Source organism: Actinomadura oligospora ATCC 43269, from assembly GCF_000518265.1.
GTDB lineage: Bacteria > Actinomycetota > Actinomycetes > Streptosporangiales > Streptosporangiaceae > Spirillospora > Spirillospora oligospora.
Genome location: NZ_JADG01000003.1, coordinates 342,714 through 400,384 on the forward strand (window position 1 = coordinate 342,714; position 57,671 = coordinate 400,384).

35 protein-coding genes (2 of these 35 cut by a window edge) are annotated in these 57,671 nt (G+C 73.0%); 29 read left to right on the forward strand and 6 right to left on the reverse strand.

Annotated elements, in window-relative coordinates; translation table 11 throughout:
- The 21 genes from P696_RS42525 to P696_RS42550 form a co-directional block, all read left to right on the forward strand.
- Window positions 1-147: the 3' end of an MFS transporter gene (locus P696_RS42525; protein ID WP_034482706.1), read on the forward strand. It extends 1,362 nt beyond the left edge of the window; 147 of the gene's 1,509 nt are visible here — the last part of the coding sequence; the start codon falls outside the window, past its left edge; it ends in the stop codon at window positions 145-147.
- 24 nt (window positions 148-171) lie between these two features.
- A complete protein-coding gene (locus P696_RS0101565; RefSeq protein ID WP_026410958.1) occupies window positions 172-1,092 on the forward strand; it encodes an NADP-dependent oxidoreductase in 921 nt (306 codons plus the stop codon).
- Between the two features lie 61 nt (window positions 1,093-1,153).
- Entirely contained in the window at window positions 1,154-2,020 is an 867-nt protein-coding gene (locus P696_RS0101570; protein WP_026410959.1) for a glycosyltransferase family 2 protein, read from the forward strand.
- 66 nt (window positions 2,021-2,086) lie between these two features.
- Complete coding sequence (locus tag P696_RS0101575) at window positions 2,087-3,064, forward strand: GlxA family transcriptional regulator (RefSeq protein WP_026410960.1); 978 nt, start codon at window positions 2,087-2,089, stop codon at window positions 3,062-3,064.
- A gap of 66 nt (window positions 3,065-3,130) precedes the next feature.
- The gene (locus P696_RS0101580; protein ID WP_034482996.1) at window positions 3,131-3,733 is read left to right on the forward strand and encodes an isochorismatase family protein; all 603 of its coding nucleotides are present in this window, start codon (window positions 3,131-3,133) and stop codon (window positions 3,731-3,733) included.
- A 509-nt stretch (window positions 3,734-4,242) separates the two neighbouring features.
- Window positions 4,243-5,022 carry an AfsR/SARP family transcriptional regulator gene (locus P696_RS42530; protein ID WP_170026287.1) on the forward strand — a complete coding sequence of 260 codons (780 nt, stop codon included), beginning with the start codon at window positions 4,243-4,245 and terminating at the stop codon, window positions 5,020-5,022.
- A 472-nt stretch (window positions 5,023-5,494) separates the two neighbouring features.
- On the forward strand, window positions 5,495-6,496 hold the full coding sequence (gene gntD / locus P696_RS0101590; protein WP_026410962.1) for a guanitoxin biosynthesis L-enduracididine beta-hydroxylase GntD: 1,002 nt from the start codon (window positions 5,495-5,497) through the stop codon (window positions 6,494-6,496).
- 302 nt (window positions 6,497-6,798) lie between these two features.
- Window positions 6,799-8,385: an MBL fold metallo-hydrolase gene (locus P696_RS0101595; RefSeq protein ID WP_026410963.1), complete on the forward strand. Its 1,587-nt coding sequence runs from the start codon at window positions 6,799-6,801 to the stop codon at window positions 8,383-8,385.
- A 65-nt stretch (window positions 8,386-8,450) separates the two neighbouring features.
- Window positions 8,451-8,672, forward strand: coding sequence for an MbtH family protein (locus tag P696_RS0101600; RefSeq protein WP_281174900.1), 222 nt, complete (start codon window positions 8,451-8,453; stop codon window positions 8,670-8,672).
- A gap of 13 nt (window positions 8,673-8,685) precedes the next feature.
- Entirely contained in the window at window positions 8,686-9,501 is an 816-nt protein-coding gene (locus tag P696_RS0101605; protein ID WP_026410965.1) for an alpha/beta fold hydrolase, read from the forward strand.
- Window positions 9,498-10,622, forward strand: coding sequence for a capreomycidine synthase (gene vioD / locus P696_RS42535; RefSeq protein WP_034482709.1), 1,125 nt, complete (start codon window positions 9,498-9,500; stop codon window positions 10,620-10,622). The genes P696_RS0101605 and vioD overlap by 4 nt, the downstream gene beginning before the upstream one ends.
- Window positions 10,623-10,691: 69 nt before the next feature.
- Window positions 10,692-11,723, forward strand: a complete 1,032-nt coding sequence (locus P696_RS0101615) for a MupA/Atu3671 family FMN-dependent luciferase-like monooxygenase (protein ID WP_084336653.1) — start codon at window positions 10,692-10,694, stop codon at window positions 11,721-11,723.
- Window positions 11,724-11,801: 78 nt separating this feature from the next.
- The gene (locus P696_RS42540; protein WP_034482711.1) at window positions 11,802-40,181 is read left to right on the forward strand and encodes a non-ribosomal peptide synthase/polyketide synthase; all 28,380 of its coding nucleotides are present in this window, start codon (window positions 11,802-11,804) and stop codon (window positions 40,179-40,181) included.
- Window positions 40,182-40,335: 154 nt separating this feature from the next.
- On the forward strand, window positions 40,336-42,186 hold the full coding sequence (locus P696_RS0101625; protein WP_157429456.1) for a hypothetical protein: 1,851 nt from the start codon (window positions 40,336-40,338) through the stop codon (window positions 42,184-42,186).
- The gene (locus P696_RS42545; protein WP_051466564.1) at window positions 42,179-44,104 is read left to right on the forward strand and encodes a TOMM precursor leader peptide-binding protein; all 1,926 of its coding nucleotides are present in this window, start codon (window positions 42,179-42,181) and stop codon (window positions 44,102-44,104) included. The genes P696_RS0101625 and P696_RS42545 overlap by 8 nt, the downstream gene beginning before the upstream one ends.
- Window positions 44,105-44,161: 57 nt before the next feature.
- Window positions 44,162-45,619: a nitroreductase family protein gene (locus P696_RS0101635; protein WP_026410968.1), complete on the forward strand. Its 1,458-nt coding sequence runs from the start codon at window positions 44,162-44,164 to the stop codon at window positions 45,617-45,619.
- Between the two features lie 6 nt (window positions 45,620-45,625).
- A complete protein-coding gene (locus P696_RS55530; protein WP_157429457.1) occupies window positions 45,626-45,814 on the forward strand; it encodes a hypothetical protein in 189 nt (62 codons plus the stop codon).
- A 133-nt stretch (window positions 45,815-45,947) separates the two neighbouring features.
- Window positions 45,948-46,085: a hypothetical protein gene (locus P696_RS55535; protein WP_157429458.1), complete on the forward strand. Its 138-nt coding sequence runs from the start codon at window positions 45,948-45,950 to the stop codon at window positions 46,083-46,085.
- Between the two features lie 98 nt (window positions 46,086-46,183).
- Window positions 46,184-46,321, forward strand: coding sequence for a hypothetical protein (locus P696_RS55540; protein WP_157429459.1), 138 nt, complete (start codon window positions 46,184-46,186; stop codon window positions 46,319-46,321).
- A gap of 191 nt (window positions 46,322-46,512) precedes the next feature.
- Window positions 46,513-46,653 carry a hypothetical protein gene (locus P696_RS55545; RefSeq protein WP_157429460.1) on the forward strand — a complete coding sequence of 47 codons (141 nt, stop codon included), beginning with the start codon at window positions 46,513-46,515 and terminating at the stop codon, window positions 46,651-46,653.
- An 89-nt stretch (window positions 46,654-46,742) separates the two neighbouring features.
- Window positions 46,743-47,894 carry an NAD(P)/FAD-dependent oxidoreductase gene (locus P696_RS42550; RefSeq protein WP_245627493.1) on the forward strand — a complete coding sequence of 384 codons (1,152 nt, stop codon included), beginning with the start codon at window positions 46,743-46,745 and terminating at the stop codon, window positions 47,892-47,894.
- Window positions 47,895-47,904: 10 nt separating this feature from the next.
- On the opposite strand, the gene P696_RS0101665 is transcribed toward P696_RS42550, so the two are convergent.
- Both P696_RS0101665 and P696_RS0101670 read right to left on the reverse strand, forming a co-directional pair.
- Complete coding sequence (locus tag P696_RS0101665; protein ID WP_026410969.1) at window positions 47,905-48,378, reverse strand: TIGR00725 family protein; 474 nt, start codon at window positions 48,376-48,378, stop codon at window positions 47,905-47,907.
- Between the two features lie 133 nt (window positions 48,379-48,511).
- Window positions 48,512-49,000 carry a hypothetical protein gene (locus P696_RS0101670; protein ID WP_026410970.1) on the reverse strand — a complete coding sequence of 163 codons (489 nt, stop codon included), beginning with the start codon at window positions 48,998-49,000 and terminating at the stop codon, window positions 48,512-48,514.
- Between the two features lie 66 nt (window positions 49,001-49,066).
- On the opposite strand from P696_RS0101670, the gene P696_RS0101675 reads away from it, so the two are divergent.
- Window positions 49,067-50,032, forward strand: a complete 966-nt coding sequence (locus P696_RS0101675; RefSeq protein ID WP_026410971.1) for a helix-turn-helix transcriptional regulator — start codon at window positions 49,067-49,069, stop codon at window positions 50,030-50,032.
- A gap of 95 nt (window positions 50,033-50,127) precedes the next feature.
- On the opposite strand, the gene P696_RS51905 is transcribed toward P696_RS0101675, so the two are convergent.
- From P696_RS51905 to P696_RS55550, 3 genes are read right to left on the reverse strand one after another with little or no spacing between them, the layout of a single operon-like run.
- Window positions 50,128-50,619, reverse strand: a complete 492-nt coding sequence (locus P696_RS51905) for an ATP-binding protein (RefSeq protein ID WP_051466567.1) — start codon at window positions 50,617-50,619, stop codon at window positions 50,128-50,130.
- Entirely contained in the window at window positions 50,619-50,909 is a 291-nt protein-coding gene (locus P696_RS56775) for a hypothetical protein (RefSeq protein ID WP_170026289.1), read from the reverse strand. The genes P696_RS51905 and P696_RS56775 overlap by 1 nt, the downstream gene beginning before the upstream one ends.
- 12 nt (window positions 50,910-50,921) lie before the next feature.
- Entirely contained in the window at window positions 50,922-51,074 is a 153-nt protein-coding gene (locus P696_RS55550) for a hypothetical protein (RefSeq protein WP_157429461.1), read from the reverse strand.
- A 317-nt stretch (window positions 51,075-51,391) separates the two neighbouring features.
- Here P696_RS55550 and P696_RS0101690 point away from each other — a divergent pair, with 317 nt between their 5' ends.
- The 7 genes from P696_RS0101690 to P696_RS42565 all read left to right on the forward strand — a co-directional run bounded on the left by P696_RS0101690 (window position 51,392) and on the right by P696_RS42565 (window position 57,105).
- Window positions 51,392-52,147, forward strand: a complete 756-nt coding sequence (locus tag P696_RS0101690) for a GntR family transcriptional regulator (protein ID WP_026410973.1) — start codon at window positions 51,392-51,394, stop codon at window positions 52,145-52,147.
- A 294-nt stretch (window positions 52,148-52,441) separates the two neighbouring features.
- Window positions 52,442-52,633 (forward strand): DUF397 domain-containing protein, encoded by a 192-nt coding sequence (locus P696_RS53870; RefSeq protein WP_084336781.1) that lies wholly within the window; start codon window positions 52,442-52,444, stop codon window positions 52,631-52,633.
- Between the two features lie 92 nt (window positions 52,634-52,725).
- The gene (locus tag P696_RS42560; protein WP_051466572.1) at window positions 52,726-53,343 is read left to right on the forward strand and encodes a UTRA domain-containing protein; all 618 of its coding nucleotides are present in this window, start codon (window positions 52,726-52,728) and stop codon (window positions 53,341-53,343) included.
- 163 nt (window positions 53,344-53,506) lie between these two features.
- A complete protein-coding gene (locus tag P696_RS0101705) occupies window positions 53,507-53,842 on the forward strand; it encodes a YciI family protein (RefSeq protein WP_026410974.1) in 336 nt (111 codons plus the stop codon).
- Window positions 53,839-55,056: an RNA polymerase sigma factor gene (locus P696_RS0101710; protein ID WP_026410975.1), complete on the forward strand. Its 1,218-nt coding sequence runs from the start codon at window positions 53,839-53,841 to the stop codon at window positions 55,054-55,056. Before P696_RS0101705 ends, P696_RS0101710 begins: the two co-directional genes overlap by 4 nt.
- A 114-nt stretch (window positions 55,057-55,170) precedes the next feature.
- Entirely contained in the window at window positions 55,171-55,659 is a 489-nt protein-coding gene (locus P696_RS0101715) for an SRPBCC family protein (protein WP_026410976.1), read from the forward strand.
- Window positions 55,660-55,689: 30 nt separating this feature from the next.
- On the forward strand, window positions 55,690-57,105 hold the full coding sequence (locus P696_RS42565) for an MFS transporter (RefSeq protein ID WP_211245577.1): 1,416 nt from the start codon (window positions 55,690-55,692) through the stop codon (window positions 57,103-57,105).
- 9 nt (window positions 57,106-57,114) lie between these two features.
- On the opposite strand, the gene P696_RS0101725 is transcribed toward P696_RS42565, so the two are convergent.
- Window positions 57,115-57,671, reverse strand: partial view of a phosphotransferase family protein gene (locus P696_RS0101725; RefSeq protein ID WP_026410977.1) — the 3' portion only. 181 nt of this gene lie beyond the right edge of the window; only the last 557 of its 738 coding nucleotides appear in the window; its start codon lies beyond the right edge, outside the window; it ends in the stop codon at window positions 57,115-57,117.

The window sequence follows — 57,671 nt, forward strand, 5'->3', positions numbered from 1 at the left end:
GTGCGGATCATGGCCGTCGCGTCCGCCTCGTTCACCCATGCGCTCGGCGTCGCGTTCGCCGTCGCCGGGATCCTGCTCCTGCTGTCCGGATACATCGGGTACCGGGTGATCCCGTCCGACTTCCGGCCGACCGAGAACAGCCACTGACCCCGTCCGGAGGGACCACGAACGATGAAGGCCGCCAGCTACGACGCCTACGCGCCCGACAACTCGCGACTGCGGTTCGGGGACGTCCCCGATCCCCGCGTCGGACCGGGCCAGGTCCTGGTCGAGGTGCGCGCCGCCGGGGTCAACCCGGTGGACTGGAAGGTCATGGCGGGCGGCCTGGACCCGCTCGTGGAGGCGTGCTTCCCGGTCATCCCCGGCTGGGACCTCGCGGGCGTCGTGACTGGCGCGGGTCCCGACACCCCCGAGTTCGCCGACGGCGACGAGGTGATCGCCTACGCCCGCATGCCGATCGTCCGGCACGGCACGTTCGCCGAGTACGTCGCCGTCCCGGCCGAGTTCCTCGCCCGGCGCCCGGTCGCGCTCGACTGGGCCCAGTCCGCGGGCCTCCCGCTCGCCGGGCTCACCGCGCAGCGCATGCTGAACCGCCTGGAGGTCGGGCCCGGGGACGTCCTGCTGGTGTACGGGGCGGCCGGGGGCGTCGGGAGCATCGCCGTCCAGCTCGGCCGCGAGCGCGGCGCCCGCGTCATCGGCACCGCCTCGGCCCCCAACCACGACTTCGTCCGCGTCCTCGGCGGCGAGCCCGTCGCCCACGGGGACGGCCAGACCGAACGCGTCCAGGACCTGGCCCCGGGCGGGGTCACCGCGGTCGCCGACTGCGTCGGCGGCCAGCTCGACACCACCCTCGCCGTCCTCGCCTTCGGGGGCCGCCACGCCTCGATCGCCGACCCCGCCGTCGGCCGCCACGGCGGCTCGTCCGTCTGGACCCGTCCAGGCGGCGCGGCCCTCACCGAACTCGTGGGCCTCGCCGACCAGGGCGTCCTCACCGTCGAGGTCTCCCAGACCTTCCCCCTGGCCGAGGTCGCCGCCGCCTTCGACTCCAGCCGCACCGGCCACACCCGAGGCAAGATCGTCCTCATCCCCTGACCGTCCCACCCGTCGGCAAACCTCCGGACGGCCCGCGCACCGGCCTGCTTCACTACCCGGCATGAGCACCGTCGACGCGGTCGTCCTGACCATGAACGACCGTCCGGACGAGTTCGCCCAGGCCATGGCGTCGCTCCTGGCTCAGGAGGGGGTCACGCTGAACGTCGTGGTCGTCGGTAACGGCTGTGTCCCGGACGGCGTGCCCGACGGCGTCCGGACGGTCACGCTTCCCGAGAACGTCGGCATTCCCGAGGGGCGGAACGTGGGCGCGGACGCGCTCGGCCGCGGGGAGTTCGTGCTGTTCTTCGACAACGACGCCGTCCTGCCCCGCCGGGACGACGTCGCGCGGCTGGTCGCGGAGCTCGAGCGGCACCCCGGGACGGCCTACGTGCAGCCACGCTTCGCCGACCCCGTGACGGGGGTGACGCTGGCGAGGTGGGTCCCTCGGCCTCGCGGAGCGGGCCCGCGGCGCGGGGGAGCGGTCGCGACGATGTCGGAGGGCATCGTGCTGGTAGGCCGAGCCGACTTCGAACGCGCGGGCGGGTGGCCGGGCCACTACTTCCTGTTCCACGAGGGGCTGGATCTGGCCTGGCGGCTCTGGGACCTGGGGCGGACGGGCCGCTACGCGCCGCACGTCGTCGTCCACCACCCGGCCACCGATCCGGCGCGCCACGCGGGGTTCCACCGGCTCAGCGCGCGGAACCGGGTCTGGGCCGCCTACCGCAACCTGCCGATGCCCCTGACCTCGGTCTATGTCGGGCTGTGGGCGGTTCTGACCCTCGCGCGGGTGCGGTCGCGGGCGGCGCTCGGCGCCACCCTGCGCGGCTTTCGGGAGGGACTGGCCACGCGTCACGAGCAGGTGCGGAAACCGATCTCCTGGCGGACCGTCGGGCGGCTCACGCGCGTGGGAAGGCCGCCGGTGATCTGAGGGCATGGCCGGATGTGACAGGAGGGCGTCATGGCGGACATGGGGGTGGGGCTTCAGAATGGGGGCATGGCCGCTTCGCACCGTGTCGTCATCGCTGTGTTCCCGGACGTCGATCTGCTCGACGTCACCGGGCCCGCCGAGGTGTTCGCGCTGGCCAACCGGGAGATGCCCGAGGGGCGCAGGCCCTACGAGGTTCTGCTGGCGGGGGAGGACGCGGGGCTGGTGCGGACGAGCGCCGGGGTGCGGGTCGCGACCGACCTGACCTTCGCGGACGTCGGGGACCGGGTGGACACCCTCGTCGTGCCCGGGGCGGTGGACGGCGAGGGGGCGCCGGTCGTCGACCCGGGGCTGGTCGGCTGGATCGCGGACACGGCGCGGCACGCGGGACGGGTCGCCTCGGTGTGCGTCGGGGCGCACCTGCTCGCGGCGGCCGGGCTGCTCAGCGGCCGGACGGCCACCACGCACTGGGCCACCGCGGGCCGGCTCGCCTCCGACCACCCCGACGTCATCGTGGACCCGGACCCGATCTACGTCCGGTCCGGGGACGTCTGGACGGGCGCGGGCATCAGCGCCTGCATGGACCTGTCGCTCGCGCTCGTCGCCGAGGACCACGGGGAGCGGGTCGCGCTGGACGTCGCGCGGCAGCTCGTCATGTACCTCAAGCGGCAGGGCGGCCAGAGCCAGTTCAGTGTTCCGCTGTGGCAGGCCCCGGCCGAGCGCCGGGACATCGACGAGCTGCGCGCGTGGATCACGGCGAACCTGACCGGCGACCTGTCGGCGGCGGCGCTGGCCGGGCGGATGTGCCTGAGCGAGCGGCACTTCAGCCGGGTGTTCCGCAAGGAGACCGGCGCGACGCCCGCCGCGTTCGTCGAGGCCGCGCGCGTGGAGGCGGCGCGGCGGCTGCTGGAGGGCACCGACGAGCCGCTCGACCGCGTGGCCGTGGCGTCCGGGCTCGGCTCGGCGGAGACGCTGCACCGGGCCTTCCGGCGCCGCCTCGGCACGACCCCGGCGGCCTACCGGCGGCGGTTCCGCACCGCCGCCTGACCTTGTTGTTCGTCCCCGTCCCGACGTGGACGGGTGATTCACCCTGCCCGGAAACAAGGAGGAATGATGACCGTTTCGACGACCCTGCGCGACGTGATCGGCCTGGACGGCGCGCTGCCCGCGCTGTCGGCGAGCACCCTGATCATGATCGACTTCCAGAACACCTACACCACCGGCGTGATGGCGCTGCCCGGGGCCGACGCCGCGCTGGACGCGGGGGCGCGGCTGCTGGCCGCCGCCCGCGCCGCCGGGACCCCGGTCGTGCACGTCGTGAACGACGGCGGCGAGGGCACCCCGTACGACATCCGCGCCGAGATCGGGCGGATCGAGTCCCGCGTCGCGCCGCGGGACGGCGAGCCGGTCGTGGTGAAGGGCTTCCCGAACGCGTTCCACGAGACCGGGCTGGAGGCCGTGCTGCGCGGTCTCGGCGCCGGGCCGGACCTGGTGCTCGCGGGCTTCATGACCCACATGTGCGTGCAGTTCACCGCGCAGGGAGCGTTCAACCTCGGCTTCAGCCCGGTCGTGGTGGCCGAGGCGTGCGCGACGCGTCCGCTCACCGGGCCGGACGGGGCGGCGGTTCCGGCGGACGTCCTGCACGCCGCCGCGCTGACCACGATCGGCGACCTGTTCGGGCGGATCGCCGTCCGGGCGGCCGACCTGCGCGGCTGACCAGGCCGCTGGCGGAGTGATGGAGGCGGGCTGGAGGATCGCTGGCGCGGTCCCCGGCCCGCGTCGAATCTCAGGCCGATAACGGTCATGCAGAATATCGTTCGTAAACGGATCTGGAGTTGACATTCAGGGCTGTACGTACTTTGTTTATCCGCCACACCGGACGCGAATCGGGCATCCGGCGCGAGGTCACGCCGGGTGACGGCACAGGGCGTCGGGGTCTGATCACGAGTAAAGTTCGATCTTACTCGTGATGGTCGCGCAACCGGTGATCATGCTGGCCTGATGACCCGTCCGCCGGACCGGCCGCCGTCTTTGCCCACTGTTGACAAGTAGGCGGAATTCTTCTGACGGCCACTCACCGTGACCTTAGGATAGGTAACCCTAAGGTCACGAAACGCGCACGGTCAATGACTCCCTGACATTCCGATCAAGCCTTGTTAGCCATGTCGGCTGATGGCAGAATGCGGAAACATTCGCAACTGCAGGGTGGCGGAAGGGAGCCGTCCATGCATTTTTTCCTCCTGGGCAGCCTGAAGGTGGAGTCATCCGGGAGAAGAATTTCCATTACCGCGCCGAAGCAGCGTGCGGTGCTGGCGGCGCTGCTGCTGAACGCGAACAACGAGGTGCAGATCGACTCTCTGATCAGGTACGTGTGGGACGCCAGGCCGCCGGCCACCGCGCAGACGACCCTGCAGTCCTACATCTACCGGCTCCGCCAGCTGCTCCGGGCCGTCCCCGGGGTGGAACTCGGCACCGCCACCGACAGCTACCTGCTCAGTGTCGACGAGGTCGACACCGATCTGTGGTACTTCCGGCGGCGGGCGGAGGCCGCCCGGGAGGCGGTGGCGCTCGGCGAGCCGGAGGAGGCGGTGCCCCGGTTCCGGGAGGCGCTCGGGGCCTGGCGCGGCGGCGCGCTCGCCGGAATTCCCGGCGCCGCCATTCAGCAGGAGGCCCGAATTCTCGAGGGTGAGCGCATCGCCGTCTACGAGGAGCTGTTCGGCACCGAAATGCGGCTCGGCCGGCACCGCCAGATCGTGCCGGAACTGCACAAGGTGGTCTCGGTCTACCAGGTCCACGAGGCGTTCCGGGCGCAGTTGATGCTCGCGCTCTACGCCTCCGGACGCCAGGCCGAGGCGCTCCAGCACTACGCCGTCATGCGCCGCCGGCTGTCCGAGCATTTCGGCATCGAACCCGGGCAGGAGTTGCAGGAGCTGCACCGGTCCATTCTCAACCGCGTTCCCGCGATGGAACTCAGCCGCCGTACCAAGGAGTCGATCCTCGGCTGACCGCCGCGCACGGCGGATTGAAACATCAATCAAACTCACCACGCCCCCGTCCCTACCACGTCGCTCCAGAAAGGTCCCCCCGCCCCATGGCATCGGTATTGGCCGCCTGAGCGCCCCCTCGGCGCCCGCCTCCCCGAGCACCCGCCCGGGAGGCGGGCGCCGTCGGCTTTTCCCGGCCATTTCCCCGGCGGCGGCCGAAAGGGGCCCGCTGGAGTGCGGTTAGCGCCGCGCTGGCGGACGAATGGCGCGGCTTGTCCGGGCCAACGGGCCATGTGACCATGACCAGCGGAACGGACGGGGTCGTTTTCCCCGGGGATTTCAGGGGCGCCCACCCGTCCGGCCGCTCGCGAAGGGGAGCGGCGTTCGAGCCAGCGATCCCGCTGACGAGAAGAGCGTTCGCCGAGGCAGCGCAGAGCACGGCGCGAATGTGCGGATGTCGTATGTCGAAAAACCGGAGAGGACGTGATGCGGCATGGACCGGCTGGTGATGGAACCCGAGGAGCTGCGCGAGGTGGACCGGCTCCTGGACGGGGTGGAGGCCGAGTTCGACGGCCTCGACTCCGACGACGCGCTGCACCGGGCCACGGTGCTGGCGCACCGGCTGCCGGCCCGGGTCCGGCGGGCGCTCAACGAGTTCCGGCTGGAACGGCTGTCCGGGGTCCTGATCATCTCGGGCCACCAGGTCGACCAGGACCGCGTCGGCCCGACGCCGCGGCACTGGCGGGACCGGACCGGGCACTCGTCCGCGCACCGCGAGGAGCTGCTCCTGGTGCTGTACGGCTCGCTGCTCGGCGACCCGTTCGCCTGGACGACCCAGCAGGACGGGCGGCTCATCCACGACGTCATCCCGATCAAGGGACACGAGAACGAGCAGCTCGGGTCGAGCAGCGAGGCGCTGCTGACCTGGCACACCGAGGACGCCTTCCACCCGCTGCGCAGCGACTTCATCGGCTTCGCGTGCCTGCGCAACCCCTACGGCGCGGCCACGACCATCGGGCACGTGGACGACCTGGAGCTGCCCGGCGAGGTGCGGGAGGTGCTCACCGGGGCGCGGTTCGGCATCCGCCCGGACGAGTCGCACCTGCCCAAGAACAACTCCGCCCCGGCCGAGGAGGCGTTCGAGGCGATCGAGCGGCTGGACCGCGCGCCGGACCCCGTCCCGGTGCTGTTCGGCCACCCCGAGCGCCCCTACATCCGCGCCGACCCGTACTTCATGAGCGTGGACGCGGCCGACCGCGAGGCGCGCGCCGCGCTGGACGCGCTGACCGAGCGCATGGACGCCAGGATGGTCGACATGCGCCTGGAGGCGGGCGACTTCTGCTTCCTGGACAACTACCGGGTCGTGCACGGCCGCAAGCCGTTCCAGGCGCGGCACGACGGCACCGACCGCTGGCTGAAGCGCATCAACCTCACCAAGGACCTGCGCAAGTCGCGGGCCGAGCGGGCCGCCCGCGACGTCCGCGCGATCGGCTGACCCGAGCCCGGCCCGAGGGGCGGCGTGCCCGGCGCGCCGCCCCTCCGGCATGCCTGCGCCGCCCCCGCGGCATGCCCGCACACCTTGCCGACCGCACGCCCGCCCGACACCCGTCCGCGCCGCGCGCCTCCCTTCCCCGGCCGGGTCATTCACCGCCCGGAATTGCCGCCCTCCGGTGCGCCGATGGAGCCTCGATGGAGCCGATATGGCGTCTGTGTAGTGGCTCTTGTCCGGCTTACCGGGGCCGTGTGAGCATGACGCCGGACGGAATGAACGGCCACGGCTCTCGATGGAGAACTCTCATGGCAGAAAGTCCGCGATTTCTTCGGTCGAACGTCATCATCGAGCCGTTGGTGGACGGTTTCTACGCGTGGGCCCACACGGTCGCGCCCGTCCAGGCGGCGATGAATCTCGCGTTCCTTCAGCTGCCCTTGCTGGAATCGTATTTGCAGGCGCCGCAGGTGCATGTCGCGGCGAGCACGAATCCGGCGCTGCGCGGCGGCTACTTCGTGCACGTCCCGGAGGAGCGCAGCGGTGAGATCCGCGACCTGGTCGCCGCCATCAAGCGGGACCGCGCGGACATGCTGCGGTTCGCCGAGGCGATCTCGCAGGCCGAGGAGCTGGTGCGGCAGGAGGCGACCGGGTTCGACCTGACGCCGCTGTACCCCAAGCTGCCGACCGAGCTGAACGGCCTGGTGGAGCTCGCCTACGACACCGAGAACCAGGCGGGCCTGCGGTTCATGGAGCCGCTGGTCTACAAGAGCTCCGCCTACACCGAGGCGCGGCAGTCGGTGCAGCTGTCCATCGAGCCCGGCTACGAGCGGCCCTTCATCCTGAGCACGCCCCGCCTGGCCTCCCCGGACGTCCTGGACCTGCCGATCCCGTTCCGGCATCCCGGCCTGGAGGAGCTGTTCAAGACCCGGCTCCACCCGGCCACGGCCGGACACCTGCGCGAGGCCCTCGAACTGGACGACGCGCAGGCCGCCTGGATGGAGGAGCGGCTGCTGACCGACGAGTGCGGCCTGCGCCCGGACCGGCACATCGACGCCGGCGGCCGGATCCGCTACTACGGCCACGCCTGCCTCGTCCTGCAGACCCCGGACGCGGCGATCGTCACCGACCCGTTCATCAGCGCCGACAGCAACGCCACCGACCGCTACACCCTGGACGACCTGCCCGACTTCATCGACCTCGTGCTGATCACGCACGGCCACCAGGACCACATCGTCCTGGAGACGCTGCTCCAGCTGCGCGGACGCGTCGGCGCGGTGGTCGTGCCGAGGTCGTCCCGGGGCAACGTGTGCGACCCGTCCCTCGGGCTCTACCTCCAGCACATCGGCCTGCCGGTCGTCGAGGTGGACGACTTCGACGAGGTGCCGTTCCCCGGCGGCAAGGTCACCGCGACGCCGTTCCTCGGCGAGCACGCCGACCTCGACATCCGCTCGAAGTCGACCTTCTGGGTCGAACTCGGCGGCAAGAACATCTTCGTCGGCGCGGACTCGTCCGGCATCGACCCGGTCCTGTACCGGTACGTGCGGGACCACCTGGGCAAGGCGGACATCGCGTTCCTCGGGATGGAGTGCGACGGCGCGCCGCTCACCTGGCTGTACCAGGCGCTCCTGACCCGGCCGGTGACCAAGAAGATGAGCGACTCGCGCAAGCTGTCCGGCTCCAACGCCGCGCAGGCGGCGGCGATCGTGACCGAGCTCGGCGCGGACGAGGCATACATCTACGCGATGGGCGAGGAGGACTGGCTCGGCCACGTGATGGCCACCAGTTACAACGACGAGTCCTTCCAGCTGAAGCAGGTGGCCGAGTTCCTGGCCTGGTGCGAGGAGAACGGCGTCGGCGCCGGGCACCTGCTGCGGCAGCGCGAGTGGCGCTGGTAGCCGCCCGCCGGCGTCGGCGCCCCCTGGAACACAGCATTGCCAGAACAGAGCATGGAGGTACGGACGTGCGCACGGTGAGCTTCGACTTCGAGTCGCCCGAGGCCCGGTTCAAGGTGCTGATCAACGCCGAGGAGCAGTACTCGCTGTGGCCGGGCGACCTGCCCGTCCCCGGCGGCTGGACGGAGACGGGCGTGCACGCCTCCAAGGAGGAGTGCGACGAGTACCTGCGGCGGACGTGGACGGACATGCGCCCGAAGAGCCTGCGCGTCGCGCTCGACGGCGAATGACGTAGCCGCCGCCATGCCGCACGTGTTCACCAACGGGATCCGGCTCGCCTTCGAACGCCACGGGCGGGGCGAGCGGGTGCTGCTCGTCATGGGCTCGGGCGCGGCGGGCCGGGTCTGGACGCTGCACCAGACCCCGGCGCTGACCGCGGCCGGGTACCAGGCGGTCACCTTCGACAACCGGGGCGTCCCGCCGTCGGACGTCCCGCCGGGCCGCTACTCCCTGGACGACATGGTCGCCGACACCCGGGGCCTGATCGAGGCGATCGGGGCCGCGCCCTGCCGCCTGGTCGGGGTGTCGATGGGCGCGCTGGTCGTCCAGGAGCTGGCGATCCGGCACCCGGAGCTGGTGCGCTGCGGCGTGCTGATCGCGACCAAGGCGCGGTCCGACCCGGCGCGGGCCGCGCACCAGAAGGCCTACCAGGCGCTCGCCGAGAGCGGCGTGACGCTGCCCCGCGACTTCGAGGCGGCCGTCCTGGCGTTCGAGATGCTGTCCCCGGCGACGCTCGACGACGAGGAGTCGTCGGCGCTGTGGCTGGAGACGATCCGGCAGGCGGCGGGCGGCGTGGACCACGCGGCCGGGCAGAACTGGGTCGACCTCGACGGCGACCGCCGCGAGGCGCTGCGCGGGGTGACCGCGCCCTGCCGGGTGATCTCCTTCTCCGACGACCTGGTCACCCCGCCGCACCTGGGCGCGGAGGTCGCCGAGGCGATCCCGGACTGCGACGTCATCGAGGTCGGATCCGCCGGGCACTTCGGCTACCTGGAACGTCCGGACGAGGTGAACTCCGCGATCCTGGAGTTCCTGTCCAAGCAGGAGGCGGGCTCATGAGCGCGGGACGCGTCCCGGCCGCGCCGCTGGAGGACTGGCTGCGCGACTACTACTTCACCGCCGAGATCGACATCAGTTCCAGCGGCGTGAACTCCTACTCGATGGCCGAGCTGCGCGCGATGACCGGGCTCGACCACGCCGAGATCGACGCGCTGGTGTTCGACGACGGGTACTCGCTGGGCGCGCCCGCCGTCCGCGAGGTGATCGCGCGGCGCTGGGGCGACGGCGACCCGGGCCGGGTGATGACGACCAGCGGGTCCAGCGAGGCGATCACGCTGGTGCTGGACGCGCTGGTGCGGCCGGGGGACGAGGTCGTCGTCGTCCGTCCGGGCTACCACTCGCTGGTCGAGTACGCCGCCGCGCTCGGCGCCGAGACCCGCGCCTGGCGGCTGCACCCGGACCGCGCCTGGCGGCCGTCCCTGGACGAGCTGGACGCGCTCGTCACCGACCGGACACGCGCGATCATCGTGAACTTCCCGCAGAACCCGACCGGCGCGTCCATCACGGCCGCCGAGCTGCGCCGGCTCGTCGGCATCGCCGAACGCGTCGGGGCGTACCTGCTGTGGGACGCGGCGTTCGCCGACCTCGCGCACGAGGGGGAGCCGCTGCCCGACGCGTCCGTCCTGTACGAGCGTGGGATCGGGTTCGGCACGTTCTCCAAGGCGTTCGGGCTGCCGGGCCTGCGGTTCGGCTGGTGCCTCGCCCCGCCGGACGTGCTCGCCGACTGCGTCCGGATCCGCGACTACACGACGCTGCACCTCGCGCCTCTGGTCGAGCTGCTGGCACTGCGCGTCCTGGAGAACGCCGACGCGTTCCTGGAGCCGCGGCTGAAGCAGGCCCGGCTCAACCGGCGGATCGTCCTGGACTGGGCCGCCGCGCATCCGGACCTGGTCACGCTCGCGCCCACGATGGGCGGCGTCGCGGCGTTCCCCCGGCTGAACCCCCTGGACGACACCCGCGCGTTCTGCGACGACCTGTTCACCCGGCACGGCGTCCTGGTGATCCCGGGCGAATGCTTCGGCGCGCCGGAGCACATCCGCCTCGGCTACGGCGGGCCGACCGACCTGCTCACCCGCGGCCTGGACAGGCTGACCACCGCGCTCTCCCAGTGGCGTGACTGACGCGGGCGGGCGCGCCGCCCCGATCGCCGCGGACCACCAGACGAAGACCGCAACCGAAGGAGCCCGGAGATGGTGAGCGTCAGCCTCGCGTACTTCGCGGCGGGAGGCCCGGCGGATCCGTCCGCCGGGCCCTACGCCGTGCTGCTCGGCACCGCCCGACTCGCCGACGAGGCCGGGCTGGAGGCGGTGTGGCTGCCGGAACGGCACTTCGGCGACTTCGGCTCGCCGTTCCCGAACCCGGCGGTGCCCGCGGCGGCCGTCGCCGCGACCACCCGGCACGTCGGGATCCGCGCGGGCAGCGTCGTCCTGCCGCTGCACCACCCGGCCCGCGTCGCCGAGGAGTGGGCGGTCGTGGACCGGCTGTCCGGCGGACGCGCCGGGGTCTCGTTCGCGTCCGGCTGGCACGGCGCGGACTTCGTCCTGTCCCGCTTCGACGCGGACGAGCGGCGGCGCGTCATGCGGGACGGCATCGACGCCGTCCGGGCGCTGTGGCGCGGCGACCCGTGGACGTTCGAGGACGCCTCGGGCCGTCCGGTCGAGGTCCGCACGCAGCCGCGCCCGGCCCAGCCCGAGCTGCCGATGTGGATCACCTCGGGCGGCTCGGTCGGGACGTTCGAGCTGGCCGGGACGCTCCGCGCGGGCCTGCTCACGCACCTGGTCGGGCAGACGCCCGGGGAGCTGCGCGAGAAGATCGCCGCGTACCGCAAGACGCGGAGCGAGCACGGCGACGGCCGCGGCCACGTGACGCTCATGCTGCACACGCACGTCCACGACGGGTCCCGCGCGGCCGCGGACCGGGCCGAACGCGAACTCGCCCGCTACCTGACCAGCTCGATGCGGCTCGACGTGTCCAACGTCGCGGCGGCGTCCGACGCGGCGGCGGTCGGCGGGCTCGGCGACGCCGACCGGGGCGCGATCGCCGCCGCGGGGGCGGCCCGTTACGTGCGCGGCGGCCTGGTGTGCGCGGCCGGGGACGTCCAGGAGCGGCTGGCGGAGGTCGCGTCCTGGGACGTGGACGAGGTCGCCTGCCTGATCGACTTCGGCTTCGACCACGGCGCGATCCTCGCCGGGGTCGACGCCCTGCTGAGCGTGCTCGCCTGAACCTCGAGGCCCGATGCCTGCCTGACGCCTGACGCCTGACGCCTGACTCCGACGCCTGACCCAGCGGGAGGGTCCCCGATGCTTTCCGAGTCCCAGCGGGAACTGCTGGAGCGTCGCCTGCGCGGGCAGGCCCCGCCCTCGCGCGCGCCCGCCCGGCGCCCGGACGGCCCGGTGCCGCCGTCGTTCGCGCAGCGCCGGTTGTGGTTCCTGGACCAGTTGGAACCCGGGTCGGTCGAGTACAACGTGCCGCTCGCGGTGCGGCTGTCCGGCGACCTGGACGAGCCCGCCCTGCGTGCCGCGCTCGACGCGCTGGTCGAGCGGCACGAGGCCCTGCGCACCCGCCTGGTCGAGGTCGACGGCGTCGCCCGCCAGCTGATCGACCCGCCCGGCCCGTTCGCCCTGGAACGCGCCGACCTGACCGGACGTCCGGACGCGCTCGCCGAGGCCGAGCGGATCGTCCGCGCGGACGCGACCGCGCCGTTCGACCTCGCGGCCGGGCCGCTGATCCGGGGGACGCTGGTCGTCCTCGGACCGGACGACCACGTGCTCAGCATGTGCCTGCACCACGTGGTCTGCGACGAGTGGTCGCTCGGCGTCCTGAACCGGGAGCTGGGCGTCCTGTACGAGGCGTACCGGCGCGGCGGGCCGTCGCCGCTCGAGCCGCTGCCCGCGCAGTACGCCGACTTCGCGTTCTGGCAGCGCGACTGGCTGGAGAGCGGGACGGCGGCGGCCGAGCTGGCGTACTGGCGGGACCGGCTGGCCGGGGCGCCGGTGCTGGAACTGCCCGCCGACCGGCCGCGTCCGCCCGTCCGGTCGGCGGCGGGCGGGGTCGTGCCGTTCACCGTCCCGGACGCGACCGCCGCCGCGCTGCGGGAGGTCGCGCGGCGGACGAACACCACGCCGTTCATCACCCTGTTCACGGCGTTCGCGGTCCTGCTCGGCCGGTACGCGGGCCAGGACGACGTGGTCGTCGGCACCCCGGTCGCCAACCGGGGCCGCGCCGAGACCGAGGGCCTGATCGGGCTGTTCCTCAACACGCTCGTCCTGCGCGCCGACCTGTCCGGCGACCCGACGTTCGCCGAGCTCGCCGCGCGCGTCCGCCGGGTCGCGCTGGACGCCTACGACCACCAGGACGTCCCGTTCGAGCAGGTCGTGGATGCGCTGCTGCCCGAACGCGACCGCTCCCGGACGCCGCTGTTCCAGGTCCTGTTCGACTTCGGCGCGGAGGGCGGCGGCGGGGACGGGGACATCGCGTTCGGCGGCCTGACCGCCGCCGGGTTCGGCGTCGAGCAGACCACGGTCAAGTTCGACCTCACGCTCGGCCTCGCCGAGACCGGCGGCGGCTGGCTGGAAGGGGCCTTCGAGTACAGCGCGGACCTGTACGACCGGACGACCGTCGAGCGGATGACCGGCCACCTGCTGCGCCTGCTCGACGCGGTCGCCGCGGGCCCGGATCGTCCGCTCTCGCGCCTGTCGATCCTCGCGCCGGACGAGCGGCACGCGCTCGTCGACGGCTGGAACGACACGGCGATGCCGATGCCGTCCGAGCGCGGCGTTCACGAGGTCGTGGCGGCACGCGCCGCGAGCGTCCCCGAGGCCGTCGCGGTCATCCACGGCGAACAGTCGCTTACCTATGCTGAGCTGGACGAACGCGCCACCCGCCTCGCCGCGCACCTGCGCGGATCGGGTGTGACGCGGGAGACCGTCGTGGGCGTCTGCCTGGACCGGGGCCTCGACCTGGTCGTCACCCTGCTGGCCGTCTGGAAGGCGGGCGGCGCGTTCCTCCCGCTCGATCCCGAGTATCCGCACGACCGGCTCGTCTCGATGCTCGCCGACAGCGGCGCCTCCGTGTTGGTCGGGCATCGGCGCGTGGCCGGTCACCTGGAGGCGGGGACGCGGGTGTGGTTGGACGACGCGTCCACCGCGCGGCGGATCGACGCCGGGCCCGCCGACGCCGAGTTCCCCGCGACCGAGCCCGCCCAGGCCGCGTACGTCATTTACACCTCGGGTTCGACGGGCCGTCCGAAGGGCGTCGTCGTCGCGCACCGGAACCTGGTGAACTTCCTGGCCACGATGGCCGACAGACCGGGCCTGAGCAGCCAGGACACGCTGCTGGCCGTCACCACGCTCGGCTTCGACATCGCCGGGCTGGAGCTGTTCCTGCCGCTCTGGACGGGCGGACGCGTGGCCATCGCCGACCGGGACACCGTCCGCTCGCCCGCCGCGCTCGCCGCGGAGATCGAGCGGACGTCCGCGACCGTCATGCAGGCGACCCCGGCCACGTGGCGGATGCTCGTGGACGACGGCTGGCCCGGCTCGTCCGGGCTGCGCGCGCTGTGCGGCGGAGAGGCGCTGCCGCCCGACCTCGCCGCGTCGCTCGCGTCCCGGACGGCGGGCCTATGGAACGTGTACGGCCCGACCGAGACCACGATCTGGTCGGCCCGCGCCGAGATCGCGCCCGGCGGCGACGCCACCCCCGGCGAGCCTCTCGACGTCACCCCCGGCAAGCCGCTCGACGTCACCCTCGGCGAGCCGCTCGGCAACACCCGCCTGTACGTCCTGGACGAGCGGCTCGAACCCGTCCCGGTCGGCGTCGCGGGCGAGCTGTTCATCGGCGGCGAAGGCGTGGCGCGCGGCTACCACGCCCGTCCGGACCTCACCGCCGGGCGCTTCGTCGCCGACCCGTTCGCGGACGGGGACGGCTCCCGCCTCTACCGCACCGGCGACCGCGTCCGGCGGCGTCCGGACGGCGGGCTCGACTACCTCGGACGCGCCGACCACCAGGTGAAGGTGCGCGGCTTCCGGATCGAGCCCGGCGAGGTCGAGGCGGCGCTGCGCGCGCACCCGGCCGTCGGCGCGGCCGTCGTCGTCGCGCACGGCGCGGACCAGGACCGGCGGCTCGTCGCCCATGTCGTCCCGGCCGACCCCGAGGGCGGCCTGCCCGGCCCCGCCGAGCTGCGCGAACACCTGCGCGGGACGCTGCCCGAGTACATGGTGCCCGCCGCGTTCGTGGAGCTGGCGGAGCTCCCGCGCACGCCGAACGGCAAACTCGACCGGTCCGCGCTGCCGGGCCCTGGGTCCGGATCCGGCCCCGGCGCGTCCGGGTCCTTCCGGCCGCCGCGCACGCCGACCGAGGAGGTCATCGCCGGGATCTGGGCGGACGTGCTCGGCGCGGAACGGGTCGGCGTCGCCGACGACTTCTTCGCGCTCGGCGGGCACTCGCTCGTCGCGATCCAGGTGATCTCGCGGCTGCGCCGGGCGTTCGACCGGGAGCTGCCGCTCGCCGCGCTGTTCGACCACCCGACCGTCGGCGCGCTCGCCGCGCTGGTCGACGCCGCCGCCCCCGGCGCGCCCGCTCCGCCGATCGTCCCGGTCGGCCGGGACCGTCCGCTGCCGCCGTCGTTCGCGCAGCAGAGGCTCTGGTTCCTGGACCGGCTCGAGCCGGGATCGGCCGAGTACAACATCCCGATCGCGCTGCGGCTGCGCGGCCCCCTCGACGTGGGCGCCCTCCGCGCCGCCCTGGACGCCATCGTCGAGCGGCACGAGGTGCTCCGCACGCGGCTGGTCGCCGTCGACGGGCAGGCGTTCCAGGTCGTCGACCCGCCGGCCGGGTTCGCGCTGGCCTCGGCGGACCTGTCTGGCGAGCCGGATCCGGCCGGGCGCGCCCGCGAGCTGGCCGCCGCCGAGGCCGCCACGCCGGTCGACCTGGAGCGCGGTCCGCTCGTCCGGGGCAGGCTGCTCCGGCTCGGCGACGACGACCACGCGCTGCTCCTGGTGCTCCACCACGTCGTGTCGGACGACTGGTCGGCGGACGTGTTCTCGCGTGAGCTGGCCGTCCTGTACGCGGCGTTCCGGGACGGCGAACCGTCGCCGCTGCCGCCGCTCCCGGTGCAGTACGCCGACTTCGCCGTGTGGCAGCGGCGCTGGCTGAGCAGCGAGGTCCTGGAGGACCAGATCGGCTACTGGCGGGACCGGCTGGCCGGGGCGCCCGTCCTGGACGTGCCGACCGACCGTCCGCGCCCGGCCGTGCGGTCCGCCGCGGGCGGCCAGGTCGGGCTGGACCTCCCGGACGAGGTCGCCGCGGGTCTGCGGGGCGTGGCCCGCGACGCCGGGGCCACGATGTTCATGCTGCTCCTGGGCGGGCTGGCGGCGCTCCTCGGCCGGTACGCGGGCGAGGACGACGTCGTCCTCGGCACCCCGGTCGCGAACCGGAACCGGGCCGAGACCGAGGACCTCGTCGGGTTCTTCTCCAACACCCTCGCGCTGCGGGTGGACCTGTCCGGCGACCCGACGTTCGCCGAGGTCCTCGCGCGCGTGCGGCGGGACGCCCTGGCCGCCTACGCGCACGAGGACCTGCCGTTCGAGCAGCTGGTGGACGCGCTCGCCCCGCGCCGGGACCGGTCCCGGCAGCCGCTGTTCCAAGTGATGATCACGCACGGCCGGGGCACGGTCAGCGACCTGGCCTTCGCCGGGCTGGACGCCGAGGGCCTGGACCTGCCCGTCGCGTCCGCGAAGTTCGACCTGACCTTCGCCTTCACCGAGAACGACGCCGGGCTGCGGCTCGACCTCGGCTACGCCGCCGACCTGTTCGACCAGGCCACCGCCGAGCGGATGGCCCGCCACCTGGCCGGGCTGCTGGCCGAGGTCGCCGGACGCCCGGACCGGCGGCTGTCGGCGCTGCCGCTGCTCGACGCGGACGAGCACCGGCGGATCGTCCGCGACTGGAACGACACCGGCGCGCCGGAACCGGCCGAGAGCGTCCCGGAGCTGCTCGCCGTCCACCGCTCCACCGCGCCCGCCGTCACCTGCGGCGACGAGACCCTGAGCTACGCCGAGCTGCTGGACGGCGCGGACCGCCTCGCCCGCCGCCTCCGCGCCGCCGGGGTCGGCCCGGACACCGTCGTCGCCCTCCACCTCGAACGCGGCACGGGCATGGTCACCGCGATGCTCGCCGTGCTCGCGGCGGGCGGCGCGTACCTGCCGCTCGACCCCGCCTACCCGGCGGAACGCCTCGCGTTCATGATCGAGGACAGCCGCGCGGGGCTCCTCCTCGGCGCGGCCGTGCCGGGCGTCACCGGCGTCCGCCGCCTCGACCCGGACGGTCCCGCCGACACCCCGCCCGCCGAACCGCCACCCGCCGAGTGGGGCGTCCGGCATCCGGAGCAGGCCGCGTACATCATCTACACGTCGGGGTCGACGGGTCGTCCGAAGGGCGTGACGGTCTCGCGCCGCTCGATGGCGAACATGGTCGTGTCGCAGCGCGCCGACCTCGGCATCACCGCGGACGACGTGTGCCTGCAGATGGCGTCGTTCAGCTTCGACGTCGCCGAGAGCGAGGTCTTCGCGTCGCTGGCGGCCGGGGCGCACCTGGTCATCGCGGACGGCCCGACCCGCCGGTCCGCGCCCGACCTGCAACGGCTGATGCGGGACCGGGCGATCACGGTCGCGCAGATGCTGCCCACCGCCATGCGGGGCCTGGACCCGGACGACCTGCCGGACCTCCGCCTCATCGTCTCCGGCGGTGAGCCCTGCTCGTCGGAGATGGCCCGCGCCTGGGCGCGCGGACGCCGCTTCATCAACGCCTACGGCCCGACCGAGGCGACGGTGTACGCGGTCCTCGACACCGACCCCGACCTGACCGGACGGCTCCCGATCGGCCGCCCGGTCGCCAACGCCCGCGCGTACGCGCTCGACCGGAACCTCAACCCGGTCCCGGTCGGCGTGCCCGGTGAGCTGTTCCTCGGCGGCGCGGGAGTCGCGCGCGGGTACGCCCACCGGCCCGACCTCACCGCCGAGCGCTTCGTCCCCGACCCGTTCGACGCGTCCGGCGGACGGCTCTACCGCACCGGTGACCTGGTCGTCCTGCGTCCGGACGGACGGCTGGTGTACCTCGGACGCGTCGACCGGCAGGTCAAGATCCGCGGGTTCCGGGTCGAGCCGGGCGAGATCGAACGGGCCCTGGCCGCGCATCCGCGCGTCGCGTCCGCGGTGGTCGTGGTCCGCGACGACGGCGGGCGGAGCCGCCTGGTCGGCTACCTGGTGCCCGCCGACCCGGCCGAAGGCGTGCCCGGCACCGGTGAGCTGCGCGGACTCCTCGGGGCGACGCTTCCCGAGCACATGATCCCGGCGGCGTTCGTCGCCCTCGACGCGTTCCCGGTGACGCCCAACGGCAAGATCGACCAGGCCGCGCTGCCCGCCCCGGACGGCGCCCGCCCCGATCTCGGCGGCCGGTACGCCGAGCCCCGCACCGACGTCGAGCGGGTGCTCGCGGAGGCGTGGGCCGAGGTCCTCGGCCTCGACCGCGTCGGCGTGGACGACAACTTCTTCGAACTCGGCGGCGACTCGATCGTCAGCATCCAGGCCGTCGCGCGCGCACGGACCGGCGGCGTGCACACCACCCCGGCGCAGATGTTCGAGCACCAGACCGTCGCGGGGCTCGCCGCGGTCGCGTCCCGCGTGTCCGCCGCGGACGCCGAGCAGGGCCCGGTCGTCGGCGCGTTCCCCCTGTCGCCCGTCCAGCGCTGGTTCCTGGGCCGCGACCTGCCCGAGCCGTCGCACTTCAACCAGTCCATCGCCGTCGAGATCGACGGCCCGCTCGACGTCGCCGCGCTCCGCACCGCCCTGCGCGCCGTCGTCGCGCAGCACGACGCGCTGCGCTCCCGGTACGTCCGGTACGGCGACGAATGGACGGCCCGGAACGCCGCCCCCGCCGCCGACGACGACCTGCTCTGGACCGTCCCGGACGCCGATCTGGAGGCGAGGGCGGACGAGGCGCAGGCGAGCCTCGACATCGAGCGCGGGCCGCTCCTGCGGGGCGTCCTGTTCGGCTCGCGGGTGCTGCTGCTGGTCGTCCACCACCTGGCCGTGGACGTCGTGTCCTGGCGGATCCTGCTCGAGGACCTCGCCACCGCCTACGACCAGGCCGCGCGCGGCGAGGCCGTCCGGCTGCCCGCGAAGACGACCTCGTTCCGCCGCTGGTCGGAACGGCTGGCCGAGCTCGCCGCCACCGACGAGACCGCCGCCGAGGCCGGGCACTGGGACGCGGTCGAGAGCGCCGTCCGCCCGCTGCCCCGCGACCACGACGGCCCGAACACCGTCGCCTCGGCCCGGGCCGTCCACGTGACCCTGGACGAGGAGCAGACCAGGCGGCTCCTGCGGGACGTCCCGGCCGCGTACCGGACGCGCGTCGACGACGTCCTGCTCACCGCCCTCGGCGCGGCCCTGACGGAGTGGACCGGCCACGACACCGCCGTCGTCGACCTGGAGACCCACGGACGCGAGGACCTCGGCCCGGAGATCGACGTGTCCCGGACGGTCGGCTGGTTCACCTCCTTCGCGCCCGTCGCGCTCGTCGCGTCCCACGGCGACCTCGGCGCGGCGCTGCGCCGGACGAAGGAGGACCTGCGGGCCGTGCCCCGGCGCGGCCTCGGCCACGGCCTGCTGCGGTTCCTGCGTCCGGGGGAGGAGCGTCCGCCCGCCGCCGAGATCAGCTTCAACTACATGGGCCGCCTCGACGGCGGCGGCGAGGGCACGGCCGGAGGCGGCGGGACGTTCCGCCCGCTGGACGGCGGCCTGGGCCGGGAGCGGGCGGCCTCCGGCGTCCGCAGCCACCTCATCGAGATCAACGGGCAGATCGGCGACGGACGCCTCACCTTCGCCTGGACCTACTCCGGCGAGGTCCACGACGAGGCGACCGTGACCGCGCTGGCCCGCCGCCACCTGGACGCCCTGTCCGCGCTGGTCGACCACTGCTGCGACCCGTCCTCGGGCGGCTTCACAGCGTCCGACTTCCCGCTCGCGGGCCTGGAGCGGGCGGCGCTCGACGGCCTGTACGGCCGCTTCCGCCGGAACGTCGAGGACGTCTACCCGCTGACCGCCCTGCAGCAGGGCATGCTGCTCCACTCGGCGATGGCGCCCGGTTCCGGCGTGTACTGGATCCAGAACGGGCTGCTCCTGGACGGCGACGTCGACCTCGACGCCTACCGCCGGGCCTGGGAGCTGGTCGTCGCCCGGTACGCCGTGCTGCGCAGCGCCGTGGTCTGGCAGGGCCTTCCGGCGCCGCTCGCCGTCGTGTCCCGCACGGTGCCGCTCCCCTGGGAGGAACTCGACTGGACGGCCCTGGACGAGGACGCCCAGGAGGCCGCGCTCGACGACCTCCTGGCCGCCGACCGGGCGCGCGGCGCCGACTTCGACGCGCCGACCCTCGCCCGCCTCACCCTCGTCAGGCTCGCCGACCGCCGCCACCAGGTGCTGTGGAGTTACCACCACCTGCTCCTGGACGGCTGGAGCGTCCCGATCGTCCTCGGCGACGTGGTCGACGCCTACCACGCGCTGCGGGCGGGGGAAAGGCCGCCGCACGTCGCGCACCGGCCGTTCCGCGAGCACGTCGCGTGGGTCGCCGGGCAGGACCTCGGCGAGGCCGAGGAGCACTGGCGCGACCGGCTGCGCGGCATCGAGGAGCCGACCGTCCTGGGCGTCGAGACCGCCACCGGCGACACCGGGCACGACGTCCACCGGTCCTGGCTCGACGCGGACGCGACCGCCGAACTGGCCGCGCTCGTCCGGCGGCACCGGCTCACGCTGAACACCGTCGTCCAGGGCGCGTGGGCGGCCGTGCTGGCCGCGCACGCGGACACCGACGACGTGCTGTTCGGTGTCACGACGTCCGGGCGCGGCGACCGGCCCGGTGTCGAGACCATGGTCGGGCTGCTGATCAACACGACCCCGGCGCGGGTCCGCCTGGAGCCGGACCGGCCGGTGGCGAGCTGGCTGCGGCGCCTCCAGCGCGAGCAGGCCGAGGCGCGCAGGTTCGAGCACACCCCGCTCGTCCAGGCGCAGGTGTGGAGCGACGTGCCCGCCGGGCGGCCGCTGTTCGAGTACCTGCTGCTGTTCGAGAACTACCCGGACGAGCGGCTGGAGGAGGGCCGGGCACGAGCGGCCGGCGACGGGCTGGCGCTGGACGAGAACCTCTCCCGCGAGCAGCCGAGCTACCCCCTCACGGTCGTCGCCGGGCCCGGCCCGGAGCTGTCGGTCGCGCTGTACTACGACCGTTCGCGGTTCGCCCCGGACACGGTCGGGCGGCTGGCGGCCCGCCTGCTGGCCGTCCTGGAGGCGATCGCCGCCGATCCTGGACGGCCCGTCGCCGACCTCCCGGCGGGCACGGCCGAGGAGCGGCGGCTGCTCGGCGAGTGGAACGCCACGTCCGCGCCGATCCCGGACGTCGGGAGCGTCCACGAGCTGGTCGCGGCACGCGCCTCCGAACGTCCGGACGCCGTCGCCGTGGCCTACGGCGCGAACGAGCTGACGTACGCGGATCTCGACCGGTCGGCGAACCGCCTCGCGCACCACCTGCGCGACCACGGCGTCGGCCCCGAGACCGTCGTCGGGCTCTGCCTCGAACGCGGCCCCGACATGATCGTCGCGATGCTCGCCGTGCTGCGCGCGGGCGGCGCGTACCTGCCCCTCGACCCCGGCTACCCGGCCGACCGGCTCGCCTTCATGTGCGACGACGGACGCGCCGCCGTCATCGTCGGCACAACCGCGACGACCGGCTGGTTCGCCGACACGGCGACGTCCGGGACGCCCGCCGACGGCGGAGGCACCGCGCCGTCCGGTTCGTCCGCTGATGCCGGACGTCCCGTCGTCCTGCTGGACGATCCGGACACGGTCGCCGGGATCGCGGCGCGACCGGGCACCGTCCTCGGTGTCCCGGCCCACCCGGACGGCCTCGCGTACGTGATGTACACCTCCGGCTCGACGGGACGTCCGAAGGGGATCGGCGTCCGGAACCGGGACGTCGTCGCGCTGGTCACCGCGCACGACCACAGCGTGATCGGCCCGGACGACGTGGTGGCGCAGGCGTCCACCACCTCGTTCGACGCCGCCACCTTCGAGGTCTGGGGCGCGCTCGCCAACGGCGCGCTGCTCGCCGGGATCGACCGCGAGACGCTGCTCCGGCCGCGCGACCTCGGGGCGGAGATCGAGCGGCGCGGGATCACCGTGGTGTTCCTGACCACCGCGCTGTTCCACCGGCTCGCGGCCGAGGCCCCGCACAGCGTCCGGGGCGTCCGGCACCTGCTGGCGGGCGGTGAGGTCACCGACCCGGCCAGCGTGCGGCGGATCCTGACCCTGGGCCGTCCCGGGCGGATGGTGAGCGTGTACGGCCCGACCGAGACCACGACGTTCGCCACCAGCCACGCGATGCCGAAGCTGACCGGCGGCATCGTCCCGATCGGGCGTCCGCTGCGGAACATGCGCGCGCACGTGCTGGACCGGCGGCTGCGGCCCGTCCCGGTCGGCGCGGCCGGGGAGCTGTACCTCGGCGGCGCGGGCGTCGCGCGCGGGTACGTCGGACGGCCCGACCTGACCGCCGAGCGGTTCGTCGCCGACCCGGTCGCCGCCGACGGCTCCCGCCTCTACCGCACCGGCGACCGCGCCCGCTGGACGGCCGCGGGTGAACTGGAGTTCCTCGGACGCGTCGACTTCCAGGTGAAGGTCCGCGGGTTCCGCGTCGAACCCGGCGAGATCGAGACCGCGCTGATCGCGCACGCCGGGATCGCCGCCGCCGTGGTCGTCGCGCGCGCGGACGAGGAGCGGGCCGGGGGAGACCGGCGTCTGGTCGCCTACCTCGTGCCCGCCGACCCCGCCGAGGGCGTCCCGGCGGCCGGTGAGCTGCGGACCTACCTGCGGGGCTTCCTGCCCGACCACATGGTCCCGGCGGCGTTCGTGGAGCTCACCGCGCTGCCGCTGACCGCGAACGGCAAGGTCGACCGGGCTGCGCTGCCCGCGCCGGACGCGGCCCGTCCGGAGGTCGCCGGGTTCGCCGCGCCCGAGACGGCCTCCGAGACGGCCGTGACGGGGATCTGGGCGCAGGTGCTCGGCCTGGACCGGGTCGGCGCCGACGACGACTTCTTCGCCCTCGGCGGGCACTCGCTGCTGGTCACCCGGGTCGTCTCGCGCGTCCGGGAGGCGTTCGGCGTCGAGCTGACGCTCGCGGCCGTGTTCGACCACCCCACTCCGCGCGCCCTGTCCGGCGTGATCGACCAGGCCGGTCACGCGAGCGACGCGGAGTCCGGCGGGGTCGTCCCGCCGATCGTGCCCGTGGGCCGGGACCGTCCGCTGCCGCTGTCGTACGCCCAGCAAAGGCTCTGGTTCCTGGAGCAGCTCGAGCCGGGGTCGCCGGAGTACAACGTCCCGATGGCGCTGCGGTTCGTCGGGCCGCTCGACCCCGCCGCCCTGCGCGCCGCGCTCGGCGAGATCATCACCCGCCACGAGGTGCTGCGCACCCGGCTCGTCGCGGACGCGGCAGGCGTCGCGCACCAGGTCGTGGAGCCGCCCGCCCCGGCCGTCCTCCCGGTGGTCGACCTCGCCGGACGCGACGACCCGGCGGCCGAGGGGGTCCGCTGGGTCGAGGACGACGCCGCCGTCCCGTTCGACCTGTCCGCCGAGCCGCCGATCCGCGCGACGCTGCTGCGGCTCGGGCCGTCCGACCACATCCTCGCGCTCTGCATGCACCACGTCGTCGCGGACGAGTGGTCCACCGGCGTGCTGCGCGGCGAGCTGGAGGCCCTGTACGGGGCGTTCCGGAGGGGCGAGCCGTCGCCGCTGCCGCCGCTGCCCGTCCAGTACGCCGACTTCGCGGTGTGGCAGCGGCGGTGGCTGACCGGCGCCGTCCTCGACCGGCAGCTCGGCTACTGGCGCGACCGGCTCGCCGGGGCGCCGGTGCTGGAGCTGCCGACCGACCGTCCGCGCCCGGCCGTCCGGACGCACGGCGGCGACATGGTCGAGTTCGACCTGCCGGACGACGTCGCCGCCGGGATCCGCGCGGTCGGCCTGGACACCGGGGCCACGGTGTTCATGACGCTGCTCGCCGCGTTCACCGTCGTCCTCGGCCGGTACGCGGACGCCGAGGACGTCGTCGTCGGCACGCCCATCGCCGACCGAGGCCGCGCCGAGACCGAGGACCTCATCGGGTTCTTCGTCAACACGCTGGTGCTGCGCACCGACCTGTCCGGCGACCCGGCGTTCCGGGATCTGGTCGGACGCGTCCGCGAACGCGCCCTCGCCGCCTACGCCAACCAGGACGTCCCGTTCGAGCAGCTCGTGGACGAGCTCCAGCCCGAACGCGACCGCTCCCGGCACCCGCTGTTCCAGGTGATGTTCGGCGTCGACCGCATCAGCGGGACGCCGCCCGCGCTGGACGGCGTCCGGATCGAGCCCGTGCCGTTCGGCGCGTCGGTCGCGCGGTTCGACCTGACCCTGCGGTTCGGCGACGCGGGCGACGGGCTCGGCGGGCACCTGGAGTACAGCACCGACCTGTTCGACCGCGCCACGGCCGAGCGGATCGTCGGGCACGTCCAGGCCGTCGTCGCCGCCGTGGCCGCCGACCCCGGGCTGCCGCTCTCCCGCATCCCGCTCGTCCCGGCGGACGAGCGCGCGGAGCTGGCCGAATGGGCCGGGACACGGCCCGGGAAACCGGAGCCGGCGGGCGTCCACGACCTGGTCGCCGCGCAGGCCGCCGCCCGCCCGGACGCGCTGGCCCTGGCCTCGGGCGACACCGAGCTCACCTACGCCGAGCTTGACGAGCGCGCCGGCCGTCTCGCCGGACACCTCCGCGCCCTCGGCGTCGGCCCCGAGACCGTCGTCGGCCTGTGCCTGCCGCGCGGCGTCGACATGGTGACCGCGATGCTCGCGGTCTGGCGCGCGGGCGGCGCGTACCTGCCGCTCGATCCCGCCTACCCGGCCGAACGGCTCGCGTTCATGCTCGCCGACGGCCGAGCGTCCGTGCTGGTCGGGCACTCCGACGTCCTGGACGAGCTGCCCGCGGGCCGCGCCAGGACGGTCGAGCTGGACGACCCCGCCACGTCCGCGCTGATCGCCGCGACCCCGCCCGCCGAGCCGGAGGGGCCGGTGCATCCCGGACGGCTCGCCTACGTGATCTACACCTCCGGCTCGACCGGACGGCCTAAGGGCGTGCAGGTCACGCACGGCGGCGCGGTCAGCCTCGCGCACGCGCAGCGGCGCGAGTTCGGCCTCACCCCGGACGACGCGGTGCTCCAGTTCGCGCCCTTCGGGTTCGACGCGGCCGTCTGGGAGACGCTCCTCGCGCTGACCTCGGGCGCGGCGCTGGTCGTCGCCACGGCGGAGGAGCGCGCGGAGCCCGGACGGCTTGCCGGGCTGGTCCAGCGGCGGGCGGTGACGATGGCCACCCTCCCTCCGTCGTTGCTCCCGGCGCTGGACCCCGGCGCCCTGACCGGCCTCACCACGCTCGTCACCGCCGGGGAGGCGCTGCCCCGGGACGCCGCCGACCGCTGGGCCACGGGCCGACGTCTCGTCAACGCCTACGGCCCGACCGAGACGACGGTCTGCGCCACGGCCGGGCAGGTCACGCCCGGCGAGGGCGGCGCGCCGCCGATCGGGACGCCCATCGCCAACAGCCGCGTGCACGTCCTGGATTCGTCCCTCGACCTCACCCCGGTCGGCGTCCCCGGCGAGCTGTACGTCGGCGGCACGGGCGTGGCGCGCGGCTACGGCGGTCGCCCCGACCTGACGGCCGAACGGTTCGTCGCCGACCCGTTCGCGGCCGACGGCTCGCGCCTGTACCGGACGGGCGACCGCGTCCGATGGCGGGCCGACGGCCGCCTGGAGTTCCTCGGGCGCGTCGACGACCAGGTCAAGGTGCGCGGCTTCCGGATCGAGCCCGGCGAGGTCGAGGCGGCGCTCACCGCCCGTCCGGAGGTCGCGGCGGCGGCGGTCGTGGCACGCGACGACGACGGCACCGGCGCCCGCCTGGTCGCCTACCTCGTCCCGGCCGACCGCGCGGAGGGCCTGCCCGCCGCGGGCGAGCTCCGGGACGCGGTGCGCCGCGTCCTGCCCGCCCACCTCGTCCCGGCCGAGTTCGTCGAGGTCACGGCCCTGCCGATGTCGCCCAGCGGCAAGCTCGACAAGGCCGCGCTGCCCGCCCCGGGCGCCGTCCGGGACGAAGCGGACACCAGTCACGTCCCACCCCGCACGCGCGCGGAGCGGATCCTCGCCGAGGTCTGGGCCGACGTCCTGCGCCGCGACCGGATCGGCGCGAACGACAACTTCTTCGACGCGGGCGGCGACTCGATCCTCATCATCCAGATGGTCGCGCGGGCGCGGGCGCACGGCCTGCACCTGACCACGGCCGAGGTGTTCGACCGGCAGACCCTCGCCGACCTCGCCGCCCTCGCCCGCGACGTCGGCACGGCCGGAGCCGTCGCCGACGCCGAGCAGGGCCCGGTGACCGGGGACGTCCCGCTCACCCCGATCCTCGCCTGGTTCGCCGAGCACGGCCCCGCCGAGCCGCACCACTACAACCAGTCGACGGCCCTCACCGTCGCCTCACCCGACGTGACCGCGCTCCGCACCGCGCTGAAAGCGCTGGTCGAGCACCATGACGCGCTGCGCCTGCGCTTCGTCTCGGACGAGCGAACCGCCTTCATCGCCCCACCGGGCGACGACGACGTCCTCGAGATCATCGACCTGGCGGACGAGGACGAGGACCGGCTCCGCGCCGAGGCCGAGCGTGCCCAGCGGAGCCTGTGCCCGGCCACCGGGCCGTCGTTCCGCGCCGTTCTGTTCGACGCGGCCCCGATCGAGGGCGGACGCGTCCCGCTGCTTCTCCTCGTCGCCCACCACACCGTCGTGGACGTCGTGTCCTGGCGGATCCTGCTGGAAGACCTCACCACCGCCCACACCCAGGCCGGACGCGGCGACGCCGTCGTCCTCCCGCCGAAGACCACGTCCTTCCGGCGCTGGGCGCAGGCCCTGGCCGAGCTGGCGGCCGGCGACGAGGTCGCAGCGGAGGCCGACCACTGGCGCTCGGTCACCGACGGCGCCACGGCGCTGCCGCGCGACCACGCCGACGGGAGCAACGACCTGGCGTCCGCCGAGACCGTCGAGACGCGCCTGTCCGCCGCGCACACCGCCGACCTGCTCGGGGGCGCGCCCGCCGCCTACCGCGCCCGCGTCGACGACCTCCTGCTCGCCGCGCTCGGCGCGACCCTCGGCGCCTGGGCGGGCGGTCCCGTGCCCGTGGACCTCGAAGGCCACGGACGCGAGGACCTCGGCCCGGAGATCGACGTGTCCCGGACGGTCGGCTGGTTCACCAGCCTCCACCCCGTCCTGCTCGGCGGAACCGCCGGTGACGCGCCGACGCTGATCAAGACCACCAAGGAGCGGCTGCGGGCCGCGCCAAGGCGCGGACTCGGCCACGGCCTGCTCCGCCACCTCGCGGACGCGCTGCCCGACGCGGGCGCGGACGCCCTGCCCGACGCGGGCGCCGAGGTCGTGTTCAACTACCTCGGCCGGGTCGACGACGTCGGCGGGGGCGACGCCGCTCCCGGCGGGGCCGAGCCGTTCGAACGGCAGTCCTGGACGCTCGGCCGCGAACGCTCCGACGTGGGGGAGCGCGCCCACCTCATCGAGATCAACTGCCTGGTCGAGGACGGCCGCCTCGACGTCCGCTGGACGTTCTCCCGCGACGTCCACGACCGTGCGACCGTCGCCCGCATCGCCGCCCGCTGCATGGACGTCCTCGCCGGGCTCATCGACCACTGCGGCGAGCCGGGGACGCGCGGCGCGACACCGTCCGACTTCCCGCTCGCCGACCTCGACCAGCCCGCGCTGGACCGCGTCCTCGCGCGGCTCGACGTCCCGGTCGGCGACCTGTACCCGCTGACGCCGATGCAGCAGGGCATGCTCTTCCACACGCGGCTCGCCCCCGGATCCGGCGTCTACTTCGTCCAGAACGGCCTGGCCCTGGACGGCGACCTGGACGAGGACGTCCTGCGCCGCGCCTGGCATCACGCGCTCGCCCGGCACTCCGTCCTGCGCGCCCGTATCGTCGACGACGGCCTGCCCGTTCCCCTCCTCGCGATCACCGAGACCGCCGTACCGGCCTTCGAGGCCATCGACCTGACCGGCGCGGACGACCCGGAGGCCGCGCTCGGCGCGTGGGCGGCCCGCGACCGGGAGCGCGGCATCGACCCGGGCGGGCCGAGCCTGATGCGGGTGACCGTCCTGCGTCTCGGGCCGCTCGAGCACCAGATGGTCTGGAGCTACCACCACCTGCTGCTGGACGGCTGGAGCGCCCCGATCGTCCTCGGCGACGTCCTCGACGCCTACGCCGCCCACACGGCCGGACGCGAACCCGTCCGCGAACCCGCGTCGCCGTTCCGCGACTTCGTCGCCTGGCTGCGCACGGTCGACGAGGCGGAGGCGGAACGGTACTGGCGCGACCGCCTCGCCGGGTTCACCGCCCCGACCCCGCTCGGCGCCGACCGCGCGACCGGCGGGCACGGCCACGGCGTCCACCAGACCCTCCTGCCGCGCGCCACGACCGAGGCGCTGACCGCGCTCGCCGCCCGGAACAACCTCACGCTGAACACCCTCGTCCAGGGCGCGTGGGCGCTGCTACTCGCCCGGTACGCGGGCACCGGCGACGTCGTCTTCGGCGTCACGACGTCCGGACGCGACTCCGGACCCGAGGGCCTTCCCGACATGGTCGGCCTGTTCATCAACACCACGCCGCTCCGCGCCCGTATCGAACCGGGACGCCCCGTCCTGGACTGGCTCACCGGCCTCCAGGCCGAGCAGGTCGCCGCGCGCCGCTTCGAGCACACCCCGCTGGTCCAGGTCCAGGGCTGGTCGGAGCTCGCGCCCGGCACGCAGCTGTTCGAGAGCCTCCTGCTGTTCGAGAACTACCCGTTCCCGGGCGGTTCGGCGGGCGACGACGACGCCTCCGTCCCGGACGGCAGGCTGGAGGCCGCCCCCGGTTTCGCGCGCGAGCAGGTCAACTACCCGCTCACGATCATCGCCGCCCCCGACGAGCAGCTCGTCCTCGGCGCGGCCTACCACCGGTCCCGGTTCGACGACGCGACCGCCGCGCGGATCGTCGCGCACCTCGCGTGGATCCTGGAGCAGGTCGCCGCCGACCCGTCCCGGACGCTCGCCGACGTGACCGTCCCGCCGCCCGCCGAACTGCGCCTGACCACCGAACAGTGGAACGCCACGCCCGCCCCCGTCCCCGACGCTCCCGGAGTGGACGCGCTCGTCACCACCCGCGCCGCCGAGACCCCGGACGCGACGGCCGTCGAGTGCGGCACGACCAGCCTCACCTACCGTGACCTGGACGAACGCGCCAACCGCCTCGCCCACCACCTGCGCGGCCTCGGCGTCGGCCCGGAAACGGTCGTCGGCATCCGCCTGGAGCGGGGAGCCGACCTGGTCGCAGCCGCCCTCGGCGTCTGGAAGGCCGGGGCCGCCTACCTTCCGCTCGACCCCGGTTTCCCCGCCGACCGCCTCGCCTTCATGACGGCCGACGCGGACGTCTCGATCGTCATCGGCGACACGCTCACCCTGGACGACCCGGACGTCACCGCCATGCCCGCGTCCGCACCGCCACCCCTGGCCGCGTCCCCGGAACGGCTCGCCTACACGATCTACACGTCCGGCTCGACGGGCCGTCCGAAGGGCGTCGCCGTCACCCACCGCAACCTGCTCAACCTCCTCGCCTCCATGCGCGAACGGCCCGGCCTGACCAGCGAAGACGTCCTGCTCGCCGTCACCACCTTCGGCTTCGACATCGCCGGACTGGAACTGTGGCTGCCGCTTATCACGGGCGCGCGGCTGGTCATCGCCGACCGGGACACCGTCCGTTCGCCCGCGCTCCTCGCCGCCGAGATCGAGCGGCGCGGCGCCACGGTCATGCAGGCGACCCCGGCCACGTGGCGGATGCTCGTGGACGACGGCTGGCCCGGCGCGTCCGGCCTGCGCGCGCTGTGTGGCGGCGAGGCGCTGCCCGCCGCGCTGGCCGAGGACGTCCTCGCCCGCACCGCCGGCCTCTGGAACCTGTACGGGCCGACCGAGACGACGATCTGGTCCGCGGTCCGCGCCGTCGCGCCGGACGACGACATCGACCTGGGCGCGCCGATCGCCAACACCCGCGTCCACGTCCTGGACGACCGGCTCCGCCCGCAGCCCGTCGGCATCCCCGGCGAACTGTTCATCGGCGGGGACGGCGTGGCGCGCGGCTACGCGGGCCGCCCCGACCTCACCGCGGAACGGTTCGTCGCAGACCCGTTCGCGGGCGACGGCTCACGCCTGTACCGGACGGGCGACCGCGTCCGATGGCTGGCGTCCGGGCACCTGGAGTTCCTCGGACGCGTCGACCACCAGGTCAAGGTGCGCGGCTTCCGGATCGAGCCCGGCGAGATCGAGGCCGCGCTGCGCGCCCACCCGCGCGTCGCCGCCGCCGTGGTCACCGCGTTCGGCGAGGAGGCCGAGCGGCGGCTCGCCGCCTACCTCGTCCCGGCGGAGGACGGCGGCGTCGCGCCCGGCGGCGTGCCCGGCGTGGACGAGCTGCGCGCCTTCCTCGCCGAGACCCTTCCCGCGCACATGATCCCCGCCGTGTTCGTGGAGCTGGCGTCCGTCCCGCTCACCCCGAACGGCAAGACCGACCGCGCCGCGCTGCCCGCCCCGGACGGCGGCCGTCTCGCCACCGGCGGATCCCATGTCGCCCCGCGGACCGTGACCGAGGACGTCCTCACCGGCATCTGGTGCGAGGTGCTCGGCGTCGACCGGGTCGGCGTCCGCGACGACTTCTTCGCGCTCGGCGGCCACTCCCTGCTGGCGACGCGGGTCGTCTCACGCGTCCGCGCCGCCCTCGGCGTCGAACTCCCGCTGTCCGCGCTGTTCGACGAGCGGACCGTCGCGGGCCTGGCCCGGCTCGTCGACGCCGGGACGCGCACGACCGCCGCCGCCCCGCCGGTCGTCCCCGTCGAACGCGACGGCCTGCTGCCCCTGTCGTTCGCGCAGCAGCGGCTCTGGTTCCTGGCGCAGCTCGACCCCGGATCGTCGGAGTACAACCTCCCGATCACGCTGCGCCTGCCCGGCGACCTGGACGTGGCGGCCCTGCGCGCCGCCCTCGGGCTCGTCGTGGCCCGGCACGAGGTGCTCCGCACCCGCCTGGTCACGGGCGACGACGGCGCCGCCTTCCAGGTCGTCGACCCGTTCTCCGGGCTCGACCTGCCCGTCCTCGACCTGACCGACGAGCCCGACCCGATCACGGCGGCCCGGGAGCGGCTGTCCGAGGACGCGCGCGTCCCGTTCGACCTGGCGTCCGCGCCGCCGCTGCGCGCCCGGCTCCTCCGCCTCGCGCCGGACGAGCACGTCCTGAGCGTGTGCGTGCACCACGTCGCCGCGGACGAGTGGTCGGCGAGACTTCTCCTGGACGAGCTGACCCGCGCCTACGAGGCCCTCTCCCAGGGCGGCACCCCGGACCTCCCGCCGCTCCCGGTCCAGTACGCGGACCACGCGGTGTGGCAGCGCGAGTGGCTGAGCGGCGACGTCCTGGACGAGCAGCTGTCGTACTGGCGCGACCGCCTGACCGGCGTGCCCGTCCTGGACCTGCCGACGGACCGTCCGCGTCCGCCGGTTCGGTCGTCGGACGGCGCGGTGGTCGCCTTCGCGGTGCCCGCCGAGACCGTGGCGGCCCTGCGGACGGTGGCCCGCGAGCGCGGCGCGACGATGTTCATGCTGACGTTCGCCGCCTTCGCGACGCTCCTCGGCCGCTACGCGGGCCAGGACGACGTGGCCCTCGGCACCCCGGTCGCGGGCCGCGACCGCGCCGAGACCGAGAACCTGATCGGCTTCTTCGTCAACACGCTCGTCCTGCGCGCGGACCTGTCGGACGACCCCTCCTTCACCGCCCTCCTCGACCAGGTGCGCGCCACCGCGCTGGACGCCTACGCCCACCACGACCTGCCGTTCGAGCAGCTCGTCGACGCCCTGGTCACCGACCGGGACCGCTCCCGCACCCCGCTCTTCCAGGTCCTCTTCAACTACCTCACCGCTCCCGGGGGCGAGGACGGGGACGGCGGCGAGGGGCTGGCCCCGGCTGAGGCGCTGCCGGTCAAGTACGACCTTTCCCTGCAGCTCAGGGAGTCCGCCGAATCGGGCCTCGAAGGCGCGATCGAGTTCAGCACCGTCCTGTTCGATCCGGCGACGGCCGAGCGCCTGGCGGGCCATCTGCGCACGCTCCTCACGGAGATCGCTGCCGATCCTGCACGCACGCTCTCCGGACTGCCGATGCTGACGTCCGCCGAGCGCGCGGAACTGGACGCTTGGACCGCCGCCGACGCCGAACCCCCGGTCAAGCCCGTCCACCATCTGATCCCCGAGGGCACGGATACGGTCGCCGTCGTCTGCGGCGACTCCCAGCTGACCTACGCGGAGCTGCACGAGCGCGCGAACCGCCTCGCGCACCACCTGCGCGGCCTCGGCGTCGGGCCGGAGTCGGTCGTCGGCATCAGCCTCGAACGCGGCGTGGACATGGTCGTGTCGGCGCTCGCCGTCTGGAAGGCCGGGGCCGCCTACCTGCCGCTCGACCCCGAGTTCCCCGCCGACCGCCTCACCTCCATGACCGCCGACGCGGGCGCGGACGTCATCATCGGGCGGACCTTCCAGCCGGACGACCCCGCCCTCGACGCCCACCCCGCGACCCCGCCCGCCGTCGCGAGCGACCCGGGGCGGGCCGCCTACGTCCTCTACACCTCAGGTTCGACGGGACGTCCCAAGGGCGTCGTCGTCACCCACCGCAACCTCGCCGCCTTCCTGGCCGCGATGACAGCAGAACCCGGCCTGACCGGCGAGGACGTCCTCCTCGCGGTGACCACGCTCGGCTTCGACATCGCTGGCCTCGAACTGTGGCTGCCGCTCACCAACGGCGCCCGCCTGGTGATCGCGGACCGCGAGACCACCCGTTCGGCCCGCCTCCTCGCCGCCGAGATCGAGCGGCGCGGCGTCACGGTCATGCAGGCCACGCCCGCGACATGGCGGCTCCTGGTCGCGGACGGCTGGCCTGGCGCGTTGAGGACGTGTCTCAAAGCCACCTGCCCTACTGCGCGACGCCCAGGCACGCACCTCGCGGGGTTGTCGTCGGTCGACGGCCAAACCCGGGCCGACTCCCTCCTCCGCCCCCACGATGCACGCACCCGGACGCCGCTCGCCACGGCCGCCGACTTCGAGACACGCCCTAAGCTGCGCGCCCTGTGCGGGGGAGAGGCGCTGCCGGACCGGCTCGCCGCAGACCTCCTGGAACGTGTCGCGGACGTCTGGAACATGTACGGCCCGACCGAGACCACCATCTGGTCGACCTGCGAACACCTGACACGCGGCGGACCGGTCACGCTCGGCGGCCCGATCGCCGGAACCCGCGTCCACGTCCTGGACGAGCACCTGAACCCCGTCCCGGCCGGTGTTCCCGGCGAGCTGTTCATCGGCGGCGAAGGTGTCGCGCGCGGCTACCACGCACGCCCTGACCTGACCGCCGAGCGCTTCGTCGCCGACCCCTTCGCGGCGGACGGCACCCGGCTCTACCGGACGGGCGACCGCGTCCGGTGGCTCGCGTCCGGCCGGTTGGAGTTCCTCGGACGCGCCGACCACCAGCTCAAACTCCGCGGCTTCCGGATCGAGCCCGGCGAGATCGAGCACACCCTCACCGCGCACCCGGCGATCGCCGCCGCCGTTGTGACCGCCCACGGTGACGACATCGACCGCCGCCTCGTCGCCCACCTCGTCCCGGCCGACGGCACGGCGGGCATCCCGTCCGCCGCCGAGCTGCGCGACCTGCTGGGCGCCGACCTGCCCAGCCACATGATCCCGTCCGCGTTCGTGGAGCTGACGGCACTGCCGCTCACGCCCAACGGCAAGCTCGACCGCGCCGCCCTCCCGGATCCCGGCGGGGCCCGCGCCGCGACCGCCGAGGAGCACGTCCCGCCGAACGGCCCGGCCGAGGAACTCCTCGCGGGGATCTTCGAGCAGGTGCTCGGCGTCGCCGGGATCGGCGCGACCGACGACTTCTTCGCGCTCGGCGGGCACTCGCTGCTCGCGACGCGGGTCGTCTCGCGCGTCCGTTCCGCGTTCGGCGTCGAACTGCCGGTCGCCGCCCTGTTCGACGCCCCGACCGTGGCGGGCCTGGCCGCCGCCCTCGACGGCGCCACGCCAGCGGCCGCGCTCCCGCCGATCACCCCGGTCGACCGGACCCGCCCGCTGCCCGCCTCGTTCGCGCAGGAGCGGTTGTGGTTCCTGGCCCAACTGGAGCCCGGCTCGGCCGACTACAACCTGCCGCTCGTCCTCGGCCTGTCCGGGGACCTCGACGTCGCGGCCCTGCACGGCGCGCTCGACACCCTCGTCAACCGGCACGAGGCCCTCCGCACCCGCCTCGTCGCGGACGCCGACGGGACCGTCCGGCAGGTCGTCGACCCGCCGACCCCGTTCCGCCCGCCCCTCGTGGACGCCTCGGACGACCCGGACCCCGAGGCCGCCGCCCGCCACCGCATCGCCGCGGACACCGCCACCCCGTTCGACCTGGCGGCCGGGCCGCTGCTTCGCGGGACGCTGTACCGGCTCGCGCCCGGCGAGCACCTCCTCGGCCTGGTCATGCACCACGCCGTCACCGACGACTGGACGAACGGGATCCTGCGCCGCGAGCTCGTCAGCCTCTACGAGGCGCTGCGCACCCGCCGTCCGTTCCCGCTCGAGCCGCTGCCCGTCCAGTACGCCGACTACGCCGTCTGGCAGCGCGAACGCCTCGGCGGACCCGTTCTGGACGAGCAGCTCGCCTACTGGCGGAGCCGCCTCGAGGACCTGCCCGCCCTGGATCTGCCCACCGACCGCCCGCGTCCCCCCGTCCGCTCGGGACGGGGCGCGCTCGCCGAGTTCCGCGTCCCGGACGACGTCGCCGACCGCCTGCGCGCTCTCGCCCGCGAGACCGGCACAACGATGTTCATGGCGCTGCGCGCCGCCGTCGCGGTCGTCCTCGGACGGCACGCCGGACAGGACGACGTCGCGCTCGGCACCCCGATCGCGGGCCGCACCGCCGCCGAGACCGAGGGCATGGCCGGACTGTTCGTCAACACGCTCGTCCTGCGCAGCGACCTGTCCGGCGACCCGGCGTTCGCCGAGCTGCTCGCCCGCGTCCGCCGCGACGACCTCGCCGCCCACGCCCACCAGGACGTCCCGTTCGAGCGCCTCGTCGACGACCTCGCACCCGGCCGCGACCGGTCCCGCACCCCGCTCTTCCAGGTCATGTTCACCTACACCCGCACAGAGGACGCCGCCGCCGACGGCCTCCCCACCGGTGGCATCGCGGTCGAGGAGACCGGCGTGCCCCGCGCGACGGCCCTGTTCGACCTGACCCTCAACCTCATCGACTTCGCGGGCGAGGGCCTGGTCGGCGGCGTCGAGTACGCCACCGACCTCTTCGACGCCGCGACCGTCGAGCGCCTGGCGGACCGCCTGGTCACCTTCCTCGACGCCGCGACCTCCGCGCCTGAACGACCGCTGTCCGAGCTGCCGATGCTCGCCGAGGACGAGCAACACGCGCTCCTCACCGAACGCGGCGTCGGCGCACCGCTGTCCGCGCCCCCGGCCTCCACCGTCCACGACCTGATCAGCGGACGCCCCGACGCGCCCGCCGTCGTCCACGGCGAAACGACCCTGCCCCACGCCGACCTCGACGCCCGGTCCAACCGGCTCGCCCACCACCTTCGCGCGTCCGGCGTCGGCCCGGACACGGTCGTCGGCCTCGCGCTGCGCCGCGACCCGGACCTGATCGTCGCGATGCTGGCCGTCTGGAAGGCGGGCGGCGCCTGCCTGCCGCTCGACACCGGCCTGCCCCGCGACCGCCTCACCACCATGCTCCGCGACGGCGGCGCGTCGTTCCTCCTCACCCACCCCGGCGTCGCGTCCGGCCTGGCGGACGGCATCCCCGGCCTCACCACGCACGAACTCCAACCGGACGACCCCGCCGTCTCCGCGCACCCACCGACCCGCCCGGACGTCACGACGCGTCCGGACGCCCTCGCCGCGGTGATCTTCACCTCCGGCTCGACCGGCCGTCCCAAGGGGACGCTGATCACGCACCGCTCGCTGGTCGGCGTCCACACGGCCTGGTCCGCGACGCACTTCGAGCCCGGTGCCGCCCACCGCTGGCTGACCCTCACCAGCGTCGGCTTCGACGTGTTCACCGGCGACGTCGTCCGCGCCCTGTGCTCGGGCGGGACCCTCGTCCTCGGGGACGTCGGCCTCCAGCTCACCCCGTCCGACCTGGCCCGGACGATCGCATCCGCGCAGGTCAACGCCCTGGAACTCGCTCCGCGCTTCGCCGACGACCTGGTCGATCACCTCGAGGCCACGGGCACGGCCCTGGAGTCGCTGAAGCTGCTCGTCGTCACCACCGACGTGTGGCGCAGCGCGTCCGCCGCCCGCGCCCGGGACGTCCTCGGCTCCCGGACGCGGCTGCTGACCGCGTTCGGCATCACCGAGACCACCATCGATTCCACCTACGGCGACCCGCTGACCGGCCCGGACGGCCCCGCACCGATCGGCCGTGCGCTCCCCGGCGTCCGCCTGTACGTGCTCGACCGGACGCTGCGCCCGGTCCCGGACGGCGTCCCCGGCGAGCTGTTCATCGGCGGATCCGGCGTCGCGCGCGGCTACGCGGGACGCCCGGACCTCACAGCCGAGCGGTTCGTCCCCGACCCGTTCGCGGCGGACGGCGCCCGCCTCTACCGCGCGGGCGACCGCGTCCGGTGGCGCGCGGACAGCCAGCTGGAGTTCCTCGGACGCCTCGACCACCAGCTCAAACTCCGCGGCTTCCGCATCGAGCCCGGCGAGGTCGAGCACGCCCTCACGGCCCACCCGTCCGTGGCGTCCGCCGCCGTCGTCGCGGTCGCCGGTCCGTCCGCCGCCGTCGCCACGACCGGCGGCGGATCCGCCGACGACGCGCGCTTGGCCGCGTACCTGGTCCCCAGCGACCCGGACGCCGGACTCCCGACGTCCGGCGAGCTCCGGGAGCACCTGCGCGCGACGCTGCCCGACCACATGATCCCGTCCGCGTTCGTCGCGCTGGACGCGCTGCCGTTCACCGCGCACGGCAAGCTCGACCGCGCAGCCCTGCCCGCGCCCGAAGCCGCCCGCCCCGACCCGTCCGCCGCCCTCGCCGAGCCGACCACGCCGACCGAGGAGCTCCTCACCGGGATCTGGGCCGAACTCCTCGGCACCGGACGCGTCGGGATCCACGACGACTTCTTCGAGCTCGGCGGCCACTCCCTGCTGGCCACCCGCGTGATCTCCCGCGTCCGGTCGGTGCTGGGCGTCGAGGTCCCCCTGTCCGTCCTGTTCGACCGCCCGACCGTCGCGGCCCTCGCCGAGGCCGTCGGATCCGCAGGACGCGTGGACACCGCCCCGCCCGTCGTCCCGGCCGATCGTGACCGTCCGCTGCCGCTCTCGTTCGCCCAGCAGCGCCTCTGGTTCCTGGCGCAGCTCGAGCCCGAGTCGATCGAGTACAACGTCCCGATGCTGCTGCGGCTCACCGGCGACCTCGACCCGGACGCGTTGCGCGGCGCGTTCGACCTCGTCGTCGCGCGGCACGAGGTGCTCCGCACCCGGCTCGTCCCGGACGGCGACGGCTCCGCCCACCAGGTCGTCGACCCGCCGTCCGCGTTCCCCCTGCCCCTCGTGGACGTCTCCGGCCGCCCGGACCCCGAGGCCGCCGCCCACGAGCACTTCTCCGACCTCGCCGGACGCCCCTTCGATCTGGCCGAGGGCCCGCTGATGCGCGGCGTCCTGCTCCGCCTCGACGCGGCCGAGCACGTCCTCGGCCTGTGCGTCCACCACGTCGTGTCGGACGACTGGTCCGCACGGGTGCTGCTCGGCGAACTCTCCACGGCCTACGAAGCGCTCGCGAACGCCGAGACCCCCGCCCTTCCGCCCCTCCCCGTCCAGTACGCGGACTACGCGGTGTGGCAGCGCGAGTGGCTCAGCGGCGACACCCTGGACGAGCAGTTGTCGTACTGGCGCGACCGCCTCACCGGCGTCCCCGTCCTGGACCTCCCGACCGACCGTCCCCGCCCGGCGGTTCGCTCCTCGGCGGGCGGAGTGGTCGAGTTCGCGCTCGCCCCCGAGGTCGTCACGAGCCTGCGGACCACCGCCCGCGAACACGGCGCGACGATGTTCATGCTCGCCTTCTCCGCCTTCGCGACGCTCCTGTCCCGGTACGCGGGCCAGGACGACGTCGCGGTCGGGATCCCGGTCGCGGGCCGCGACCGCGCCGAGGTCGAGAACCTCATCGGGTTCTTCATCAACACGCTCGTCCTGCGCGCCGACCTCTCCGGAGACCCCCGCTTCACCGACCTCCTGGAGCAGGTCCGCGGCACCGCGCTGGACGCCTACGCCCACCAGGACCTCCCGTTCGAGCAGCTCGTGGACACCCTGGTCACCGACCGAGACCGTTCCCGCACCCCGCTCTTCCAGGTCCTCTTCAACTACGAGACGTCCGACGCGGGCGGCGACGCGGGATTCGGCGGCGGACTCGACGCGTCCGGCGGCGGCGACCTGACCGCCACGACCACCCTGTACGACCTGACCCTCGGCATCTCCGACTCCGGCCCGGACGGCCTGACCGGCCTCATCGAGTACAGCACCGACCTGTTCGACCGGACCACGGCCGAGCGCCTGGCGGCCCACCTGACCACCCTCCTCGCGGAGATCGCCGCCGCCCCCGCCCGCCGCCTCTCCGAACTGCCGATGCTCACCGCCCCCGAGCAGGCGGAACTCGACGCCTGGAACGCCGTTCCCGCCGAACCGTCGCCGAAGCCCGTCCACGAACTCATCGCCGACCACACGGCCGCCCATCCCACCGCGGAAGCCGTCGTTTGCGGCCCCGACCGCCTGACCTACGCCGACCTGGACGCCCGCGCGAACCGCCTCGCGCACCACCTCCGCGCCCTCGGCGCCGGACCGGAGTCGGTGGTCGGCATCCGCCTGGAGCGCAGCGCCGACCTGGTCGTCTCCGTCCTCGCGGCGTGGCGCGCCGGAGCCGCCTACCTGCCGCTCGACCCCGACTACCCGGGCGACCGCCTCGCCTTCATGACCGCCGACACCGGCGCCGAGGTGGTCATCGGCGAGACCGTGAGCCCGGACGACCCCGTCCTCGCCACCTACCCCGCGACCGCCCCCGACGCCGCCGTCGACCCGCTCCAGACGGCCGCCGTCATCTACACCTCGGGCTCGACCGGACGGCCCAAGGGCGTCCGGATGACCCACGCGTCCCTCGCCGCCGTCCTCGCGGGCTGGACGCGCGCGCACTTCGCCCCGGACGCCGCCCACCGCTGGCTGTCCCTCACCAGCGCGAGCTTCGACGTGTTCACCGGTGACATCGTCCGGTCCCTGGGCTCGGGCGGCACGCTCGTCCTCGGCGAGGTCGGCCTGCAACTGTCCCCGCCCGAGTGGCACGCGCTCCTGACCGAGGAGCGCGTCAACGCCCTGGAGAGCGCCCCGCGCTACGTGGACGACCTCGTCGCATACCTCCGTGAAAGCGGAGAAACCCTGCCCGACCTGAGCCTTCTTCTCATCACCACCGATGTGTGGCGGATGCCGTCCGCGCGCGCAGCCGCCGACACCCTCGGCCCGGACGTCCGCACCCTGACGGCGTACGGCGTCACCGAGGCGACCATCGACTCGTCCTACGGCGACCTCTCCGCCCTCGCTCCCAGCCAGGACGGCCCTGCCCCGATCGGCGCGCCACTCCCCGGAACCCGCCTCCACGTCCTGGACGAACACCTGAACCCCGTCCCGGTCGGTGTTCCCGGCGAGCTGTTCATCGGCGGCGAAGGTGTCGCACGCGGCTACCACGCCCGTCCCGACCTGACCGCAGAGCGCTTCATCGCCGACCCGTTCGCCCGGGACGGCGAGCGCCTCTACAAGACCGGCGACCGCGTCCGATGGCTGGCGTCCGGCCAGGTGGAGTTCCTCGGACGCGCCGACCACCAGCTCAAACTCCGCGGCTTCCGGATCGAGCCCGGCGAGATCGAGCACACCCTCACCGCCCACCCGGCGATCGCCACGGCCGTCGTCATCGCGGACGGCGCGGACGACACCGACCGCCGCCTCGTCGCCCACCTCGTCCCGGCCGACACCACCGCAGGCGTCCCGACCCCGGCCGACCTTCGCGAATTCCTCCGAGGCAAGCTCCCCGAGCACATGATCCCGTCGATGTTCGCCGAACTGGCGGAGCTGCCCCTCACCCCCAACGGCAAGCTCGACCGGGCGGCGCTGCCCGCGCCCGGCGCGTCCCGCATCGAGGAGGATGGCGGCGGCACGGCCCCCCGCACCGAGACCGAGGAACGCCTCGCGGCCATCTGGGCGGACGTCCTCGGCGTCGGACGCGTCGACATCGAGGACGACTTCTTCGAGCTCGGCGGCCACTCGCTCCTGGCGACGAAGGTGGTCAGCCGCGTCCGCGAGGCGTTCGACACCGAACTGTCCCTGGCGACCCTCTTCGACCGTTCGACGGTCGCCGAACTGGCCCTTGTCCTGGACGACACCCAGGACACCGACCCGGACGAGGACTACGAGGAGTTCGTCTTCTGACCCACCCCCGCGCCGAGCCGCCCCACCCCTTTCCCTTGACTTTGCTCCTTTGCGGGATGGAGTCCCGACCTGGTCGGGCATCTCGCAGTGGGACTGACAGGACACCGCTCAGGGGAGAAGCATGCGGCCGCGGCTGTTGGATGACGTTCGCTACGTGGAGTGCGACGAAGGGGTGTTCCTGGAGAGTGATCGGGGTGCCTGCACGATCGCGGGGGAGCACGGGTACGCGTGGCTGTCACGCCTGGCCCCGTTCCTGACCGGCGAGCACACCCTGCGGGAACTGACCGGGCCACTGTCCCCGGACCGGCGGGACCTGGTCGAGAAGCTGGTCGGCGCGCTGGCCGAGCACCGGTTCGTGGTGGACGCCCGCGTCGAGGAGCCCCACGGGCTGAGCGCGGCCGAACAGGAGACCTACGCCCCGGAGATCGCCTTCATCCGGTACGGCTTCGACTCCGCCGAGCGGCGGTTCGAACGCCTGCGGCAGGCGACGGTCTCGCTGACCGGATCGGGCCCGGTGCTGGCGGCCCTGCTCCGCGCCGGACTGAACAGCGGCTGGCGTCTCGTGCGGCTCACCGACGTGGGCGCCGAGCCGATCGACCTGGTCGCTGAGGTCGCCGCGAGCCGCCGCGACCCGGACCAGATGGTCCTGATCAACGCTTCCGGGCGGATCTGGGACGACACCGACGTGGTGCTGCAGGTCCACGACGGCGACCGGACCGACGAGCTGGAATCCATGGCGACGGCATGCGCCCGTCACGGCGTGGCCCTGGGCCAGCTGTGGGTGCGGCCGGACGAGGCGTGGATGACGTCGGTCGGGACGGCGGACAGCGCGTCCTCGTGCTGGCGGCGGATCACCGGGCTGCCGCAGCATGCGGCGAAGGACGACGGCGACTGGCTGACGGGCACGGTCCCCACGGTCCTGGTCGCCCAGACGGCCCTGTCCTGCTTCGAGCACCTCACCGGCATGACAGACACCCCGTCGGCATCGGCGAGTGCGGCATCAACGGACGCGGCATCAGCGGACGTGGGGCCGACAGCTTCGACGGTGACCCGGATCGACCTGCGCACGCTCGACACGCGGCGGCACCGCGTGTACCCCTACTCCGGCCTTCACGACACAAGCCCGAATGTGGCTTCCCTTCCGCCGTTGGCGGCCGATGACCTGCTGGAACGGGTCGCCGAGTACGTCGACGCCCGCACCGGAGTGCTGGGAACGCTGGACTCCGGCGATATGGCGCAGTCGCCGCTGCGCGTCTGCCAGGCGACCGTGTCCGACCCCCAGGGCGCGCTCCCGCCCTGGTCAACCGGCCCGTCGGTGATCGGCTGGGGCGACACCGCCAGCGCCGCGCGGCTGCGGGCGGTGCTGGCAGGACTGGCCACCTATCAGGCGCTGGCCGGGTCCCAGCACGCGCGAGCCCCCTACGCCGCGCCGATCGGCGTCGCGGCCGGGCTGTCATGGCCGCAGGCCGTGGCGGGGGCACTCGCGCAGCATTGCCAGGTGCTGCTGCGCCAGAACGATCCGACCGACTTTCCCGCAGTCGCCGCGCCGCCCGATGTGCGGGTGGCGCAGCTCGTCGCGTTGCTGGACGCGGCCGGTGAACAGGTGGAGATCCGCGACCTGAGCGACGTCCTCGACCTGCCCGCATACATGGTCGGCACCGCGTCCAGCTTGACGACGACCGCCCAGCAGCACGGCCGGATCACGATGACGTATGCCGCGCCCGCCTGCGGGGCCGACCCGGCCACGGCGATGTGCGCGGCGTTGGAGCGGGCGCTGCTGGCCTGGCAGTCCCGCACCGAGCGCCAGCCTTGGTATGCCGACCCACCATCCCGCTGGTACGAGGACGACGAAGCCGACGACGGCACCACCGAGCGCTTCGCGGACGCGATGACCGAGGCCCTCGCGAGGGCGGGCCACAGGCTGACCGTCCTGCCGCTGGCCCACGACGCCCAGGTGGCCCGGCTGCTGCCGTTCATGGCGCAGGCGGTGACCACTCATGCTTGACGGTCTCATCAGCGGCCCGGCCGCAGACCCGGACGATGACCGGACCGGCGACCTGCTGGGTTCGGGCACGCTCCATGCCGCGCTGCGCCGGATGCCGGTGCCGCCGCAACTGCGCGTGGTCGTCACCGACGGCGACGACACCGTCCCGCACAAGGCGGCCCGCGCCGATGGCGTTCCCTGGCTCCCCGTCCGCCTCGAGTCCGGGGTGATCCTCATCGGCCCGGCGGTCGAGCCGCAGCGGCCCGGCTGCCCCACCTGCCTGAGCAGGCGTCGCAACGGCAACCTGCCGCAGGCCGCTGCCCGCCGAGACCTGCGCGAACGCCTCCAGGACGGCCGACGGCGCGGAGGACTTCCGCTGCTGCCGCTGGTCACCGAGCTGGTCACTGCCCTGGTGCGCGGCGAGCTTGAGTCCGGCTTCGCGCGCACGCGGAACGGCGTGCTGAGGGTCTCGGCGGCCACAAGCGCCTTCACCCATCACCGGCTGCTTCCCGACCCGTCCTGCCCGGACTGCGCGACGCCGTCCCAGGAGCGTCCTTCGCGGCTGATGGCCGAACCCGCTCCGAAACCTGATCCGGCGCGGCTGCGGACCGGCGAGCTGGACGAGAGCCTGGAGGAGATCTACGCGGACGCCGAGACCGGACTGATCAGCTCGGTAGGGGTGTACGACAGTGGTCCGATCCCGTGGGCCGTCGCCCGGCGCGGCCCAACGGGCGAAGGCGACGACAGCCGCCACGGCTACGGCCGCACCCGTGACGCGCGCTCGGCGAGCCTGACCGCCGTCGCCGAGGCCCTGGAACGCCACGCGGGCTCCCACCTGTGCGGCCGGAGCACGGTGAAGGCCGCCTACGCCGACATCGCCGACCACGCGCTCGACCCACGCACCCTCGGCCTGTACCCCGACCCCTGGTACGACCAGCCCGGCTTCCACTACAACCGCTTCGACCCGGATCAGCTGGCCAGCTGGGTATGGGGCTACTCCTTCGCCACGTCCCGCCCGCTACTGGTCCCGGCGACTTACGCCTACTACGGCGCGAGGACGCGGGCCGAGCCCGGCTGGGTCTACGAGTGCTCCAACGGCGCCGCCCTCGGAAGCCGCCTGAGTGAGGCGATCCTGTACGGCTTGCTGGAGGTCGCCGAACGGGACGCGTTCCTGATGACCTGGTACGGACGCCTGCCCGTCCCCAAGGTCGACCTGGATTCGGTGGCCGACCGCCGTATCCCCCTGACCGTCGCGCAGATCCGTCAGACCCTCGGGTACGAGGTGATGGCGTTCGCGATGCCGATGGAACAGGGCGTCCCCGCCTTCTGGGTCATGGCGGTGGACCGGTCGGGCGAAGGAGGCCGCCCGCACGCCCTGTGCGGTGCCGGAGCCCACCCCAACCCCGAACAGGCACTGCATTCGGCGCTGATGGAACTGTTCGTGTTCGTCCAGGGAGCCGCCGACCCCGGACGGGACAGCGCGAAAGACCCAGCGCGGGACGATCGCCTGCAGGCCATGCTGGACGACCCCGACCAGGTGCGGGACATGCCGGACCACCACACCCTGTACGGACATCCGGACGCGTGGCCGAGGCTGGACTTCCTGCCGGTCGACGCCCCCGGCTGGCCGCTCGCCGAGCTCGTCGAGCCCTGGCCGGTCCACCGGGATCTCAACGACGACCTGAGCGAACTGGTCGGCCGCTACCTGTCCACCGGCCTGAACGTGATCGCGGTCGACACCACCTGCCCCGACCTGAAGGCGGGTGGATTGGCCAGCGCGAAGGTCATAGTCCCTGGTGCCGCGTCGATGACGTTCGGCCACCGCTACCGGCGCGTCCACGCCCTGCCCCGGCTGCTGAGCGTGCCCCGCCTGCTCGGGTACCGCGATCGCGACCTGCGTCCTGACGAGCTCAACCCGTTCCCGCACCCCTTCCCCTGAGCCTGGTCCACGTCCCAGCACCACATCCGACCAAGGCACGGCAGAGGAGCGGAGTACATGACGGCCACCGACGGGAACGCGACCCGCCGCTTTCTGGCGGCCATCGACCGGCGACGCCCGGAGCCGGTCGACTGGAGTGCGGCCCCACCGCGCTACAAGCGGTACCGGGACACCACACGCACCGCCCTGCCTGCGGCAGGACGCGACGCCTGGAAAGGCGACTTGCTCCGCGGCCTGCTCGGCCTGACCCGAGTGTCCTGGACCTACCCGACCGACGACGCGGGCCAGCTCGCCCCCGGCGCCCGCCGCGTCCAGATCGGCCGCCCGGTCGCGTCCGGTGGTGCCCTATACCCGATCGAGGCGTACCTGGCCGACGGGACGGCTTTGCATCACTACGACACCGTCCACCATGCCCTGGAAACCGTCCGCGACGGCGACCACCGCAGCACGCTGCTCCCGCAAGCCGCCAACGCGGACGCGGCCCTGATCCTCACCGCCGTCTTCTGGCGCAACGGCTTCAAATACCGTGACTTCGCCTACCGACTCCAATGCCAAGAAACCGGCGCCCTCTGCGCCCAGGCCCTCGTCCTCGCCGACACGTTGGGGCTGAACGCCACCGTCCATCTGGACTTCGACGGCGAACAGGCCGAAAGAATCCTGGACCTGGACCCCGCCGCCGAAGGCGCCCTCGCCATCCTGACCTTCAAAACAGCCGACGCCCCCCGAAACACCACAAGCGAGGCACCATCGGACCGGGACGCCGCTCAGCCTGCCAATCCGTCCACGCCGGTCACCCTGCTGCTGCCCCACCTGACCGAACTGCACGCCGCGACCAGGACACAAGGACCGCCGCCACCGCCAGCGCCCCGTCGCGCCACGACAGCCTCCGAACCAGCCATAGCCCTCCCGCAGGTCACGGACGCCGACTTGGCGGAAGGCATCCCGCACAGAGCCTCACCCATCAACGGCTTCCGCCGCAGCCCTCTCACCACCGCCGACCTGGCGCAGATCCTCGCGGCGGCACGCCCCGGCGACCGAGTCACCACAGACCTGTACGTCCTGGTCTGGAACGTTCCAGGCATCCCGCCCGGCGCCTACCGCTACGACCGCGACCGGCGCACGCTCACTCACCACGGCCCAGCCGCCATCGAGGCGGGCCCGCTGGGCCCGAACACCCGCCATGCCCTGCGCGGTGCCGCCGCCGCACTCGTCCCGGTCGGCGCTCCGCTGACCGAGACGGCCACCTGCGGCGACCTCGCCTACCGCCTCCAGCAGGCCGAGACCGGCATGGTCGTCCACCGGGCGACCCTGGCCGCCGCCGCCCTCGGCCTGACCGGCCGCATCCACTCCGACGGCACCAACCTCACCACCGACGCCGTCCTCGGCCTGACCGCACCTCGCCGGTCCCTGAGCTTCCTGCTCATCGGCCACCCGCACCCAAGCGGGCCGACGCTCACCCGTCGGCCTGACCGCAGGGTCACAACCCCAGGCACTCACCACCACACCAAGGGGTGATCAACCATGGAAGAACTCATCAGCCAACTCAACGACCTGCCCACCGGCACGATCGAGGTCCGGGCGGCCGACGCTCAGCAGACATCGGCCGTCCCCGGCCTGCCCCCATGCGACTGCAACCACTGCACCTGCGAGTGCACCAGCTGCACCTGCCTCTGCCCATGCGGCAGCTCCTGCGGAACACACTGCGGCTGATCGCGGGCGGGTGCCATGAGGGGCTGAGCTCCCGCTCATCGGCCGCTACTCAGGCGGGTCGGCGCTCACCCGTCGGCGTGACCGCAGGATCGCAACCCCGAACGCTCACCACCACACCAAGGGGTGATCAACCATGGAAGAACTCATCAACGAACTCAACGACCTGCCCACGGACGCGATCGAGGTGCGGCGCGCCGACGCCGAGACAGCGGACGCCACCACGGCCACGTCCTCCTACTGCGGTTTGGGAGGCGTGGACTGCCACCGCTGAACCAGGCAGCCACCCGCACGCAAAGCGGGCCGACGCTCACGCGGCGGCCTGACCGCAGGGTCACAACCCCACACACACACAAGAAGGAGTGATCGACCATGGAAGAACTCGTCAACCAGCTCAACGACCTGCCCACCAGCACGATCGAAGTGCGGGCGTCCGACGCCGAGCACACGCCCGACCGCACCGAGATCGCTCCGATCTGTCAGTGCCAGTGCAGCGACTGCAGCAGGTAACAGTCCGCTGATCCAGCAGCGGGCGGTGGCCTGACATGCCTTGGGCACCCGCCCGCTGCGCCTCGAAGGGACCGATCCCATCGGCGACGTCGTCGCCGGATCGGCCCACCTCACCACAGTGAGCCAGCGGTCACGCATCTGCCCGACCACAGGGGTCAGAACCCACGCGCACACAAGAAGGAGTGCCGACCATGGAAGAGATCATCAACGAGCTCAACGACCTGCCCACCAGCACGATCGAAGTGCGGGCGTCCGACACCGAGCAGACAACGGACGGCACCGACGCCGCGCCCTTCTACTGCGGCTGTGGTGGCACCGACTGCAGTCGATGAACCCAAGCAGCGGGGCGGATGCCTGAGCGACTCTGGGGTATCCGTCCCGCTGCGCCGCCACCACCTCGGAAGGAGGCCACGTGTACGACATGATCGTCGTGGGTGCGCGGTGCGCCGGAGCGGTCACCGCGATGCTCCTGGCTCGCGCCGGCCGCAAGGTTCTGCTGCTGGACCGCGCCCCCTTTCCCAGCGACACCGTGTCCACCCACTACGTCCACCAGCCCGGACTGGCCCACCTGCACCGATGGGGCCTCCTGGACGAACTCCTCGCCACCGGCTGTCCGACGCTGACGCGCGTCAGCCTCAGCGTTTCGGACGCCCACCTCACCGGCCCGGCGCCCTCCCTGGGCGCTGTCGCGGGAGGCTGCGCCCCTCGCCGCCACATCCTGGACCACATCCTGGTTCGGGCCGCCGTCCGAGCCGGAGCCGAGTTCCGCCCGCGTACCACCGTGCTCGACCTGCACTGGCAGGACGGTGTCGTGGCCGGAATCGTCCACGGCACACGCCACGGAACGCAACACGTGGAACGCGCCCCGCTGGTCATCGGCGCCGACGGCCGCCACTCCACCGTGGCCCGCCTGGCCCGCGCGCCCTACCTTCACCAAGACCCTGAACTCACCCGCACCTACTACGCCTACTGGAGCGGCCTCGCGAACCAGGGCCTGCGCTTCTACCTCACGCGAGGAGCCGGGACCGCCTGCATGCCCACCCATGACGGGCTGACGGTCATCCCGGTCGCGTTCTCCCGCACCGGTCACCCCATCGCCAACAGTGACCGTCAGCGCACCTACCTCGGAACGCTCGGGCAGACGTCCCTCGACCTCGAACGACAGCTCGCGGACGCCCGCCAGGAAGGACCGCTGTTCTGCTGCTCGGACCAGCCGAATTTCTTTCGGCGTGCCCACGGACCGGGCTGGGCACTGGTCGGCGACGCCGCGCACACCAAGGACCCTTGCTGGGCCCGGGGTATCACCGACGCCTTCACCCAGGCGAGCATGCTGGCCGACTCACTCGACATGCCTCTCGCCGACCACCGCCGGGTCGGCAAGGCCCTGACCGACTATGCCCGGCGACTCGTCCACGACTTCACGCCCGCCTACGAGGGCACCCTGTTCGCCGCCCGAATGGACAACGACCGCCGCTCCCGGGAACTGGCCGACAACCAGCACGACCCCGCCTACGTCCAACGCTGTTTCCGCGGCTTCGCAGGCATCCCCGAACCCGCTCCCGCACAGGCTTAGCTCCCGTCCGTCAGTCCCACAGCCCAGTAAGGGCGAGGGCTTCCTCCGGACTGGTGGCGCGCCGGACGCCGGGAACGGGCTCGCCGTGCTCGTCCAGGATCGTCCAGCCACCGAGCTGGACGACCGGAACCCGTCCCCGCCGCATGGCCAGCGCCAGCTCCGAAAGCGTCCCCCATGAACCGCCGACCACAACGACCGCGTCACCCGAGTTGACGATGATGCTGTTCCGAGCATCACCCGTCCCGGTGGGGATCACGACCGACAGGTCCGGGTTGGCCCCAACAGCGTCGTCGCCCGACAGGATGCCGACGACCGTTCCGTCCGCCGACCGGGCCCCAGCGGCGACTGCCGCCATGACCCCGGAATACCCACCGCAGATCACCACCGCGCCACGTCCGGCCAGCAACCGGCCGACCTCGTACGCGTTCCTGCGGTCGTCATCAGTGCAGTCGTGCGGACCAGACACCGCCACCTGAACGGCCACGTCGACTCCTCCCCATCACGCCCCCTGGACGAGTCATTCTGATGTGACCCGTGGACATCGGCGATCAGGAATCGCCGACCGGGGCAGAGGTCCCAGGACGTGACCACCTGGTGAGGAAGGGCGGCGCTCGCCGCTACGCGACAGGGTCGGCACCCGTTCGCCGGACGAAGTCCATGTGCCAGTTGGTGATCCAGGACTGCCCGTCGTCGACGGAGAACGCCTGCTCCCAGTGAGCCCGGTCGGCGGTGATGCCGGACCAGATGAAGCGCGCCTTGACCTTGTGGCCGTCGTGCTCGTCGTCGCCGTAGAAGACGCCGGTGCCGTCGGCTCCGAAGCGTCCGATGACGGGCGGGAAGAGGGTGCCGGTGCGCTTGCTGGCCCAGTACAGCGACCACTGTCCCGTCGCCGGGTCGAACAGCCGCAGGGTCAGCCCGGCGAAGCCCTTGGTCGGGAACTCGATCTCGTCGAAGCTGGCGGCGCCGTCGAAGTGGCGGGTGGCGCGGGTGACGCCGGGGAACTCCTCCCAGCGGTCGTCGCCCTCCGTCGGGTCGAGGAAGTCCTTGCGCCAGCGGTTGGTGACGTCATAGGTGCCGGTGAAGAACGCGAAGTCGTTGGTCGTCATGCCGCAGGACGCTAGGACAGGTCCCCTGACATCCACTGTCAGTGGACCGGCCGTAGATTTGCGGCCATGCGCGCCGGTCGACTCCTCTCGCTTCTGCTCCTGCTGCAAAACCGCGGCCGGATGACCGCGGACGAGCTGGCGGCGGAGCTCGAAGTGTCGGTGCGCACGGTGTACCGGGACGTGCAGGCGCTGGTCGCGGCGGGCGTGCCGGTCTACGGCGAGCCAGGGCACGAGGGCGGCTACGCGCTGCTCGACGGCTATCGCACACGGCTGACCGGCCTGACCGAGGCCGAGGCGCGAACCCTGTTCCTGGCCGGTCTGCCCGGACCGGCGGCCGAACTCGGCATGGGCCCGGTCCTCGCGGCGGCCGAACTCAAGCTCGAAGCGGCCCTGCCGGTCGCGCTGCAAGACCACGCCCGGCGGATCCGTGAGTGCTTCCACCTGGATGCTCCGGCCTGGTACCGGCAGGCGGACGAGGTGCCGCACCTTCAGGCGGTGGCGGCCGCGGTGTGGGAGCGGCGCGCCGTCCGCGTGCGCTACCGCCGGTGGCATGCCCCGCAGGAGGTGGAACGGCGTCTGGAACCCTACGGAATCGTCCTCAAGGGCGGACGCTGGTACATCGTCGCCCGTTCCGGCGATGACCTGCGTACCTACCGGATCGGGCAGATCCTCGACCTGGAACCGCTGGACGAGACGTTCGACCCGCCCGCCGACTTCGACCTGGCGCGCCATTGGCAGGCCCACACGGCGCAACTGCAGGACCGGCTGTGGCAGGGCGAAGCGGAGATACGCATCTCACCGGCGGGCATCACCCGCCTCCAGGACGTCGCGGCGCAGGCGGTCCTCGACGGCGTGAACCAGGGAGAGCCGGAGCCCGGCGGCTGGCGCCGGGCCGTCATCCCCATCGAGACCTTCGACCACGCGGAAGCAGAACTGCTCCGGCTGGGCCCGGAGGTGGAGGTCCTCACACCACCGGAGCTCCGAGAACGCATCGCCACCTCAGCCCGAACCATGGCAACGCTCTACAACTGAGAGTCTGCCCGCGCTTTCCGGTCCGGGTGGCCAGCCCCCAGAGGCCGGGCGCCCGGCGCGACCATCACCGCACGAGACACCCGGCCCAGAGTGCTTCACCTCTGCGGTTCCGCGTCCGCGTGCGCGCCGACCGCGACCTCGAACCAGACCCGCCACCGCCGCAGCTCGCCCTCGCGCACCAGCACCGCCCCGGACCGGTCGGTCATCATGGCGACCAATCCCAGGCCGCGCCCGGACTCCGCGCCCAGGTCCGCGTCCTCGAACGCGTCCTCCTTGCACGGCAGCACCGGAAACCCCTCGGCCCCACCGTCATCGGTGATCTCCACCCGCACGGAATGCGCCGCCGTGAACTCCGACTCGTGCACCATGTGCACCGCCACGTCCACCCCGCCGCCCTCCCGCCCGGACGCGGTGTGCCGGACGGCGTTCGTAGCGATCTCCGCCACCGCCAGATCCACGACGTCCACGTCCACCGGATGCCCGAGCGTCGTGACCCAGTCCCGAACCTGCGCGCGAACGGCCCGCACGTCCAGCTGCCCGCCACACTGCGTGACCAGCCGCCGCGACACCACCAGGTCCCAGGCCATCACCGCTTCACCGCCGCGATCCAGTGAGCCGCCCGCATCGTGTCGTCCGCGGCCACCGTCTGGTCTCCGTCCCAGCAGAAGGACCATCCTCCGGACGCGCCCTGGACGGCCAGGACCGCCATCTTCCGTGCGCTCGGCCCGACCGGGACGTACATGACCGGCTGGCCGTTGACGCCCGGCAGGGTCACGGTGGACCCACGCCCCAGCAGCCGGAGCGCGACCATCAGCCTTGCCAAGCACCAGAGGCGTTCCAGGGTCATCGCCGCGCTTGCATCCCTTTCGTCCTGCATCGCTTGTGCTCCCTAGAGCTTCGGCGGGTGGGGATCCAACCCGAGTAATTGCCGGACGCCGTTCGCCATCTCTTCGGCGGTCGTCCCGGGGACGCGCTCCCCGTTCGGCCAGCGCAGCGCTTCAAGCCCCTCCGCGTTTGCGCCACAAATGATGGTTTCGGACATGTTGGAACTCGGGTTCAGAGCGCGAATCGCAGGGACGCGAGAGTTCTTCGCGACGCTCACCCGCACGACTCTCACCACGACACCGCCCCCTCGTTGGAGGTGCACAGCGACGGAATCGAGGAATGCCCGCTTTGTCGCCTCTTGCGGCATCGGTGGACTCCCAAAGGTCTAACGTCTAATGTTTGACGTGACGCTAGGTTCCACCGCGCTCTACGGAGCGTCAAGCAGTTCTGCAAGATTCTTGGAGAGAGAACGAACGTCTAACGTTCCTGATTTCCCCTATGCTCGGAACCAGTGACAGAAGGAGGGTCCCGACGATGCCGAGGCTGTCTTATCTGGACATCGCCGCGATCTTGCGGGACGAGATCGAGCGGGGCGTATACCGGCATGGCGACACGATGCCGCCGGAGCCGGCGCTCGCTGAGCGGTTCGAGACCACCCGAGCGACGATCAACAATGCGCTTCGCGTGCTCAGAGGCGAAGGGTGCATTGCGACTCACCGAGGAAGGGGAACCACCGTGACCGCTTTGACTCGCCGCATCCGCCGGAGCGCGATGACGCGCTACCTGCCTGAGGCGTTGCAGACGTCCCAGGGACCGTTCGACTACGAAGTTCGTCAGCTGGGCATGACACCGCGCTCCGAGGTCACTGTCAGTAGGGTCGTGCCGCCCGCCGAGATCGCCGAGGTTCTCAAGCTGGGCGAGGGCGAGCAGGCGGTCCAGCGCGCCCGGCGCATGTTCGCCGACGACACCCCCGTCATGATCGCCTCCTCGTACATCCCGCTCAGCATCGCGGCCGACACGGTTCTCGAACAGGAACAGCAGGGCCCCGGCGGCATGATCCGGCGGTTGGCCGAGCTCGGCCACGCGCAGGTTCACATGGACGAGAGCATCACGGTCCGTCCGCCGAATGACGATGAGGCCGACTTCCTGCGCATGTCGTCCGACCAGCGCGTTTACGTGATCGTCCACACTGGACGTACTGCTGAGGGCAGGGCCGTTGAAGCTGCCCAGCAGGTCATGCCGACCCACTACTGGCAGCTTGATTACGGCTGGGACGTCGACCCCGCCTAGATCCGTGTGATGCCGTGCCTCTGTACGAAACGCGTCCCGGTGGCCTGGCAGGTGCTCGCGCCCGCCAGGCAACCTCTTTCTGCGGCGTGGCGATACATGGATGGTGATCAGCCGATGTCGGCGCTCGTGGTCCTCGTCTTGGGCAATGAGGGCCCGTCGATTCGGGTGCGGGAATGATTTCCATCCGAAATGGGGCGGTTTATCCTGGCGTTTGACCGGTTTGCGCACTGCCCCAAGGCATCCGAACGACTCGGTCGGATGCGGGGCGGTGGGGCCAGCCAGAAGGGATGCGGGATGAGTGTTCCGGGCCTGCCTCATGTCAGGTGGCGCAAAAGCTCACTTAGTGGCCAGAACGGGAACTGTGTTGAACTGGCTGGTCTGGATGCCGGAGTGGCGATTCGCGACAGCAAGGACGTGAGCGTTCCGCCGATCCTGCTGGAGGTCGGCCAGTGGCGGACCCTCGAGGCGATCATTCGCGCGGACTGACCCAGCCTGGATGGACGATGGGTGAGGGAGGCTGAGGTCCAGGCGGTCAGGACGGCCATGTCGGTCAAGGCGGTGAGGGTGTGAAGGTTGTCATGCGCACCAGCACGGTCAGGCGCAACAGCCGACATGTGCGGGACGGTCAGCAGGTGGCGGCCGGGTACTCGTTCCCCGCCGCGATGGGGAACGAGCTGTGGGTTCACCACATCTCGCCGGAGATCGGCAAGGCCCCGATCAACGACCCGCGGTTGGCGCACATGCTGAACGTCCAGGTCGGTTCGACGGCCATGCGACGGCTCCGGGTGACGGGCCCCGAAGGTGAGCCTGCGTTCCAGATCAGCACGTCGATCCATCCCCGCATCTCGCAGGAGGTGCCCGAGGTCGACGAGCCCTTCGGCACCGGCCCCGGCGCGTGGATCGACGCCATCGAAGCCAAGGGGCACGGCCCTCTGGAGTGGTTGGAACGCCGACGCGTGCGCATGCCCACCCAGGACGAGACCAAGCTCCTCCTGATCCCTGCGGACCTGCCTGTCTGGGAGATCGTCCGCACCAGCTACAGCGCCAAGGACGAGAACGCCGTCGACGTCACCCAGGTCATCATCCCCGGCGACCGCATGGAAGAAGTCTCCCGACTCCGCCGCGACGAATCCGCCCAGTGGCCTCACGCAACCATCAGCCCGGACGGTCCACCCGTAGCACCTCGCGGCGAATGACCGCGTAGGGCTTTCTCCCTGGATCAAGCCCGCCCACCCATGGCGCTCGCCTGCCGACACGCATCCAGGCAGCACGGCCCTCCCCAAGGGAATCCGGTGAGCGGCGGAGGGGTGGCGGAGGTGGGTGGTCGGGGGGTTTGGGTGGGTCGGGCATAGTGGGCGCATGAAGTATGTGCTCCTGATCTGTGACGATGAGACGGTGTCGCCGAGCATGGAGGAGATCGCGGCGGACCCGGCGTATCGGGCGTACGGGGCGGAGGTGGAGCGGCGGGGGGCCGTTCTCGGTGGCGCTCGGTTGCGTCCGGTGGCGGATGCGACGACGGTCCGTGTCCGTGACGGGGAGACGCTGGTGTCCGATGGCCCCTTCGCGGAGACGAAGGACTTCGTCGGCGGGATCGACATCATCGAGTGCGCAGATCTGGACGAGGCGATCGCGATCGCGGCGCGGCACCCCTACGCGAGCCGGGGTTGTGTCGAGGTTCGTCCCGTCTGGGAATGACCGCCCCGGAGGCGGTGCGCGCCGCGGTCGACGCGGCGTACCGGGACGAGTGGGGCCAGGTGGTCGCCACGCTGATCGGGCTGACCGGGAACTGGGACCTGGCGGAGGACTGCGCGCAGGACGCGTTCGCCGCCGCGTTGGCGACGTGGGGGCGCAATGGCGTTCCGGCTCGTCCGGGTGCGTGGCTGACGACGACGGCGCGGCACCGGGCGACCGATCGGCTGCGGCGGGACGCGACGGGGGTGGCGAAGTTGCGGCAGCTCGCCGTGCTGGAGCGGGATCCGGCCGAGCCGCCGGCCGAGGACATTCCGGACGAGCGGCTGCGGCTGATCTTCACGTGCTGCCATCCCGCGCTGCCGTTCCCCGCGCGGGTCGCCCTGACGCTGCGGACGCTGGCGGGGCTGAGCACGGGTGAGATCGCCAAGGCGTTCCTGACCGCCGAACCGACGATGGCGCAGCGTCTGGTGCGCGCGAAGCGCAAGATCGTCGAGGCCGGGATACCGTACCGGGTTCCACCGGCGGAACTCCTGCCGCACCGGCTGACGGCCGTCCTCGCGGTGCTGTACCTGATCTTCAACCAGGGCTACGACGAAGCGGACGGACGCAGGGCGCTGGCCGCCGAGGGAATCCACCTCGCCCGGACGCTGGTCCGTCTGATGCCGGCCGAGCCCGAGGCGCGCGGCCTGTTGGCGTTGATGCTGCTGCTCGAGGCCCGCCGCGCGAAGCGCACCGACGACGGCGTGCTGGTCACGTTGGAGAACCAGGACCGGTCGCAGTGGGACCGCGCGCTGATCGCCGAAGGCCTGACGACGCTGGACCAGGCGCTGGCCGTGCGGCGCGCCGGGCCCTATCAGGTGCAGGCCGCGATCGCCGCCTGTCACGCCACGGCGTCCGACGCCGCGACCACCGACTGGCCGCAGATCGCCGTCCTCTATGCGGAGCTCATGCGGTTGGCGCCGTCCCCCGTGGTGGACCTCAACCGTGCCGTGGCGATCGCCATGGCCGACGGCATTCCCGCCGGACTCGCCCTCGTCGACGATCTCACCGAGTCCGGCGAACTCGACGGCTACTACCTGCTGCCCGCGACACGGGCCGATCTCCTGCGCCGGGACGGCCGCCTCGCCGAGGCCGCGACGTCCTACGAGGAGGCGCTGAGACTGGCGCCGACCGACGCCGAGCGTCGCTATCTGACGGGTCGTCTTTCCGAGCTCTGACCAGCACAGAGGCCATCGCGGCCGAATTTCTCGAAGTTTCCTCCCGGTCGATGTCGATCCCGGGCGGCCTCCTTCGTCGGTGGGGCGAAACCACCCGAGAGAGAGGCAAGGACGATGTCGGACACCGAGTACCTGAACGCCACCGTGACCGTCGACCGGACGCCGGAGCAGGTCTTCGAGGCCGTGACCAACGTCCGCGGCTGGTGGAGCGAGAACCTCATCGGCCACACCGCCGCCCTGCACGACGAGTTCGTCTTCACCGACGACAGCGAATACGCCGGTGAGACCGTCCGAGCCGGGAAGGGCCTCCGTTTCGCCCGGTTCCAGATCACCGGGTTCGTGCCCGGCCGACGGATGGTCTGGCACGTCGTGGACGCCGACTTCATCGCCGACCGTGACGAGTGGACCGGCACGGACGTCGTCTTCGACCTCACCACCGACGCGCGGGGCACGACGCTGCGTTTCACGCACGAGGGCCTCACCGCCGCGGAATCCGCCTGCTTCGAAGCGTGCTCGCGTGCCTGGACCTTCTTCATCACCGAGAGCCTGCCGCAGCTGCTCACCACCGGCGCCGGCCGGCCCATCGCGGGCTACCGCCGGTGAACCGCCGCGAGCCGGAAGGACGCCGAATCCATGTCTGACACGCAAAGCCGCGTGGAAACCACCGCCGGTCCGCTGACCTCCAGGGTCCGGAGGAAACCGGGCCCTCGCCAAGGGCTCGTGCTGGTACTGGCGTGCGCCGCCACGGCGATGGTGGGCCTCGACATCGCTATCGTGAACGTGGCCCTGCCCTCGATCCAGCGAGACCTCGGAATCAGCCAAGGCGGTCTGCAATGGGTCGTCGTCGCCTACGGCCTCCTGCTCGGCGGATTCCTCCTCGTCGGCGGCCGGATGACCGACCTGCTCGGACGACGCCGGATCCTGCTCGCCGGCCTCGGCCTGTTCAGCGCCGCGTCGCTGGTCGCGGGTGTGGCCCAGCACGGGGGCGTGCTGATCGCGGCCCGTGGGCTCCAGGGGCTGGGGGGAGCGCTCATCGCACCGGCGGCCCTGTCACTGCTGGCCGTCACCTTCCGTGAAGGGCGAGAACGCAATCGGGCCCTCGGCATTTTCGGAGCCGTCGCCGGGACAGGCGGAACGGTGGGTGTCGTCGCGGGCGGTCTCGTCGCCGACGGCCCCGGCTGGCGGTGGGCGTTCTTCATCAACGTTCCCGTCGGCCTCGCGCTCATCGCACTCGCCGTCACCTGCCTCGCGGCGGACGAGCCCCGCGACCGTTCCGTGCGGCTCAACGTCGCAGGGGCCGGCACGGTGACCGGCGGACTGCTGGCATTCGTCTACGGATTCCACCATGCCTCCACCCACGGATGGACCTCCGTCGGCACACCGGCGTGGTTCATCGCGGCCGGTGTGCTGATGGCCGTGTTCGTGTGGTCCGAGAAGCGTTCACCGGCCCCCCTCGTGCCGGCCAGGGCGCTGAGGAACCGCACGCTCGTCGCGGCGAACCTCACCGCGCTGCTCGCGTTCGGCGCGCTCTTCTCGTTCATCTTCCTCGGATCGCTGCTCATGCAGCAGGAACTCGGCTACACGGCAACGCGGGCGGGCCTGGCGTGGCTGGCCACGACGACGACCGGGTTCGGGGTCTCGTGGGCCGCCGGTCGCCTCGCGGCCGCCGTGGGCGTCCGCCGCCTGCTGGTCACCGGCCTGACGCTGTTGACGGTCGGAATGGTGTCGCTGACCCGGGTCCCTGCCGACGCGGACTACCTCACCGACCTGCTTCCGGCGTTCCTGCTCGCCGGACTGGGCTTCGGGATCTGCGGGCCCTCGCTCCAGATCGGCGCGCTGTCCGGCGTCACCGAAGCGGAATCAGGACTCGCATCGGGCCTGCTCGAGACATCGCGCGAGATCGGCGGCGCGGCGGGCGTCGCCGCCGTGTCGACGGTCCTCGTCGCCGGAACCGGCCTCGACGGCTTCCACACCGCTTTCGCCGCCATCGGTGTCCTCGCAGGTCTCGGGGCCGTCGTCGCGGCGATCGGCTTCCGGCGCGGCACCTGACGGTGGGGCTCACATCTGGGATTTCAGGACGTCGATCTCGCAGCCTGGGGCGGACGGGTCGAAGCCGTGCTCGATGAGCCAGCGGATCGCGAGCAGGCTCCGTAGGGACCACCACGCCTGGATCACGTCGAGGTCGACGTCGGCGCCGTAGCCTGCGACGACGTCGCCCAGGTGTTCCTCGTGCCCGAGTGTCAGGATGGCGAGGTCGAACAGCGCGTCGCCCTGGCTCGCCTCGGTCCAGTCGATCACGCCGGTGACCTCGTCACCGTCGACGAACACGTGGGCGAGTTGCAGGTCGCCGTGGATGAACACCGGCGTCCACGGACGGAGCGCGGTCTCGGCGACCTGGCGGTTGCGCGTGACCAGGTCGGCGGGAAGGACGCCGTTCGCGAGGAGCCACTCGCATTCGGCGTCGAGATCCGAGGTGAGCCGGTCAAGGTTCCGGCCGGGCCATGGGGGCAGCGGGGCGTCGTGCAGCCTGCGTGCGGCGGCGCCCGCTGCGGCCCACGCCGCCGGGGACGCGCTCGACGGCCGGCCGAGGCGGCCCAGTGCCGTCCCCGGGAGGG

Coding starts and splice junctions, on each gene's coding strand:
- P696_RS0101565 (WP_026410958.1), top strand. CDS start 172: ATGAAGGCCGCCAGCTACGACGCCTACGCGCCCGACAACTCGCGACTG.
- P696_RS0101570 (WP_026410959.1), top strand. CDS start 1,154: ATGAGCACCGTCGACGCGGTCGTCCTGACCATGAACGACCGTCCGGAC.
- P696_RS0101575 (WP_026410960.1), top strand. CDS start 2,087: ATGGCCGCTTCGCACCGTGTCGTCATCGCTGTGTTCCCGGACGTCGAT.
- P696_RS0101580 (WP_034482996.1), top strand. CDS start 3,131: ATGACCGTTTCGACGACCCTGCGCGACGTGATCGGCCTGGACGGCGCG.
- P696_RS42530 (WP_170026287.1), top strand. CDS start 4,243: ATGCATTTTTTCCTCCTGGGCAGCCTGAAGGTGGAGTCATCCGGGAGA.
- gntD (WP_026410962.1), top strand. CDS start 5,495: ATGGACCGGCTGGTGATGGAACCCGAGGAGCTGCGCGAGGTGGACCGG.
- P696_RS0101595 (WP_026410963.1), top strand. CDS start 6,799: ATGGCAGAAAGTCCGCGATTTCTTCGGTCGAACGTCATCATCGAGCCG.
- P696_RS0101605 (WP_026410965.1), top strand. CDS start 8,686: ATGCCGCACGTGTTCACCAACGGGATCCGGCTCGCCTTCGAACGCCAC.
- vioD (WP_034482709.1), top strand. CDS start 9,498: ATGAGCGCGGGACGCGTCCCGGCCGCGCCGCTGGAGGACTGGCTGCGC.
- P696_RS0101615 (WP_084336653.1), top strand. CDS start 10,692: ATGGTGAGCGTCAGCCTCGCGTACTTCGCGGCGGGAGGCCCGGCGGAT.
- P696_RS42540 (WP_034482711.1), top strand. CDS start 11,802: ATGCTTTCCGAGTCCCAGCGGGAACTGCTGGAGCGTCGCCTGCGCGGG.
- P696_RS42545 (WP_051466564.1), top strand. CDS start 42,179: ATGCTTGACGGTCTCATCAGCGGCCCGGCCGCAGACCCGGACGATGAC.
- P696_RS0101635 (WP_026410968.1), top strand. CDS start 44,162: ATGACGGCCACCGACGGGAACGCGACCCGCCGCTTTCTGGCGGCCATC.
- P696_RS55530 (WP_157429457.1), top strand. CDS start 45,626: ATGGAAGAACTCATCAGCCAACTCAACGACCTGCCCACCGGCACGATC.
- P696_RS55535 (WP_157429458.1), top strand. CDS start 45,948: ATGGAAGAACTCATCAACGAACTCAACGACCTGCCCACGGACGCGATC.
- P696_RS55540 (WP_157429459.1), top strand. CDS start 46,184: ATGGAAGAACTCGTCAACCAGCTCAACGACCTGCCCACCAGCACGATC.
- P696_RS55545 (WP_157429460.1), top strand. CDS start 46,513: ATGGAAGAGATCATCAACGAGCTCAACGACCTGCCCACCAGCACGATC.
- P696_RS42550 (WP_245627493.1), top strand. CDS start 46,743: ATGATCGTCGTGGGTGCGCGGTGCGCCGGAGCGGTCACCGCGATGCTC.
- P696_RS0101670 (WP_026410970.1), bottom strand. CDS start 49,000: ATGACGACCAACGACTTCGCGTTCTTCACCGGCACCTATGACGTCACC.
- P696_RS0101675 (WP_026410971.1), top strand. CDS start 49,067: ATGCGCGCCGGTCGACTCCTCTCGCTTCTGCTCCTGCTGCAAAACCGC.
- P696_RS51905 (WP_051466567.1), bottom strand. CDS start 50,619: ATGGCCTGGGACCTGGTGGTGTCGCGGCGGCTGGTCACGCAGTGTGGC.
- P696_RS56775 (WP_170026289.1), bottom strand. CDS start 50,909: ATGCAGGACGAAAGGGATGCAAGCGCGGCGATGACCCTGGAACGCCTC.
- P696_RS55550 (WP_157429461.1), bottom strand. CDS start 51,074: ATGTCCGAAACCATCATTTGTGGCGCAAACGCGGAGGGGCTTGAAGCG.
- P696_RS0101690 (WP_026410973.1), top strand. CDS start 51,392: ATGCCGAGGCTGTCTTATCTGGACATCGCCGCGATCTTGCGGGACGAG.
- P696_RS53870 (WP_084336781.1), top strand. CDS start 52,442: ATGAGTGTTCCGGGCCTGCCTCATGTCAGGTGGCGCAAAAGCTCACTT.
- P696_RS42560 (WP_051466572.1), top strand. CDS start 52,726: ATGCGCACCAGCACGGTCAGGCGCAACAGCCGACATGTGCGGGACGGT.
- P696_RS0101705 (WP_026410974.1), top strand. CDS start 53,507: ATGAAGTATGTGCTCCTGATCTGTGACGATGAGACGGTGTCGCCGAGC.
- P696_RS0101710 (WP_026410975.1), top strand. CDS start 53,839: ATGACCGCCCCGGAGGCGGTGCGCGCCGCGGTCGACGCGGCGTACCGG.
- P696_RS0101715 (WP_026410976.1), top strand. CDS start 55,171: ATGTCGGACACCGAGTACCTGAACGCCACCGTGACCGTCGACCGGACG.
- P696_RS42565 (WP_211245577.1), top strand. CDS start 55,690: ATGTCTGACACGCAAAGCCGCGTGGAAACCACCGCCGGTCCGCTGACC.